This window comes from Achromobacter sp. Bel, assembly GCF_012928505.1.
In the GTDB taxonomy this organism is placed as follows: domain Bacteria; phylum Pseudomonadota; class Gammaproteobacteria; order Burkholderiales; family Burkholderiaceae_B; genus Achromobacter.
Genome location: NZ_JABBJN010000008.1, coordinates 1 through 57,367, shown reverse-complemented (window position 1 = coordinate 57,367; position 57,367 = coordinate 1). Strand labels below are relative to the sequence as shown.

Annotated in this window: 46 protein-coding genes, 1 tRNA gene and 3 pseudogenes (1 of these 50 cut by a window edge); 31 read left to right on the top strand and 19 right to left on the bottom strand. The window is 61.9% G+C overall.

The window, feature by feature from the left end; genetic code table 11:
• The 8 genes from hflC to HG262_RS07470 all read left to right on the top strand — a co-directional run.
• Positions 1-271 carry the final stretch of a protease modulator HflC gene (gene hflC, locus HG262_RS07505; RefSeq protein ID WP_169270421.1) on the top strand. The gene continues 632 nt to the left of window position 1, outside the view, so the window shows 271 of its 903 coding nt (coding positions 633-903); the start codon falls outside the window, past its left edge; its stop codon occupies positions 269-271.
• Between the two features lie 265 nt (positions 272-536).
• Positions 537-1,694 carry an ATP phosphoribosyltransferase regulatory subunit gene (locus HG262_RS07500; RefSeq protein ID WP_169270420.1) on the top strand — a complete coding sequence of 386 codons (1,158 nt, stop codon included), beginning with the start codon at positions 537-539 and terminating at the stop codon, positions 1,692-1,694.
• Positions 1,695-1,770: 76 nt separating this feature from the next.
• Entirely contained in the window at positions 1,771-3,066 is a 1,296-nt protein-coding gene (locus tag HG262_RS07495; protein ID WP_006223984.1) for an adenylosuccinate synthase, read from the top strand.
• Between the two features lie 83 nt (positions 3,067-3,149).
• Positions 3,150-3,692 carry a phosphoribosyltransferase family protein gene (locus HG262_RS07490; RefSeq protein WP_006223983.1) on the top strand — a complete coding sequence of 181 codons (543 nt, stop codon included), beginning with the start codon at positions 3,150-3,152 and terminating at the stop codon, positions 3,690-3,692.
• A 420-nt stretch (positions 3,693-4,112) separates the two neighbouring features.
• On the top strand, positions 4,113-4,325 hold the full coding sequence (gene rpsU / locus HG262_RS07485; RefSeq protein ID WP_006218592.1) for a 30S ribosomal protein S21: 213 nt from the start codon (positions 4,113-4,115) through the stop codon (positions 4,323-4,325).
• A gap of 19 nt (positions 4,326-4,344) precedes the next feature.
• Positions 4,345-6,402 carry a DNA primase gene (gene dnaG / locus HG262_RS07480; protein WP_169270419.1) on the top strand — a complete coding sequence of 686 codons (2,058 nt, stop codon included), beginning with the start codon at positions 4,345-4,347 and terminating at the stop codon, positions 6,400-6,402.
• Positions 6,403-7,284: 882 nt separating this feature from the next.
• Complete coding sequence (rpoD, locus tag HG262_RS07475; protein ID WP_169270418.1) at positions 7,285-9,552, top strand: RNA polymerase sigma factor RpoD; 2,268 nt, start codon at positions 7,285-7,287, stop codon at positions 9,550-9,552.
• A gap of 9 nt (positions 9,553-9,561) precedes the next feature.
• A tRNA-Ile gene (locus tag HG262_RS07470) sits at positions 9,562-9,640 on the top strand.
• Between the two features lie 150 nt (positions 9,641-9,790).
• On the opposite strand, the gene HG262_RS07465 is transcribed toward HG262_RS07470, so the two are convergent.
• The gene (locus tag HG262_RS07465) at positions 9,791-10,618 is read right to left on the bottom strand and encodes a pectin acetylesterase-family hydrolase (RefSeq protein ID WP_169270417.1); all 828 of its coding nucleotides are present in this window, start codon (positions 10,616-10,618) and stop codon (positions 9,791-9,793) included.
• A 666-nt stretch (positions 10,619-11,284) separates the two neighbouring features.
• Between HG262_RS07465 and HG262_RS07460 the strand changes: the two are divergent.
• Together HG262_RS07460 and istB are read left to right on the top strand one after the other, a co-directional pair.
• A pseudogene (locus HG262_RS07460) lies at positions 11,285-11,494 on the top strand (IS21 family transposase); the annotation flags it as partial.
• A gap of 16 nt (positions 11,495-11,510) precedes the next feature.
• Positions 11,511-12,269, top strand: a pseudogene (gene istB, locus HG262_RS07455) (IS21-like element helper ATPase IstB).
• 184 nt (positions 12,270-12,453) lie between these two features.
• On the opposite strand, the gene HG262_RS07450 reads toward istB, so the two are convergent.
• From HG262_RS07450 to HG262_RS07435, 4 genes are all read right to left on the bottom strand, one after another.
• Positions 12,454-12,621, bottom strand: a complete 168-nt coding sequence (locus HG262_RS07450; protein WP_169270416.1) for a hypothetical protein — start codon at positions 12,619-12,621, stop codon at positions 12,454-12,456.
• Between the two features lie 483 nt (positions 12,622-13,104).
• Entirely contained in the window at positions 13,105-13,734 is a 630-nt protein-coding gene (locus HG262_RS07445; protein ID WP_169270415.1) for an IS110 family transposase, read from the bottom strand.
• A 374-nt stretch (positions 13,735-14,108) separates the two neighbouring features.
• Positions 14,109-15,107 (bottom strand): lysophospholipid acyltransferase family protein, encoded by a 999-nt coding sequence (locus HG262_RS07440; protein WP_169270414.1) that lies wholly within the window; start codon positions 15,105-15,107, stop codon positions 14,109-14,111.
• Positions 15,108-15,687: 580 nt separating this feature from the next.
• A complete protein-coding gene (locus HG262_RS07435; protein ID WP_169270413.1) occupies positions 15,688-17,313 on the bottom strand; it encodes a Hint domain-containing protein in 1,626 nt (541 codons plus the stop codon).
• Positions 17,314-19,049: 1,736 nt separating this feature from the next.
• On the opposite strand from HG262_RS07435, the gene HG262_RS07430 reads away from it, so the two are divergent.
• Positions 19,050-20,191 (top strand): IS3 family transposase gene (locus HG262_RS07430; RefSeq protein WP_348984370.1). Its coding sequence is split into 2 segments (ribosomal slippage): positions 19,050-19,302 and positions 19,302-20,191, totalling 1,143 coding nucleotides; the frame shifts between segments, so codons are not numbered across the junction.
• A gap of 45 nt (positions 20,192-20,236) precedes the next feature.
• Here the strand turns inward: HG262_RS07430 and HG262_RS07425 are convergent.
• A complete protein-coding gene (locus HG262_RS07425) occupies positions 20,237-20,416 on the bottom strand; it encodes a hypothetical protein (protein ID WP_169270412.1) in 180 nt (59 codons plus the stop codon).
• Between the two features lie 410 nt (positions 20,417-20,826).
• Between HG262_RS07425 and HG262_RS07420 the strand changes: the two genes are divergently transcribed.
• Both HG262_RS07420 and HG262_RS07415 read left to right on the top strand, forming a co-directional pair.
• Positions 20,827-21,009: a hypothetical protein gene (locus HG262_RS07420; protein WP_169270411.1), complete on the top strand. Its 183-nt coding sequence runs from the start codon at positions 20,827-20,829 to the stop codon at positions 21,007-21,009.
• Positions 21,010-21,228: 219 nt separating this feature from the next.
• Entirely contained in the window at positions 21,229-21,651 is a 423-nt protein-coding gene (locus tag HG262_RS07415; RefSeq protein ID WP_169270410.1) for a DUF3995 domain-containing protein, read from the top strand.
• A gap of 116 nt (positions 21,652-21,767) precedes the next feature.
• On the opposite strand, the gene HG262_RS07410 is transcribed toward HG262_RS07415, so the two are convergent.
• Entirely contained in the window at positions 21,768-22,235 is a 468-nt protein-coding gene (locus tag HG262_RS07410; RefSeq protein WP_169270409.1) for an acetyltransferase, read from the bottom strand.
• Between the two features lie 181 nt (positions 22,236-22,416).
• Here HG262_RS07410 and HG262_RS07405 point away from each other — a divergent pair, with 181 nt between their 5' ends.
• Positions 22,417-22,659 carry a hypothetical protein gene (locus tag HG262_RS07405; protein ID WP_169270408.1) on the top strand — a complete coding sequence of 81 codons (243 nt, stop codon included), beginning with the start codon at positions 22,417-22,419 and terminating at the stop codon, positions 22,657-22,659.
• A 275-nt stretch (positions 22,660-22,934) separates the two neighbouring features.
• Here HG262_RS07405 and HG262_RS07400 read toward each other — a convergent pair whose 3' ends face one another.
• Both HG262_RS07400 and HG262_RS07395 read right to left on the bottom strand, forming a co-directional pair.
• Positions 22,935-23,537 (bottom strand): type VI secretion system-associated protein TagO, encoded by a 603-nt coding sequence (locus HG262_RS07400; RefSeq protein WP_169270407.1) that lies wholly within the window; start codon positions 23,535-23,537, stop codon positions 22,935-22,937.
• Positions 23,538-24,384: 847 nt separating this feature from the next.
• The gene (locus tag HG262_RS07395) at positions 24,385-24,678 is read right to left on the bottom strand and encodes a hypothetical protein (RefSeq protein WP_169270406.1); all 294 of its coding nucleotides are present in this window, start codon (positions 24,676-24,678) and stop codon (positions 24,385-24,387) included.
• A 70-nt stretch (positions 24,679-24,748) separates the two neighbouring features.
• On the opposite strand from HG262_RS07395, the pseudogene HG262_RS30975 reads away from it, so the two are divergent.
• Both HG262_RS30975 and HG262_RS07385 read left to right on the top strand, forming a co-directional pair.
• Positions 24,749-24,994 (top strand): annotated as a pseudogene (locus tag HG262_RS30975) (hypothetical protein); the annotation flags it as partial.
• 322 nt (positions 24,995-25,316) lie between these two features.
• Complete coding sequence (locus tag HG262_RS07385; RefSeq protein ID WP_105559780.1) at positions 25,317-25,583, top strand: hypothetical protein; 267 nt, start codon at positions 25,317-25,319, stop codon at positions 25,581-25,583.
• Between the two features lie 44 nt (positions 25,584-25,627).
• On the opposite strand, the gene HG262_RS30970 is transcribed toward HG262_RS07385, so the two are convergent.
• A complete protein-coding gene (locus HG262_RS30970; RefSeq protein WP_248293275.1) occupies positions 25,628-25,816 on the bottom strand; it encodes a hypothetical protein in 189 nt (62 codons plus the stop codon).
• A gap of 9 nt (positions 25,817-25,825) precedes the next feature.
• Between HG262_RS30970 and HG262_RS07380 the strand changes: the two genes are divergently transcribed.
• From HG262_RS07380 to HG262_RS07345, 8 genes are read left to right on the top strand one after another with little or no spacing between them, the layout of a single operon-like run.
• Positions 25,826-26,989: a hypothetical protein gene (locus HG262_RS07380; RefSeq protein WP_248293274.1), complete on the top strand. Its 1,164-nt coding sequence runs from the start codon at positions 25,826-25,828 to the stop codon at positions 26,987-26,989.
• Positions 26,986-27,621 carry a pilus assembly protein gene (locus HG262_RS07375; protein WP_169270404.1) on the top strand — a complete coding sequence of 212 codons (636 nt, stop codon included), beginning with the start codon at positions 26,986-26,988 and terminating at the stop codon, positions 27,619-27,621. The genes HG262_RS07380 and HG262_RS07375 overlap by 4 nt, the downstream gene beginning before the upstream one ends.
• Positions 27,618-28,364, top strand: a complete 747-nt coding sequence (locus tag HG262_RS07370; protein ID WP_169270403.1) for a hypothetical protein — start codon at positions 27,618-27,620, stop codon at positions 28,362-28,364. Before HG262_RS07375 ends, HG262_RS07370 begins: the two co-directional genes overlap by 4 nt.
• Positions 28,361-29,212 carry a Flp pilus assembly protein CpaB gene (cpaB, locus tag HG262_RS07365; protein WP_169270402.1) on the top strand — a complete coding sequence of 284 codons (852 nt, stop codon included), beginning with the start codon at positions 28,361-28,363 and terminating at the stop codon, positions 29,210-29,212. Before HG262_RS07370 ends, cpaB begins: the two co-directional genes overlap by 4 nt.
• Positions 29,213-29,238: 26 nt before the next feature.
• On the top strand, positions 29,239-30,573 hold the full coding sequence (locus tag HG262_RS07360) for a pilus assembly protein N-terminal domain-containing protein (RefSeq protein ID WP_248293282.1): 1,335 nt from the start codon (positions 29,239-29,241) through the stop codon (positions 30,571-30,573).
• Positions 30,574-30,577: 4 nt separating this feature from the next.
• Complete coding sequence (locus HG262_RS07355; protein ID WP_169270400.1) at positions 30,578-32,275, top strand: ATPase, T2SS/T4P/T4SS family; 1,698 nt, start codon at positions 30,578-30,580, stop codon at positions 32,273-32,275.
• The gene (locus HG262_RS07350) at positions 32,272-33,117 is read left to right on the top strand and encodes a type II secretion system F family protein (RefSeq protein WP_169270399.1); all 846 of its coding nucleotides are present in this window, start codon (positions 32,272-32,274) and stop codon (positions 33,115-33,117) included. The genes HG262_RS07355 and HG262_RS07350 overlap by 4 nt, the downstream gene beginning before the upstream one ends.
• Positions 33,118-33,163: 46 nt before the next feature.
• On the top strand, positions 33,164-34,033 hold the full coding sequence (locus HG262_RS07345; protein WP_169270398.1) for a type II secretion system F family protein: 870 nt from the start codon (positions 33,164-33,166) through the stop codon (positions 34,031-34,033).
• Between the two features lie 236 nt (positions 34,034-34,269).
• Here the strand turns inward: HG262_RS07345 and HG262_RS30965 are convergent, their stop codons facing one another.
• The gene (locus HG262_RS30965; protein ID WP_248293273.1) at positions 34,270-35,073 is read right to left on the bottom strand and encodes a BPSS1780 family membrane protein; all 804 of its coding nucleotides are present in this window, start codon (positions 35,071-35,073) and stop codon (positions 34,270-34,272) included.
• A gap of 63 nt (positions 35,074-35,136) precedes the next feature.
• Positions 35,137-36,105 (bottom strand): homoserine kinase, encoded by a 969-nt coding sequence (locus tag HG262_RS07335; protein WP_169270396.1) that lies wholly within the window; start codon positions 36,103-36,105, stop codon positions 35,137-35,139.
• A 185-nt stretch (positions 36,106-36,290) separates the two neighbouring features.
• Here HG262_RS07335 and dusA point away from each other — a divergent pair, with 185 nt between their 5' ends.
• Entirely contained in the window at positions 36,291-37,307 is a 1,017-nt protein-coding gene (dusA, locus tag HG262_RS07330) for a tRNA dihydrouridine(20/20a) synthase DusA (RefSeq protein WP_169270395.1), read from the top strand.
• Positions 37,308-37,366: 59 nt separating this feature from the next.
• Here the strand turns inward: dusA and HG262_RS07325 are convergent, their stop codons facing one another.
• Both HG262_RS07325 and HG262_RS07320 read right to left on the bottom strand, forming a co-directional pair.
• Complete coding sequence (locus tag HG262_RS07325) at positions 37,367-37,825, bottom strand: CBS domain-containing protein (protein ID WP_169270394.1); 459 nt, start codon at positions 37,823-37,825, stop codon at positions 37,367-37,369.
• 37 nt (positions 37,826-37,862) lie between these two features.
• Positions 37,863-39,176, bottom strand: a complete 1,314-nt coding sequence (locus HG262_RS07320; RefSeq protein ID WP_169270393.1) for a YihY family inner membrane protein — start codon at positions 39,174-39,176, stop codon at positions 37,863-37,865.
• Positions 39,177-39,193: 17 nt separating this feature from the next.
• Here HG262_RS07320 and HG262_RS07315 point away from each other — a divergent pair, with 17 nt between their 5' ends.
• From HG262_RS07315 to HG262_RS07305, 3 genes are all read left to right on the top strand, one after another.
• The gene (locus HG262_RS07315) at positions 39,194-39,565 is read left to right on the top strand and encodes a DUF2069 domain-containing protein (protein WP_169270392.1); all 372 of its coding nucleotides are present in this window, start codon (positions 39,194-39,196) and stop codon (positions 39,563-39,565) included.
• Complete coding sequence (locus tag HG262_RS07310) at positions 39,562-41,049, top strand: protein adenylyltransferase SelO (RefSeq protein WP_169270391.1); 1,488 nt, start codon at positions 39,562-39,564, stop codon at positions 41,047-41,049. The genes HG262_RS07315 and HG262_RS07310 overlap by 4 nt, the downstream gene beginning before the upstream one ends.
• Positions 41,050-41,263: 214 nt before the next feature.
• The gene (locus HG262_RS07305; protein WP_169270390.1) at positions 41,264-41,983 is read left to right on the top strand and encodes a response regulator transcription factor; all 720 of its coding nucleotides are present in this window, start codon (positions 41,264-41,266) and stop codon (positions 41,981-41,983) included.
• A gap of 27 nt (positions 41,984-42,010) precedes the next feature.
• Here the strand turns inward: HG262_RS07305 and HG262_RS07300 are convergent, their stop codons facing one another.
• Together HG262_RS07300 and HG262_RS07295 are read right to left on the bottom strand one after the other, a co-directional pair.
• Complete coding sequence (locus tag HG262_RS07300) at positions 42,011-43,414, bottom strand: HAMP domain-containing sensor histidine kinase (protein WP_248293272.1); 1,404 nt, start codon at positions 43,412-43,414, stop codon at positions 42,011-42,013.
• Between the two features lie 155 nt (positions 43,415-43,569).
• Positions 43,570-45,462: an EAL domain-containing protein gene (locus tag HG262_RS07295; protein ID WP_169270388.1), complete on the bottom strand. Its 1,893-nt coding sequence runs from the start codon at positions 45,460-45,462 to the stop codon at positions 43,570-43,572.
• Between the two features lie 609 nt (positions 45,463-46,071).
• On the opposite strand from HG262_RS07295, the gene HG262_RS07290 reads away from it, so the two are divergent.
• Genes HG262_RS07290 through HG262_RS07280 form a run of 3 tightly spaced genes read left to right on the top strand, consistent with a single transcriptional unit; the run spans position 46,072 to position 49,430 of the window.
• Positions 46,072-47,454, top strand: coding sequence for a GGDEF domain-containing phosphodiesterase (locus HG262_RS07290; RefSeq protein WP_169270387.1), 1,383 nt, complete (start codon positions 46,072-46,074; stop codon positions 47,452-47,454).
• A gap of 36 nt (positions 47,455-47,490) precedes the next feature.
• A complete protein-coding gene (gene aroC, locus HG262_RS07285; RefSeq protein ID WP_169270386.1) occupies positions 47,491-48,558 on the top strand; it encodes a chorismate synthase in 1,068 nt (355 codons plus the stop codon).
• Positions 48,559-48,602: 44 nt separating this feature from the next.
• The gene (locus HG262_RS07280; protein ID WP_169270385.1) at positions 48,603-49,430 is read left to right on the top strand and encodes a M48 family metallopeptidase; all 828 of its coding nucleotides are present in this window, start codon (positions 48,603-48,605) and stop codon (positions 49,428-49,430) included.
• Positions 49,431-49,442: 12 nt separating this feature from the next.
• On the opposite strand, the gene HG262_RS07275 is transcribed toward HG262_RS07280, so the two are convergent.
• The 3 genes from HG262_RS07275 to HG262_RS30835 all read right to left on the bottom strand — a co-directional run.
• Positions 49,443-51,419, bottom strand: coding sequence for a LapD/MoxY N-terminal periplasmic domain-containing protein (locus tag HG262_RS07275; protein ID WP_169270384.1), 1,977 nt, complete (start codon positions 51,417-51,419; stop codon positions 49,443-49,445).
• Between the two features lie 17 nt (positions 51,420-51,436).
• Positions 51,437-52,120 carry a transglutaminase-like cysteine peptidase gene (locus tag HG262_RS07270; RefSeq protein WP_211186998.1) on the bottom strand — a complete coding sequence of 228 codons (684 nt, stop codon included), beginning with the start codon at positions 52,118-52,120 and terminating at the stop codon, positions 51,437-51,439.
• 105 nt (positions 52,121-52,225) lie between these two features.
• On the bottom strand, positions 52,226-57,367 hold a 5,142-nt coding region (locus HG262_RS30835), incomplete at its 5' end, for a VCBS domain-containing protein (RefSeq protein ID WP_211186997.1).

Below are 57,367 nucleotides of genomic sequence, written 5' to 3'. Positions count from 1 at the left end.
TGACCGCCAACGCGAAGTGATCGTGGCCCAGGCGTATGCCAAGGCCCAAGGCATCATGGGTGAAGGCGATGCCGCCGCGGCGTCGATCTACGCGCAGGCCTACGGCAAGAACCCGCAGTTCTACACGTACTACAAGAGCCTGGAAGCCTACCGTGCTTCGTTCTCGAAGCCGGGCGATGTGCTGGTGGTCGACCCCAGTTCCAGTTTCTTCCAGTTCATGAAGGATCCGGCCGGCGCAGCCTTGGCGCCGGTCACCGTGCCGGCCAAGTAAGGCGGCGCACGTAGCGAAACGGAAAGCCCCTTGGAAATCCAAGGGGCTTTTTACTGGTGCGGCGGCTGGGCAAACGGAGCGTGACGGCAATAGGGGGACAGCTTCGCCTGCCGGTAATCCCGGCTGGCGCTGCCCGCTGACTCATGTACAATACCGCGTAAGCTAGAAAACATTCCGCAGCGGCTGAGCGGGCTTACGCCCCCTCAGCCGCTTTTTCGTTTGGGCGACGCCCATGCATCACTTGGCGTTCTTCAGGTAAACATTCATGGGTAACTGGTTGCTGCCCGAGAGCCTTGCCGACGTACTTCCGGCAGAGGCCCGGCGCATCGAGGAACTGCGCCGCGAACTTCTCGATCTGTACCGTACTTACGGCTTCGAGCTGGTCGCGCCGCCCCTGGTCGAATACATCGATTCATTGCTGTCCGGCACCGGTAGCGATCTGGATCTGCGCACTTGCAAGCTGGTCGACCAGTTGACCGGACGCACGCTGGGCGTGCGGGCGGACATGACTCCTCAGGTCACGCGCATTGATGCGCACTTGTTGAACCGCGCCGGCGTGACCCGCCTGTGCTATTGCGGCAACGTGTTGCACGCCCGTCCGGCGGACTTGTTGTCCAGCCGCGAGCTGTTGCAGATTGGCGCCGAGATCTACGGTCATGCCGGCTTTGAAGCCGATCTGGAAATCATCCAGCTCGTGCTGGAAACGGTGGCGATCGCCGGGGTGCGCAACCCCCGTCTGGACTTGTGCCATTCGGGTGTGGTTCGAGCCATCCTTGAGTCGGACCCGGCTGCTGTAGCGGTATCGCAGGAAATCATCCGCTTGCTGCGCGAGAAAGACGTGCCGGGCCTGGGTGAACTGGCCCAGCGCGCGCCGGGCATGCGGAGTGAAACGCTGAAGGCGTTGCAACTGCTGCCGACCCTGTATGGCGGTGCGGAAGTGCTGAAGGCGGCGCGTCGCGATCTGCCCCTGTTGCCGGGTGTCGCGGTGGCGTTGGACGCCTTGCAGGTGGTGGTGGATGCGATGCCGAATGTGGCATTCAGCGTTGATCTGGCCGATGTGGGGGGCTATGGCTACCACTCCGGCGTGAAGTTCGCGCTGTATGCGGAAGGCTGGCACGACGCATTGGTCAGCGGTGGCCGCTATGACGACGTCAGCCGGGCCTTTGGCCGGGCGCGTCCGGCTACTGGCTTCAGTCTGGATTTACGCAAACTGGCGGCAGGTTTGCCGCCAGCGGAACGGGCGCGTGCGGTTCGCGCGCCTTGGGGGCAGGCCCCCGCTCTGACCGAGGCGGTTCGCCGCCTGCGCCGGTCAGGGGAGATTGTCGTTCAGGTATTGCCCGGTCACGAGCAGGATCAGGACGAATTCGTTTGCGATCGCGAGCTGGCGCTTCAAGATGGCGCCTGGACGGTCAGAACGCTGTGACTAACTCCCTCTTGGAAACAAGAGGGCCGCGGGGAGATTTCCGGATTTCCCGAGAAACTCGATATTGATTCGTAACATGAGCAAGAACGTAGTCGTAATCGGCACCCAATGGGGTGACGAGGGCAAAGGCAAGATCGTCGATTGGCTGGCGGAATCCGTCCAAGGCGTGGTCCGCTTCCAGGGCGGTCACAATGCCGGCCATACGCTGTGGATCAATGGCAAGAAGACGATTCTTCGCCTGATCCCGTCCGGCATCATGCATCCCGGCGTCACCTGCTTCATCGGCAATGGCGTTGTGCTGTCCCCGGAAGCCCTGCTCAAGGAAATCGAAGAGCTGGAGGCTGCTGGCCTGGATGTGCGCTCGCGCCTGCAGATTTCCGAAATCTGCCCGCTGATCCTGCCGTACCACGTGGCCATCGACAAGGCGCGCGAAGCGCGCAAGGGCGAAGGCAAGATCGGCACGACCGGTCGTGGCATCGGTCCGGCCTACGAGGACAAGGTTGCCCGCCGCGCACTGCGCGTGCAGGACTTGTTCAATCCTTCGCTGTTCGACGAGAAGCTCGCCGAAGTGCTGGATTACCACAACTTCGTGCTGACCAAGTACCTGGGCGCCGAAGCGGTTTCGGCCGACGAAGTGCGCGATCAGGCCATGGCGCTGGCTCCCGCCATCGCACCGATGGTCAAGGACGTGTCCAGCAATCTGTACGCCATGCAGCAGGAAGGCAAGCGCATTCTGTTCGAAGGCGCGCAGGGCGCTTTGCTGGATGTCGACCACGGCACGTACCCGTTCGTCACCAGCAGCAATTGCGTGGCTGGCGCCGCGTCGGCGGGTGCTGGCGTGGGTCCGCAGCAGTTGGACTACGTCCTGGGCATCACCAAGGCCTACACGACCCGCGTCGGTTCCGGTCCGTTCCCGACCGAACTGGTCGACGAGATCGGTACGCGCCTGGCCACGATCGGCAAGGAATTCGGTTCGGTTACCGGCCGTCCGCGTCGTTGCGGCTGGTTCGATGGCGCCGCGCTGAAGCGCTCGGTTCGCCTGAACGGCATTTCCGGCCTTTGCATCACCAAGCTGGACGTGCTGGACGGCCTGGAAACCATCCAACTGGGCGTGGGTTACCGCGTTAACGGCGAGTTCCGTGACGTGCTGCCGTATGGCGCCCACGCCGTGGCCCAGGCGCAGCCGGTGCTGGAAGAGCTGCCGGGCTGGTCGGAATCGACCGTCGGCATCACCGAGTACGACAAGCTGCCCGAGGCGGCCCGTCGCTACCTGGAGCGCGTTGCCGAAGTCTGCGGCGTGCCGATCGACCTGGTGTCGACCGGTCCTGACCGCAATGAAACCATTGTCCTGCGTCATCCCCTGAAGGGCTGACATCGGGTTAATATTCCAAAGGCCGCCGCCGGTCTCATACCGGCGGCGGCCTTTTCGTATCTTTAAGCAGGAGATGCTTGCCTATGAGCACGCCGACCAATGATGACAGCCATCTGTGGGTGACGTGGGACGATTACAACCGTTTGATCGAGCGCCTTACCTTGCAGGTGCATCAATCGGGATGGAAGTTCGACAAGATTCTTTGTCTGGCGCGCGGCGGTATGCGCGTCGGTGACGTAATGTCCCGCATTTTCGATGTGCCGCTGGGTATCCTGGCGACGAGCAGCTACCGCGAGGCGGCTGGCACGAAGCAAGGCGACATGGATATCGCCCAGTTCATCACCATTACGCGCGGCACATTGTCCGGGCGGGTGTTGCTGGTGGACGACATGGTCGATACCGGCAAGACCTTCAGCAAGGTCTATGACCACCTGAAGAGCCAGTTCGCCGACATCACCGAATTGCGCAGCGCCGTCCTGTGGTGGAAGGGGCATTCCCAGGCAACGCCCGACTATTATGTCGAGAAGCTGCCAACGAACCCCTGGATCCACCAGCCGTTCGAAGATTACGACAGCCTGCGTCCACATCAGCTCGAAGCCTGGATCCGTAAGGGTTCCAAGAGCTGACCCCGGAATGGGTCAGGGGAGGGGCTGGCGGCCTCTGGGTGCCAAGTGTCCCTCCTAGTAGTCAAAATGGTCATGACCATGCTAGAATCGCTGGTTATCGCTAAACCGAACTTGGCTTGTTACTCTTTGGGTAGTCTTTGGGTAACGGAAACAGCCAGCGGAAATCCGGGAAATGGAAGGCAAGGCCGCATGCAGCATATGCAGCGCGCAGCGCATGTGTCCTAGTCCCGGGTTGCGCTCCAAGGTTCCTCGTTTCCGCGGTACTTTCCTTTGTGTTGTGGTTGCGTGCCTGGAGTGCCAGTGCATGTCTATATAGCGCGAGGGGATGTTTTCGCGGACCTGGATCCTAGGCAGCGTTGCTGGTAAGCAAGCCAGGTTTGTCATCAACTTTTGTTACCCTACAAGCAGGCCAATCACTTTATGCCTATCGTTCGACTGAAGGAAAACGAACCGTTTGAAGCCGCTCTGCGCCGCTTCAAGCGCACCATCGAAAAGACCGGTTTGCTCACCGAGCTGCGTTCGCGCGAGTTCTATGAGAAGCCCACGGCTGAGCGCAAGCGCAAGCATGCCGCCGCTGTGAAGCGCCACTACAAGCGCATCCGTAGCCAACAACTGCCCCCGCGCCTGTATTGATTTTTGATTCCCGAATCTATTGATTCCAGAATCATTCATCCAGGATCTACTCGCCCGAGTCGACGTTGTCGACGTAGTCGGGCGATATGTGCAGTTGCGAAAGGGTGGGGCCAACCTGCTTGGCCTGTGCCCCTTTCATAACGAAAAAAGTCCGTCATTCACTGTCAGCCCCACCAAGCAGTTCTACCACTGCTTCGGTTGTGGAGCGCACGGCAGTGCCATCACTTTCCTGATGGAACATACGGGCACCAGTTTCCCCGAAGCCGTGCGTACGCTCGCGGCTTCGGCGGGAATGACGGTCCCCGAAGAAAATCGCAGTCCACGCCAGCAGCAGGAATCCGTGCGCCGCAAGGCCGAGGAATCCCGTCATACGCAGGTGCTGGATGCCGCTCAGGCACATTATCTGAAGCAGTTGCGCGCGTCGCCGGCGGCGATCCGCTATCTGAAGCAGCGCGGCCTGACCGGTGAAATCGCGGCGCATTTCGGCTTGGGCTGGTCGGGCACCGACCGCCATGGCCTGTCGCAGGTTTTCCCCAATTACGACGACCCCACGCTGGTGGAGTCGGGGCTGGTCATTGAGTCCGAAGACGGCCGTCGCTACGACCGGTTCCGCGAACGCGTCATGTTTCCCATCCGCAATGTGCGGGGCAGCCTGATCGGATTCGGCGGACGCATCATTGGCAAAGGCGAGCCCAAATACCTGAATTCCCCCGAAACGCCCCTGTTCTCGAAGGGCCATGAGCTCTACGGCTTGTGGGAGGCGCGCCAGTCCATCCGCCAGGAAGGGCAGGTGATCGTGGTCGAAGGTTATATGGACGTGGTCGGCCTGGCGCAGCAGGGTATCGCCAATGCGGTGGCTACGCTAGGTACGGCCACCACGCCCGATCACGTGAAGAAACTGCTTCGCGCCAGCGACAAGGTGATTTTCAGTTTTGACGGGGATGGAGCGGGCCGGCGTGCCGCCTGGCGTGCGTTGCAGGCTTGCCTGCCCGTGCTGCGGGACGACATCGCGATCCGTTTCCTGTTCCTGCCGTCCGAGCACGACCCGGATTCCTATGTGCGCGAATTGGGCGCTGAAGCCTTCCGCGCCTGTCTGGCCGATGCGGTGGCGCTATCGCGTTTTCTGCTGGACGAGCTGGCGTCGCGGCACAACATGAACGAGGCCGAAGGGCGCGCCAGTTGCTTGCATGAAGCCAAACCGTTGTTGGCGGCGATTCCCGAATGTGCGCTGCGCGTGCAGATCGAGCGGGAAATGGCCAAGCTGGTGCAGTTGACTCCTGAAGAAATGGCCCAGATCCTGGCCCAACAGCCCGCCAAGCCGTTTGCGCCCGCAGCGACGCCCAAGCCGGCGGCGGGCGATTCGACGGGGGGCGCAGGCCCGGATCATGAGGGCGGTCACCCGGATATGGGCTATGACTTCGCCGGGCATGATTTCCATGATATTCCTGCCGACGAGCCGGATTTCGCCGACTACGGCCAATTCCCGTCGCAAGGCGGCGGTGAATTTGCGGGCGGCGGCGGTCAGCGCGCTGGCGGCAAGCAGGAATGGAAGGGCAAGAGCGATTGGAAAAGCAAGGGCGACTGGAAGCCGGGCAAAGGCAACTGGAAAGGGCGTCGCGATAACGACGTTGGGGGCTTCGAAGGCCGCCGCACCATGCCTTCGTTGGCCAAGCGCTTGCTTGGGTTGTTGCTGGCGCATCCCGAGTTAGTGGACTCCATGGGAGACCAGCAACTTGAAGTCATCGACCATGGCCCCCATCTAGGATTGGTAAGGGACTTGATCATGCTGGCGCAATCCAGTGGTGCGCGCCATGTGGGCGCCTTGCTGGAAGCGGCTGAGCCCGATTCGGACCTGGCTACGGTATTGAAGGGTTTGCGAGCGGATATCCTGTCTCAAGAAGACCTTCCAGATCCCCAGACCGAGTGGGATGATGCGTTGCGGCGCATCGAATTCGACTCGGCCAAGCTTGAAATGGCCAAGTTGGCGGCGGCGGGGTTGTCGACGGATGAAGCGCGCAAGCGCTATCTGGAGCTATCCAGCCGTATGGCAACGCTGAAAGGTGCCGGGATACGCTAAATGCGCTAAAATCAAAGGTTGTCCGCTGGCCGAAGACGCCGGCGGGTAGTTGGAAATGATAGTAGCTGCGAATAGAAGAAATGGTAGGGCTAGGGAGGTAGGGCTAGGGAATCAGGGAGATAGCTGGGTTGGAAGTAGAAACCAGTAGAAACCGCCGTTTCCGAGCCGGGAAGGTCCTATGCAAGTAGGAAACTGGCAAACGAATAGGAAACTAGCAAACCCTGGAAACTGCCAAACCCTGGGTAAATTGGCTCCATTGGTGCGTTTTCAGTTGATTTCAGCTTAATTCTTCCTGAATTTGCTGGTAGTCCTGGCGCGAATGTGGGGTAGCGTAGCCGGCCATGGAATCTATTGCGGCGGACCGAATCTAACTCGGTAGTGATGTGAGAGCGCTTCGTGCATGAAGGCACGTTGCGTTCGAAGATTTTGAAGATGTGTTGTGCCATTTGACCCGCAGAAATTATCAGGTCCGCGCGTCAAAATTGTTACATAGTTAATTAATATAGCTGATAGCTGAGCGGTGAATCAGGCAGTTCAACGGCGTGTCGTTTCGCGTAGCGTTAGTGGTCTGGGTGCTGTGTCTACATAAGCTGCTAGGGGCAAGCCCCCATAAGCAAGCAAAGCCTATTTATAGGCAGGCAGCCCCCCCAACGCCCGAAATCCGTCGAGGAATGAGGCCATGCACGTCAAGCGCCCCAACGGTACTGCACCGCAACGGCGTCAAGCGGGCTCGCAAGAGCTGGTGCTGCGAACAACGCAGCCGCATGGACTCTGCCGATTCACCAGTTTTACCCGTATTTTGCGCCGCGCTGGTCCACCGTCCAGGGCGGCTTTATGCGGTGCAACATGCCCAAACGGGTTGCGACGACCACGGAAGCGACTATGACCAAATCCACCGGCAAATCCTCCTCTGCAATTGATGCGGCTGAACTCAAGGCCCCTGCGGCCAAGCGCGCCGTAAGCATGGCGGCGGAAAAAGCGCCCGCCAAAACGGCGGTGAAGGTCGCCAAGCCCGCTGCCAAGACGGCTGCCAAGAAGGCAACCAAGACGGCTGCGGCTGATAAGCCCGAAAAAGTGACGAAGGCTCGCGCCAAGAAGGCTGAAGACAAGCTCGCCGACTTGGTGGGCACCGCGCGTCCGGCAGTCCCCAGCGGTCGCCGTCCGGGCCGCCCCGCGAAGAATGCGAACAACGATTCCGACGGTTTCGACGACACGATGGACGGCGAAGGCGAAGTCCTGCCCGATCTGAAGCCGCCCAAGCGCGGCGGCAAGCGCGGCAAGGCGGATCCCAAGGATCTGATCGCCCGTGGTCCCGTGACACCGGAAGAGTACGAAGCACGCCGCAACCGCCTGAAGCAGCTGATCAAGCTGGGCAAGGACCGCGGCTACCTGACCTACGGCGAAATCAACGACCATTTGCCTGACGACTTGGTCGACGCCGAAGCGATCGACGGCATCATCAGCACCTTTAGCGATATGGGCATCGCGGTTTACGACCAGGCCCCCGACGCCGAAACGCTGCTGATGAGCGAAAATGCGCCGGTCGCGTCCAACGACGACGACGTCGAAGATGAAGCCGAAGCCGCGCTGACCACCGTCGACTCCGATTTCGGCCGCACCACCGATCCCGTGCGCATGTACATGCGCGAAATGGGTTCGGTCGAGCTGCTGACTCGCGAAGGCGAAATCGAAATCGCCAAACGCATCGAAGACGGCCTGAAGCACATGGTCATGGCCATTTCGGCCTGCCCGACCACGATCAACGAAATCCTGGCCCATATCCTGCGCGTGCGGGAAGGCCAGGCGCAGATCGACGAAGTCGTCGATGGCCTGGTTGATCCGGAAGACGGTGAAGAATACGCCGGCGCCGGCGTTACCGCCGACGAAGACGAAAGCGATGACGGCCCCGCGGGCGGTATGTCCAGCAAGCAGCTGGAAGACTTGCGCGTGAAGGCGTTGGCCAAGTTTGACGAGGTCAGCAAGCAGTTCGACAAGATGCGCCTGTCGTACGAGAAGGACGGCTACAAGTCGGACATCTACGTGCGTGCCCAGGAGTCCATCCAGAACGAACTGATGGGCATCCGCTTCACGGCCAAGATGGTCGAAAAGCTGGCCGACACGCTGCGCAACCAGGTTGAAGAAGTGCGCCAGCTTGAGCGCGCTGTCCTGCATACGTGTGTGGACCGTGCCGGCATGCCGCGCACGCACTTCATCAAGGTCTTCCCGGGCAACGAAACCAACCTGCAGTGGGTGGTGGAAGAAGTCGCTGCCGGCCATCCGTACGCCGAGACGCTGGAGCGTCAGATTCCGGCCGTCCAGGAATTGCAGCAAAAGCTGATCGACCTGCAAACGCGCGTCGTGCTGCCGCTGAAGGACCTGAAAGACGTCAACAAGCGCATGGCCACCGGCGAAGCCAAGGCTCGCAAGGCCAAGCGCGAAATGACCGAGGCCAACCTGCGCCTGGTGATCTCGATCGCCAAGAAGTACACGAACCGCGGCCTGCAGTTCCTGGATCTGATCCAGGAAGGCAACATCGGCTTGATGAAGGCCGTGGACAAGTTCGAATACCGTCGCGGCTACAAGTTTTCGACGTACGCCACGTGGTGGATCCGTCAGGCCATCACGCGTTCGATCGCCGACCAGGCGCGTACCATCCGTATCCCGGTTCACATGATCGAAACGATCAACAAGATGAACCGGATCAGCCGTCAGATCCTGCAGGAAACCGGCGCCGAGCCGGATCCTGCGACCCTGGCGCAGAAGATGGACATGCCGGAAGACAAGATCCGCAAGATCCTGAAGATCGCGAAGGAACCGATCTCCATGGAAACGCCGATCGGTGACGACGACGACTCGCACCTGGGCGATTTCATCGAAGACACGTCCACCCTGGCGCCTTCGGATGCGGCGCTGCACGGCTCCATGCGTGATGTGGTCAAGGAAGTGCTAGACTCTCTCACCCCGCGTGAAGCCAAGGTTCTGCGTATGCGTTTCGGCATCGAAATGAGCACCGATCAGACCCTGGAAGAAGTGGGCAAGCAATTCGACGTCACGCGTGAGCGCATTCGCCAAATAGAGGCTAAAGCGCTGCGCAAGCTGCGTCACCCCAGCCGGGCCGATAAGCTGAAGAGCTTCCTGGAAGGGCAGTAATCGTTTCCTGGGCCTCTAGCTCATGCCTGGTTAGAGCAGCGGACTCATAATCCGTTGGTGCCGAGTTCGACTCTCGGGGGGCCTACCAAAGAAATCAAGGGGTTACGTCACGTTGACGTAACCCCTTGGTCTTTTTGAGGCGTACAAGCGGCGCACTGTGGCGCTGAATCCGCGGTCGTACATTCTGGTTCCGTCCAGTATCAGCGGGTTAAAGAATGTTGATCTGCGCGAAAGAATGTTATTCCGGTTCCTTCTCGCAGGACTCCGGTTCGTCGCAAGTGACGCTTTGGACCTTGCGGCCTTCCTCCACGTCGCGGAACCAGTCCAATACGCGGACGCCTTCCTCTTCATTGGTATAGAAGCGGTCGAAAAGGAGCTGCGTGTGCTCCTTGCCCCGGCTCGTAAAGCCCGCGAAGCCGGAGAGCCCTTTGGCCTGTTCCGCACGGTTCTGCAGCAGCAGCGGGTAGAGCCTGGAGGGAGTACCGAAGGCCTTCAGGAACCTTTCCTGCGCCGCGTCATAGGCGGTGTCGAGTTCAACGACACGCAGATGCGGCGCGCGTCTCACCGCCGCGCGTCCGAGGTCTTCGAACGTCGCGCTCTCGCGATCGATGCCGGCCGCCCATTCGGGCGCGTCATCCCAGAAGCCCCAGTTCCGGATCGCATCCACGATCTTCGGGGACCGATAGCCGCCCGCGCCGTCCGCGACGGCGGTAATCTCAACGTCCGGATAATGATCCGAGACTTCCGCCGCATAGATCGGCGTGCCAATGGCGCCCGCGCTCGACCCGGCGACGACGATGCGCTCGGGCTTCTTCACGTTCTCATAGATCCAATTGAGCACCGATTCCACATTTGCACGGCCTCGGTGGCGCACCGCCACCTCCCGGCCGTCTGCGGTCTTGTAGGTCACGTCGCGATTGCCGAGGTATGCGTCGCCCGTGCAATAGGCGGCATAGACCTGCGTCCATTTGGCAACCGGATTTTCCGGGTTGCCGCGGTCGAGGATGCCCCGCCAGTCGCGCGGGTCGCTTGGATCAACCCGTTCAGAGAGTCCGAGGCGACCCATGTATTCGCTCCGCCAGCGCGGTTCGTTTGGCTGAGGACGCGCGAATGGAATGTAAACCAGCCGAGCTGGGATCGCATTGCTCGCCCGTCCAGCAGGTGCCGCCGTCACTGAGAAAGATCAGAAGCTTTGCGGCGTCCGCACCTTCGCCCGGCCTCACATGGAAGGCATAAGGCGTTCCCGTCGCGCAGGAGGTTTCGCCACCCGGCTCAATGGTCTTCCAGGAGGTCATCGCTACCTGGCCTTGTTCTTGCGGCATGGCGCCGAGCGGAGCGAGCAAGAGGGCGAGGGCGACGGCGTGGCGGATCCGCATAGGGGTCCTTCCTCCGGGATTAGTTCTTTGACTGGCGACGGGTTTGTCCCGCTCCGACGACGAATCCGCCTGAGCCATATCAGTCTGCACGAGCTAGCCTCCCAAATTTTGATATGAGAAATCTAAACGCCCATCGGCCACCTGTCTTGCCATCTTGTGCCATTCTGGCGCTGTCTAACTAGGCGCGAAGCTTCTGCGAACGATATTGAAGCCATCATCATCAAGTCGTCCAGTTACCGCGACGGGGACAAACCGGGACCAACGAATTTGCGCAAGTCGTTGCATTACCTGTGCCACTCGCAGCCTGGAAGTGGCGTATCGACTTCGATGGCAAGGCTCTCGCGCGTGTAAACACCTGCCTGGACGTGCTGCGCATGGCCAAGGACTACGGGTGTAACCGACTGGAAGCGGCCTGCTGCCGCGCCATCGATCTGAAAGCGCCGAACTACCGGTAAATCGCCTCGACGCTCAAGAAGAACGGCCTGGAGACCGTCGAAGTAGCGGTCGCACAGGCTGAACTGCCGCTCATGCACGCCAACGTGCGCGGACCTTCCTACTATCACTGACAGTGAGATCGTCATCATGCTGCATCAGCCGACCGTCGAGAAGCTTTCACGCGTTGCGGCTGTTTGGTATGGCCATGGCACTGGCCGACCAGCAGTTGCAGTCCAGCATTGACCAGCTTGGCTTCGAGGAGCGGCTGGGGCTGCTTGTCGAACGCGAGGCCAGTGAACGAGAGGCGCGTCTGCTCTCGGCGCGGCTGCGCCGTGCCAAGCTGCGCTTCCCCTATGCTGTGCCAGAGGACATTGACTACCGCAGCGCGCGCGGGCTGGACCGGATTCTGCTCGCACGCCTGCTGACCGGGGAATGGATTCGCGGGCACCAGAACATCATCCTGACTGGTTAGACAGGCCTGGGCAAAAGCTGGCTAGGGTGTGCGCTGGCCAACCAAGCTCGCCGGCAAGGCTATACCGTCTGCTATTTGCGCAGGCCCAAGTTCAGCGAAGAGATGGCCGTCGCGCACGGTGCCGGTCGCTACACCAAACTGCTTGCACAGTGGGCCAGGACCGACGTCCTGGTGCTGGATGACCTCGCGATGGCGCCAATGTCTGATCAGGCTCGCCGTGACCTGCTTGAAATCCCCGACGACCGGCACGGCTCGCGCTCGACCATCGTCAGCAGCCAGATCCCGGTCGACAACTGGCATGAGGCGCTCGGTGACCCGACGCTTGCTGACGCCATCTTGACCGGCTCGTCCACAATGTCCACCGCCTGGCCCTCGATGGTGAATCCATGCGTAAGTGCCGAAATGGTTTGACCGACAAACAGCTGTCGGAGTAGAAGAACTCAGCCCGCATCTCTGCTCGCCCAAGGTGGACGGATTCCGAGGAATCGGTGGGCGCCTTCGCGTGGAACGAATGGTCAGCTTCCGTGGAATACGCAATTTGACCAAGCCAGGCCAAACCCGATGCATCCGTTTGCGGCGTCTGCAATGAGGCTGGACGTGGCATCCCCGAAGCTTGTATTAGTGTTTTGCCGGAAAGTCGCTGGGCCAGCGCATGGCTTCGGGCGCTTTCGATGCGCTTGGGTCTGTTGGTTCGGCGTGCGGGCTGTCGGGTCTTTCCAACACGCGTTTTTCCGTTGTACCAAACAAGCTTGTGACCAGAGTCTTGAGTAAATCGCTGTCTTGCATTGTCATCCCCTTCACCGGAGAATTTCCTTCATCTCATCCTGCGGGCTCAAAGCCTTGCCGCGTATCCGGTGTACGTTATTCCCAAATGCGGGGCTCTGCCATCGGTAGGAAGTCGTATCCCTACAACCTAGTCATCCTGCTTGGGTATGGGCGAACTATCCCGGGTGGCTTCCTGTCCGGCCTGTCCCGGAAATGTGTGAGGATTGCGCATTTGGGAGGCTCCGAAAAAATCTATGATCAGCCCGATTTTTGCAAGCAAGTTCGTGTTGGCGTAAATTGGGCTTTGCTCAAATCTATTTCGGAGTCGGTTGGGGGCAGGTCCCCGTTCCATGATGAGAGTCGCGCCCGGCAAACCTCAAGGAGGCCTCAGCATCCAGGTGCTGAATTTTTTGCCAGGTTTCTTGCCAGGCCGTTGAGTCGTTTATGTCTTCACGTACTCGCGTCGCAAAACCAGAAAGTGACTGCGTAAAACGGTGATGAAGGTCAGATTGCGCTAACAGCCTGCTTACTTCGGTAGTTCGTTCCGTTGGCGAGGATGGCGCAGGCTATCCTCGCCAATTTATTGGCCAGCGCGCAGGCCACCACGTTCGAGTGGCGCCGTGCCAGCTCATGCTCGGCCAGCACTGCCGGCATGCGCCGGATGATTGCCTGGCCGCGCGGCAGGCTGATGCCGAATTCCAATAAAAATGCGTGAACCTGGTTGATCACACCGGTGCGCTCGCGTGTCAGCGACTCTCGTATGCGGTGCAGCGCTGAGACGGTCTGTTGAATCTCATTGCGCGCGCTCACGAACCGCATGCTCGGGCGCGAAGCGGCTTCGCAGATTGCCTGCGCATCGGCGAAGTCGTTCTTGTTGCCTTGCACGAAGAGGCGCACCAACTGGGGCGAGATCAGCTTGGCTTGTTGGCCCAGCGCCTGGATGCGACGCGCCATCCAATGAACTCCTGCGCAGGCCTCCATCACTACCGTGCTGCTCGGGGTGGTGCCCAGCAATGTGAATAGCTGCGGGCGAGAGCACTTCTTGCGAAACACCATCCTGCCGGTCGCGTCCTGCCCGTGTAGATGGAAGCTATGCTTACCAAGATCAATGCCAATCAGGGTGACGGTGCTCATGAGAGATCTGCCAGAAAGAACAATCCCCACTCAGCGTACCGCTTGGTGGGGATCGGGCTGACCATCTTATTAAGGCTCGCCGTAGCGGGCCCTCAGTTCAGTGTTTTGGCGAAAAATCGCTAGGCCACCGTAGAAACTTGTCGATTGGGTTTTGAGAGTCCATAGTGGCCTCCTATCGCAGGGTTTACTTGCCAGTTGGACCGTGCCATGTAGCACCGGTTCAACAATTATCGAACGGCGAGCGGCTGCGAAACCGTGGAAAACGACCAGCTTAAGCCCTTACTTCGCGTGCGCAAACATGGGCTGTTTTGATAGGCAATTGATATATAAGAAATATATATCTGGATTGATGTGTTTCGTCCTAATAGGGGATCTTAGGTGCGCAAGTAATAGAGCTGCAGCCAGTCGGATAAATATGTCTGGATGACTGTGCTGAAATGCGCATCCAATTGTTGGGCTACGGCGTCCATGTCTTCAGGGGTGGCCGTTGGTGGCACAACCACTGGATTGCTCATATGGAGCGTATAGCGCACGCCAGGAAGACGCTCGAGGTGCACGGGAACCAGTCGTGCGCCGCTGGTCGCCGCGAGGCGTATTGCTACGGAGAGGTTTCCGCCATGGGGTAGCGGCCGGCCAAACGTCGGAAAATGGATTTGCTTGCCGCGCGCTTCGTCCAAATGGAGGAGCACGAAAGTGTCGGGCCGTTGCAACTGGCGTAGCAACTGCCGAGTGGTGCCGATCCCGGGTGGCAATATTGCGGCATTGCTGCGCGGGCGTAGCTTGACGCTCAAGCGCTGGCGGAACCGGTTCAAGAAAGGTCGCGTGACTGTAGTGCCATGCCGTCCCGTCAATGCCAGCAATGCGCCGCCCATGGTGTCGCCCAGATTGGCCGTATGCACTGTGACGAAGATCACCGGTCGGCGGTCTCGCAGAATTTCGGCCAATGCGGAAGGGTCCGCCGCCTGCACCCGCGTGCTGTTGCTGATGCGGTCGCTAACCAGCGTTTCCAGGAAGGTGCGGCCGGCGTTCTGTCGCAGTTGCGCGATCAGATCGTTGATTTGCTTGCCGTCGCGCAGGTCCGGCCGCAACACGGCTAACGCGGCGCGTGCCCGTTGTTCCATCTCTTTATGCTCAGCCCGGCCGTAACGTCCACGCCAAGCCCCTATCGCCGAACAACGCTCGACAGAGATAAGGCGGAGCAGGTAATACAGGCCGAATTCCAAGGCTCCGCTTGCCGTATCTTGCAGCCAATAGCGAACCCAAAGACGAAGTGACTCCGGTTCCCACAACGCGGATAGCAGCCTGGGTGGCACCGCGTTCAGGCCTTTAGGGGGGCGGACGAGCGGGACGGTGCGTTTATGCAATACCAGCATGGGTCAGCCTGTAATGGAAAGAGCTACGTGCACTTAGAAACCTAGCTGCGTGATGGAGCGGCGGCGTCCCGAACCTGATGATCGAGGGGAGCGTGGGCTGTCCACGACTCACGCCGGAAAAGTCCGGTAATCCATACCGCTGGCGCTATCCGGGGGCTAGCCGGAAACCGCGGCCCACATCGTGTCGATCGATTCTGTGATGCCACTTGGCTCCGCAGGTCTTGCAGCAATATTGGTCAACACGGCCCCCGGTTTCTCTCGCCAAAATGGGGTTCAAGTGTGCGGCCATAGACCCCAGGAACCGTAGCGCGGGGTGGGGGTCCGACCTAGGGCGGCATACCGCTAAGGCATGGCAGGGGTCGCACAGCCCAACCTCCATGTGAGCGTCTTTGGTGTCGCTATAGGCGCTTATGTGACGATATGGCTCAAGTTGCTGCATGCAGATCATCTCCAAACCGGAGCTTTGGTGTTTAAGGGAGCGCGCCTGGCCTCTGAATTGGCTGCGCACTCGAACGTGCGTATGCCTGAGGGGCGCTCAATGCGTGCCGCTTTTGTGGCAACGCATTGAGCGCATTGGTACTTAGGCTGCCTTCTTCCAGTAGGTGTAGGTCCGCAGGATGTGCAGTTCGATCGCCGTGGCGCCTTCAAGCAGGGCTGCCGGGATCCGTGCAGCCCCCCCCGTCCAGCGCATACTCATTCCATGGATATCCTGCTGTTCGTGCAGGCCTTCCAGGCGGGGATCTTGCAAATCAATGGCGTGACGGCCTGAAGGCGTTTCCACCACGATTTGCGACAAACCGACGCCGACCTTGCGAAGGTCGCGGCGGGCATGCGCGGTGGTGTCACGAACCACGGCCGAGTGCGACGCAATGATCACGTCGTCGTCCACAGGGGCCGAAAGTTCGAAACGTACCGAGCCTTCGTTGGAACCGTTGACCGACTCGATGGTGCGGTCGCCGATCTGAAGGTGTAGACCTGTTTCGGTGATGCGGCGGATGCCCGTAAGTTGTTCCGCACGCTTGAGAATCGATTTGCGCAGCGCCTCGATGACCGGACCGGCACGCACGACTTCGATACCTTCGATCTGCGGGCGTCCCTCGGTGACGCCGAAATCGGGTTTCATGGCAACGCTTGCGGCGTTTTCGAACATGTCGCGGTTGCCCGTGTCGACATACGATTCCGCAGCAGCCCCTTCAGCGATGAGAATGTCGAATTGGTCGAGCTCGACGTGAAAGTACTCGAACGACGTGCGATTGAATTCCTGGGTAATCGTCTGGCCGTTGACCAGCAGCATGGCCGGTACCAGCTTGCCGTCAAAGTACATGTGATGGCCCGGCGAAACGTAGAGATCGCGATTGGGTACATTCGGAGCCAAAGAACCTGCGGTAAAGCGCACGGGATATGCGCGAATCGCGTCCGAGGCCTTGATGCGGCTGCTGTGCAGTTTCCGATGGCCGACCCACTTCACCGTCGCGATTCCGCCACGGGCTGTAAGGAGGCGATCGCCGGCCTGAATCTCTTCCACCAGCTTCTCGCCGTCCACTGTTGCAATCCGGGTGCCGCGGAGATAGCAAGCGAAAACTACATTTCCGGAACCGTCGATGCTGAAGGTGGCGCCGGCAGGGTAGTCGGTGATTTGAAAGGATGCCAGATTGGTAGTGATGGGAATCGGGCCGCTGGACACGAATTGCACTTGCAGTACGCCAGTAGCTTCATCGAAGGAAACCTGGTTGCCGACAGTATTAGGGCCGATGAGGTTATCTTTTTCGACGATCAGTTGGTCGCCGTTGGAGAGCCCCGAAATCGTCGGAAAGGTGGAAAGATTCAGATCGATCGTCGGCATGATCACTTTCAGCGTGCCGGTGCCGTTAGCGTCGAAATTGATCTTGGTGTTTTCCAGCAAAGAGACGTCAAGTAGTTCGCCTCCGTATTGCAGGGAGGAGTCTGCTCCGATGTTGTAGGTGATGGCATTTGCGGCGGTTACGCCGGCGACGCCAGAAACCACGACATTCGCTCCGTTGATCGCACTGACGGTGTTGGTTTGCAGTACACCCGCGCCCACCGTCGGATTCAAGGTTATATCGACGCCGTCGACGATAAGGTTACTGTTGCCCAGCAGTTCGGCATTAACAATGTCGTCTGCAGGGGCGTTCGTGGAGTTAATGATCTCGGTGGTATTCGATCCAACGGAAATATTTAGTGCCATGGTGTCCCTCGGGATTTTTGCGTAAAGGTGTCCCTGCCGGGTGCATAAATACACTCGGACATATTCTTGGGGCGGAAATGAACGCTACCTAAGTCGTAGCTAGTGAGGTGGCGCTAACGGAAAATGGGCGACATTGACTTTCTCCCATATGGAAAGTTGTGCGAGTGGAACGCGCCTAGAAACGTCGTTAGTAATCGAGGAGTTCGAGTTACTCGAAGCAATTATTAATGAAGCTGAGTTACCCATTTATAGGGATAACCCTATATTGAAAAAAAACGCAAATGTTTTGCAATCGAATTAAATTGTCGTTACATAATCGGCGAGAAAGGCGAATTTGTGGCTAGCTTTATGAATAAAAAATACGAAATTTTTCAGAAACAGCGAAATTTCACCTAAAAAAGGCAAAAATCGGCGGAGAGTATCAAATTATTGCGAGTATGTTTTATATCGAAATATAACGAGCATCGTTTTTTTTAAGCACGCATTCAGAATTCCGGTCAAAGTTACAAAATATTCTTCTGAATCATATTTGACGGCTTGTATTTATTTTTAATCTCTATTTTTTTATAAGCCGAGGTTTTCGAGTATCTGGACATGGTGCTATGCAACGTATCCGGATATGCGAATCAGACCGCCTGAAGAGCCCAATGGCCCTCTCGAGGAAGTGCAGAGGGCGTGATAAATGTGCGACAAATACGGGCACCCGCGTGAAAGGACGGCGAGCAGTGGCTTCCGCCGCAACGGAAAGGAAGGCGTGTGCGTCTTATGTGGTATTTCGTCGGGACTGCGGTCGCGGGCCAGGAGAGGGCCTGCGTATCGCCGGGAGCGATACAGGGCGAGCGTCCTCGTGCGTGAGGAGATGCTCTGTACGTTGAATCAGACCGCCAGACGGAATCCGTCCTCGACGCCCCATTTACCGATTTTGTGCAGCCACCGTGTGTCGCACTGTATGCATCGATAGTGATTGATGCGTTCGACGGCACCCTGATCGCCAGGACGGGAGTCACCTTGCGGAGTAAAGCCTTGATATCTGAGGTTGTCGTGGGGGGGAATCCCTGCCATACCGGATGCCAAGCTATAGCAGGCGTCGCACAACACGATTGTCACGGGAGCCTCTATTCGTGCTGAGTATTGCAAAGATAGGCTGACTGGGCCGGGTTCAGTCCGCGGGCCGCCAGGCAGAGCCTACGACAAAGGCGTGTTCGAGGTGGCCGAGTCATGGTCGGGACGAAGAACGAGTACCGAAAGAACACTGTGTGAGGTGACATTTTGTGGTCCCGTCAGTTACAGCCGTTAAAAAGGGGACGGACTTTATGTTAAGAGTTCTTTCCATGATATTCAAGCGAGCGCATAGCTTGCATCCTCCTCCAGGGAAGTTGATGCGTCCACTTGTTGGTAATTTGAAAGCTAATAATTCAAAAATAAACTCTATATATCTAAATGGGCGTTAAATGTATATATTTGATACCGGAGCGCCGCGATCACGCGCGGCACCTGACCGCGGGGTTAACAAGCCGTTGCGGGCGGCTTCAATTCCAACCGATTGCGGGGTAAGGGAAAGGACTGTCACCGAGCTGTCGATTTCAATTCGTTTGGAGTGCTCCATTTGGACGCATGTAAAGCATGCACCCATTCATACTGGGGCTGCTTGGATGCTGACCCTAACCCAGTTTTTAGTACCGATCTAAATTAGAGAAATCCGGCATGATTTCACCATATGGAATAGGAGCCATGCCGTGAAGAGATCGAAATACACCGAAGAGCAAATCGCCTTTGCGCTGAAGCAGGCCGAACTGGGAACGGCCGTACCCGAGGTCTGCCGCAAGATGGGCGTGAGCGAAGCGACCTTCTACAACTGGAAGAAGAAATTCGGCGGGCTTGGTCCCTCGGAGTTGCGACGGCTGCGCCAGCTTGAAGAGGAGTGCAATCGCCTTAAGCGCCTGGTCGCGGACCTGTCGCTGGACAAGGCAATGTTGCAGGACGTGCTGGCAAAAAAGCTCTGAAGCCTTCGCGGCGCCGCGTACTCGTGGATGATCTGATGAAGCGCTACGGCGTCGGCGTGACCAAGGCATGCGCCGCAGTCATGATTTCCCGGTCGTTGTATCGCTACGAATCGTGCCGACGCGACAGTGGCGCGCTGGTCATGCGAATCCACGAGATAGCGCATACGCGCGTTCACTACGGATACCGGCGTGTACACGTGATGCTGCGCCGCGAAGGCTATCGCGATAATCACAAACGGGTCTACCGTTTGTATCGAGAACAAGGCTTGTCGTTGCGACACAAGCGCCCCAAGCGCAATAAGTCGGCGCAACGTCGCCAACCCAAAGCGGTCGCGCAAGCCATCAATGACATCTGGAGCACGGACTTCGTCATGGACCAATTGTTCGATGGTCGCCGCCTGCGTGCGTTGACTCTGGTCGACAATTACACCAGAGAGTGTCTGGCCATCGACATTGGGCAAAACCTGTGGGGTGACGATGTGGTGGCGACGCTCGGTCGCGTATGCGCACTGCGCGGCTTGCCGCGCGTCATCAAAACCGATAACGGCAGCGAGTTCATCTCCAAAGCCATGGACAAATGGGCATACGAAAATGGGGTGGAAATCGACTTCAGTCGGCCCGGCAAGCCGACGGACAATGCGCAGTGCGAATCCTTCAATGGCCGCTTCCGTCAGGAATGCCTGAACAGCCACTGGTTCTTGTCATTTGCCGACGCCAAGGAGAAAATCGACGCTTGGCGGACGTACTATAACGAGGTTCGTCCCCACTCCGCGCTGAAGTGGCAGGCGCCTGCTGAATACGCGCGCCAGCACTTGGCCAGCGGCCAAAGTACTAACCTCAATGAGCCGGAGATCTCTACTTCTGATCCGGACTAATTCGGGGTTAGGGTCAACCTGCATGGCGCTGTGACATGCCGCGCATCACCGTATTAACCATTTTTGAATATTGCCTGCCGACGCCTGTGGAAGAATCCGTTGCGGGAACCAATCATTAAACACGTTCCATTTGTTGCGCGGTGCCACCTTGTCCGAGGCGCGGACCTTCGGGGGCATCGGTACGTGCCGAGGTTCGCCGTTCTTGGTGTCTTCCAACAGGAACATCCCATCTCTGCGTACCGCCTCCAGAATTTCGCTTAGACGCATCCCGCTGTAGAAGGCGATTCGGATATCGATGGACTGGCGCAGGGCGTCCAGTTGCTTACGGCGGTCCTTTGTTCATGGGGGGTATTCCTACGGGATGGGCTTCGGTAAGCGCTGACCCGCAGCGCTGGCCGAAACCCGCTTTTCAGCGGAATTGGATTTCATACCGAGGGTATCGGTTAGCTGTTATCTCGACTAAGACTAAAGACTGATGTGTCGGTGCCGCGCCACTGTTAAGGTTCGCTCCGAGCCCGGTTTCGCTTGAGTATCCGGTTGTTCGCCCGTCTTGAACGCCGGTAGCGCCGCACCCCCGCTGAGGCTCAGCCGATGCTGGCGCGGCTTCTTTCGCCCGCGATTTGCAGGAGATCTACATGGAAAAGATGGAACTGACTACTCAACAGGACGACACCGAGCATCAGATCCAGCCGTTGGAAACCGGCGAAATCAGTACGGTTAGCGGCGGTGCTAGTTCGAAAAAGCCGACGATCGCTATGTTGCAGCCGCGGAGTGGAAACTCCGCCACCGCCGCCAAGTCGAGTTTCTACCAGCGCTGAATCAGGTGTAGGCGGCATGGATTTCGGTCGCGACAAAGCTTGTGGCGCTTGGGTGCTCCGGGCGAAACCGAAACTGCCGTCCCATCTAAGCCGCGGCGCATTCGCCGCGGTTTTTTTTCCACATGCACGGCGCGCGCCGCTTCGATTCGTCGAGCGCACCACGTTGAGCGCGTGTTTTTTGGTTCACAATTCCGCCTATCCCCATCGTTCGGAGAACCCATGCAAGTCGCTGTCGCCGCAATCACCTGCGCCGTGTTCGCCATCCTGTCCCTGTGGCATGTTTATTGGGCCCTCGGAGGCCGTCTGGCGCATGAGGCCGCCTTGCCCTTCAAGGATGGAGAACCCCTGTTCCGGCCTTCGGCGGTGGGCACGTTCATGGTGGGAGTGATCCTGATGGCGTTCGCCGGACTCGCGGCGGCCAATGGAGGATTGCTGAGCTTGGACGCTTCGCCGGCCTGGTTGCGCTGGGCGGGTGGCGCGGTGGCGCTGGCCTTGGTGGGACGCGCCATCGGCGACTTTCGTTATGTGGGGTTCTTCAAGCGTCTGGGCGAAGACCCGTTCGCGCGGCTGGATACGCGGGTGTACTCGCCCCTGTGCATGCTGCTGGCCGCAGGCATGATAGCCACTATTTGGCGTGGCTGAGCCGATCCCGACCGCCAGCGATCCTGCGGCCAGCGTCAGGGCGTGAAGTAAAAGCCGGCGTCGTGGTCCAACCGTATTTCGCCTTAACCTCTTTGCACAGCCTCAGAGCGCACAAGCTAGCCCCGAGGTGGCTTGGGCTGTGCGAACCAGTTCTGATATTCGAGATGGATCAGAGGATAAGGTCTGCCCTGCTCGTCGAGTGGCGACCGGCCCGTGCGCTTGAAGCCCATCTTTTCATAGAAGCCGACTGCTTGGGCGTTCTGTTCGTTGACGTCGGTCGTCATGTTGGGATAGAGCGCAAGGCCGTGGCGCACCAGCGCTGCGCCGATGCCCGTGCCGCGACCAGCGGGATCAACGAACAGCGCCTGCATGTGACCGTTGTCAATGAGCATGAAAGCCAAGGGATAGCCGCTGTCATCCACGGCAAGCCAGAGCGGAACCTGAGGGAGAAAGCTGCACACCATCTCGTCGATGGCTTGGCGGTCTTGTGGCGACAGGAAATCGTGGGTGGCGTCAACGGCGGCCCGCCAGATTTCAACTGCGCGTTCGCCTTCGCCGGGTCGGGAAGTTCGAATTGTAATCATCGGCGCATTATATATACGTGGAATATAAGGAGGCAGATTGCAATTTCAAGGCGAAATTCTCATCGGAAATTCCATTTTTCGTTAGCCAGGACGACGCGCGCACCAACACGGCATGCTCCCTTGGAGTTGCCGTGGAGACTGAAGGGCTGCGGTACGATGGGAAAAAACCAAGGGGCATGACATGAAAGAGATCTCCGTTGTTCGCTCGTTTCATGGTTGGACATACGTCATTGGCGTCTCGAAGTCGCTTGATGGTGCGGGCTGGGGTGTTTTCATCAATGAGATTTCCGGGCCTGAGGGGCAGCGCATGGCCGACATTGACGACACCGACAGTTCCTACGAAAGCCCCAACGAGGCCATCGCTTGCGCGAATTCGCTAATGAGGGACGAGATCCAGAGGGCGGCTTCGCCGAACGACGATTAGCACGACTTCCCCTTTCTTGGTGGCCCTTCTGGGCGATGATGATCGTGGCTTCGGGTGTCCGGGGACTTGGGTTGGCTCAGTCTGATACCTTCATCCTGAGGATAGCGTTGATCTGTCAATGTTGAATGAAAAAAAGCCACCCAGGGAGGTGGCTCGCATCTTTTCGCTATATGGAGATTGTTTCCCTACGGCAGTCTTGGTAGGAGAGACAATCCCAGTTCAAAGGTGGCGGGGTTCTACCGCCTCGGACTCATCGCAGTGGGCTAGGCACTTTCCTACCACTTGCACGATGCCCGAATGTCGCGAAACGCCGAATCTGCTCCGCGGGTGTCGAAGGTCGCAGTAACGGGGTTTTCATTGTATGGCGTTATGTTAGCCACAAAGGTCTGGCTATCAGCCATTTGCTTCAGTAACGCTATCGGTGAGCCTGGAAAGAATGCGGCTTTCTTGTCGGTGGACAGGCTCCAGCTGGAAGACTGGGCGGGATTTTTATCGATACGGTATGTGGTTCTCGTCGTGCTAGACCCAAGGTAACTGTTCCAGTTGATGTACATCTCGGTCTTGTTGTCATTGCACCGAACCATCATGGAAACACGACCACCGTACTTCCCTCTGCCAGAATCGGCGTCAAGCATCGCGAAGTGAATCTCCTTGTCGTTAAGGGGATCCACATCTTTTGATGTTTCCCATTTCCCCGGGCCGGAACCCGTGGTTCTTTCTGTAGAGGGTGCGAGTTTGTTTTTTTCGGCCATCAGGTCGTAGCACGCCAGTCTTGAGACGGTATTCGACATGGCGGCGCATGCTGCGATGTCCTTGTCCTCTACGGCGTAGGCCAGGAATGGCATACATAGCGAAGCAAGAAGAACTGATTTCCTCATTTAGGTACCCTAATTTAAAGAGCCATTCAAGAGCGGCTTGTGCTTTATCGGCCAGTAATGCGCCAAACAAACAGACTTAGTCCGTTTTGGCTCTGAATCATAACGCGGCCGCTGACTCGCGGAACGGGTCGAAAATGAATTTTCAGGAATCCGTTAGTATCGGCGCGACATGGAATAGAAAGGGGCGGGCAGGCTTAAAAAGGGGGGGGGGGCGGCTATTGCGGCAGTAGTGGTCTTTTCAGTTGGCCATACGGCGCTGCTATCAGCAAAGGATCTGGAGGAGTGCAAGGGTCTTGCGAGAATTGCCCGATCCATGATGAACCTAAGACAAGAGGGGGCGCCTATGTCGGATCTGATGGAGCTTGCCATGGCCGAAAAGGACCCTTAAGGTATTTTTCAGATTTTTGTGGAACTCGTGTTTGAGTATCCGCTATATACAACGCCGGAGGCCAAGTCACGAGCGGTTTCGAAGGTCGACGCCTTCGCCTACAAGGGGTGTTTAAAGAACCTCAAGGAGAGTGCAGCGGCGTCAAAGTAACGTTGCCCGCTAAGGAAATCCGCGAATTCAGGTTTCTGCAGCCGCTCGCAATGACGGCTGTTTCGTTTTCTGACGCTCGTTGTACACGGAGGTCCCCTACGGAAGAGCATCATTGCGAACCCTTACATTGCTGTTACAACTAAGCAGCTAGGATTCCGATATTCAAAAATTGGAGGCCGATCATGAGTAGCGAAAAACCGTCTCCCGAGCCGAACAAGCGGCGCTGGCCCTTTGGGTATGGGGAAGAGCGGTAAAGCACGCAGCCGCCGAGCGTTTGAATCAGGGAATGCCAAAGCCGGTTGGCGGCGACTAGCGTGGTGCCATTCCCTTTCTTAGCCTGTCGGGCGCTTCCATCAGTGATGTCGCCATCCCGTCCCGTTCCTGGACACAGGGTTCATCCCGCAAGCCTTTCATGAAATCGTCGTACAGCTCGCCTGTCACGCCGCCTGGCCGCTTCAGGTCGGCGGACAACTGGTAGGCGCGCAGCAGCACGGACCGCAGCCGTTTTACCTCCCATAGGAGTGAGATGACGTCGGCGTTCCAGGGCTGGCGCTCGCGGATGTTGCGCAGGTCGGCGTGGGTAAGGGGAGCTTTGAACGGCATAATGGAAAATACTGTTTGTATATCCAGTATATTCCACAAAAAACGGGGTCATTCCATTGCCATGCCGATTTCCATGCAGTTTCCAGCCATGAATAGCGTGACCCGGAAAGGCTGGAGCAAGCGGGATGCGGCCAGCGGCAACAGCTTGTTCTCGATGATCCAGATGTTGGCCATCGGACTGGGCGTGACGATAGGTGGGGGACTGGTCGGCATGTTCTCGGGCGAGGCCAACGCCACCTTGGGCTCGCGCATTCTAGCGCGTGCGAAACCTGTGTGCCGAAACCCGCGCAGAAACGGAAGAGCGCCCCAGCTCTAGATGAGTCTGAGGCGCTCCTGCCCGGCTTCGCACGCGATGGGTGTCAGACAGCCCGGCAACTCCAATCTACTGCCGGGGTAGGGCCTCGGCAATAGGGAAAACCCTGGAAAATTAGTGGGTTACAAGATTTTCCGCCTCGGAGTTCGTCCCGCGTTCCTCCTGGCGCGGGGCGTGCGGGCGGGCCTTCCTGGGCCCATCGGAAGCGGTATTCCGGCGAGTCAATGCACCCGTGCCCATTTTGCCCGCCTCGGCATCCGCGAATAGTCGCCCCTGCCTGCCACGCCGACACTGAGACCCACATTCATTGCATCGGAGAGCAGACATGTGGGGCATTCGTAAGCGTCAGTTGGGCCAGGGCATGACCGAATACATCGTGGTCGTCGCGCTGGTGGCGGTGGCGGCAATCGCCGTCTACCAATATTTCGGGCAAGTCGTGCGTTCGCAAACCGCCGCCATGGCCCGCGAACTTGCGGGCGAGGATGGCAGCACGCAAAGCCGCGCGGCGCAGCAGGCGGCGCAGAAGGCCGCGGCCCAGACCAAGGCGCGTTCGCTCAAGTCCTTTACCGGCAATGCGGCGGATGCGAAGTGACACGGCGTGGGCGTACGCAATGTGCCCGTCAGCATGGCCAAGCTTTAGTCTTGGGCATGCTGATCGCGGCGGTCGCCGTGGCGTCCCTGGTTGTGCTCTACAACCTGGGCCAGACGGTCGAAGGCAGGGTCCGGCTGACGCACGCTGCGGATGCGGCTGCCTATAGCGGCGCGCTTGAGCAGGCGCGCGCGCTGAATGCCATCGCCTATGTCAACCGGACCCAGATCGCCCATCAAGTCGCCATGGCGCATCTGGTCACGCTGGCGGCGTCCGCGCAGTATGGTCGCACGTTGCAGTCGCAGCGCAACCGTGGCAATCCTCCCGTCAGCTTGATCGCGATGCTGTTCGGCCCCGACATGGGGTTGGCCTATCGGGCGGGTCAGGCGCTGCCGGACGCCGAGGCACGATTGGCGGGCGCTTTTGCGCAACATGATCGTGTCGTGTATCAGGTTCTTGAAACGGCTGCGGCGTCCGCCATGACGGAACTGCCGGCATCCCGCGACCGTGTCATGCGCAAGGTGCTTGCCGCCAATTTCTCGGAAGACGGCTCGGAAGGTGACGCCGGCGCGCAAGGGTTGAGGTTGCAGATGCTGTCGGATACCTGGCCCGGGTTCATCGAACGCAGCGCCGCCACGCGCAAATCGGGCCTGCGGCCCGCGGTTGAGCAGGCGGTGGAGCGTTATGGGTTTCTGAAGAAAAGGAACTACACGCGGCGCAATCCATGGCCGGTCAGCACGCGTTGCCCGTTCTTTCGGCATGAGCTGCGTCGTCGCGGATCGACGTGGCTCGGGCCGGATGGCCGTTGGGGGGCCTTGGACACGCAGTCGTTTCATGCGCTGCGCTCCAATCGCTGGATCGGTTGCTACTACCGGGAATACGCCATGGGCTGGGGCACCACGCAAGGCCAGAAGAGCAAGGCGCCTGAAGGCATGGAATACGTCGAAGCGCCTCCCGTTGATTTTTCGCAGGAAGATTTCTGGCGGTGGGTGGAGCAATCGACGTCGTGGGACATTTTTAGCGGCATTACGAATCCCATGGCGAATTCCTACGCGATGGCATCCGCGCAGCGATGGCCAGGCGGTGGGTTGCCCGCTTTTCGCGAGGTTGCCGCATCGCGCGTGAAAGATCCTCTGCGTTTTGCTGTCGGGGTGAGTCTTGGGGGCGCGCATCTGAAAACCACGGACGGGGACAGTGCGCTGGCGTCGCCGACCGGCCGATTCCGCTATGCCGGTGTGGGGCGGGCGGACGCTATCACGGTAACCAGCGCCGCAGAGACCTATTTCCTGCGGCCCGAACAACGCGCCGACGGGCGCGGCGAATTGGCCACGTTGTTTCGGCCTTATTGGCAAGCGCGTTTGTCCGCTGTCAATTCCCAGGAAGCTCTGCTTGCCAGGAGGTCGCCATGACGAGGATGCGGGCTAGGAAACGGCACATCGTTCGCCAGCAAGGCCAGGCCATGGTGGAAGCATTGTTGCTGTTGCCGCTGATGGCGGTAACGATCTGGGCGGTCGCCGGCATCGGCAGTCTGCAATTCTTGGCGCAGCAGATGTCCCAGGCCAGCCGCAAGGCGGTGATGTCGGGCGCGTTGGGGCAGCCGCTGGCGCCTTCGTGGGCTCGCGCGTCCACGGTACTGACGACGCAGGGCAAGACGTTGCAGGGCATCGCGCCGCTTCGGCTGAGCGCCTTGCAGGACGAATGGTTTGGTGCGGAATTGCAGTTGTTGTCGGTGCAGGCACAGGCTGCGCCGCTACGCGTCGATGCCGTGTTGGCCCCGTCGATTGCCCGCCAGACCCGGGTGGTGATTGGCGCCGGGCATGCCTATGGGGATGCCGACGCGCGTCGCCGGATCGCCAATGCGCCCACGGCTTGGCGGCAGGTGGAACGTGGCTCGTTGACGCAGGCGCGTCGGGTGGGGGCACTTGTGCAACGCATGGATGGTGCTTGGGGCAGGCCCTCGGTGTCGACGGACTGGTTGTCGGCATGGGAGGACGTGGTGCCTTCGGACCGGTTGGGCAGACGTGGAGGAAAGATCCGATGAACGCATGCAAGCTTGCCTGCTTCCGGTGGACAGGGCGCGCCTTTGGCGGTTCGTGCCGGTTGATGTTGGCTGGCGGTTTGATGGTGGGCGCCACGGCGCTGACAGCCGCCCCGGCATCGGATGATCGAGCGGGGGCGAAACCCGGTTCGTCGTTACTAAGCCGGCTGCGGTTTCCTGATGGCGCGCGCCATGTGCGACTGGCTGATCGCTTGTCGCTATATGGGCAACCGGCCGAGGTGTTTGTATTTGACGTGCCGATGAAAGTGCCGGACTTGATTCGTCACCTGTCTGGGCAGCAGCCCGGGTTGGTTGATTTGAATGTGCTGCCCGGCCAACTGATCCTTTCCGGCACGATCGGTGATGAGCAATGGGTGGCACAGATGGAGGATGCCGGTGCCGGACGCACGGTCGGCAGTATTTCGTCGCTGCGCATCCCGGCCGCGTCTCACGCATCGCGTGGGGCATTTTCCGCACCTGCTTGGTTGCCGGAAGGCTCACGGTTGCGGTTGGATTTCACCGTGATGGACGAGGGCGTCAGGGTGACTGAGCGCATCTGGCAGCATGCGTTCACGCCGGCGCGGATGGCATCCGTGGTGGACGCACGCCTATTGCGGGATGGATGGCGGCGTCAGGCCGGTGAAGGCATGGCGCAGTCTTGGGCACGGGGTACCCACCATCTGCGGATTTCAGTGATGCCCCTGGATGCCGGCAGCGGCTTGCGGGTCAGGGGTTGGGCGTCATGAGGGCGCTGATTATCCATGGCGTGCAGCGATTGCGCCGCGCGGGCGTCTATGGGCTGGCGTTGACCGCGGGCCTGGTGTCGGCGTGGGCCGTGCGCGAGCACGTGCAGCAACGCGTACAGGCGCTGGAGGCGCAAGCCCGCACGCCGGTCGTCGAACGCCTGGTCGCGGCCTATGACTTGCCTGCGGGAACCCGGTTGGAAGAGATGCATCTGGCCGTGCGTGAGATCCCCGTGCAGTGGGCGTCCAGCGCCAGTCTGGATCCCTTGGATCTGGGCAGCCTGCTCGGCGCGACCCTGGAGGCGGAAGTGGCGTACGGGGAGCCTTTGTTGAAGACGCACCTTACCTTCATCGCCCCGACGCCTGCGCTGGCGTCAAGGCTCCAGTCCGGCCAACGGGCGCTTACCGTTGCCGCGGGTGATCTCGGAGGCTTGGCCGAGATGCTGCGTGCTGGCGATCTGATCGATATCTATGTGAGTTTTTCACATCGCCAGCGCGAGCTCACCGTTCCGTTGCTGCAGGGAATGCGGGTGCTGACCGTGGGGACAGAGGCCGACTCAGACGGCGCAGGCGTGGGCAACATCACGTTGGCTGCCGATCCGGAGGAAGCGGTACGCTTTATCGCGGCCAGGCAGGCGGGCTCGCTGACCGCCATGCTGCGTCACCGCGACGATGCGGCGGCGGTGAAGGCGTCGGCCCAGACGGATCTGGCGTCGCTTGTCGGGCTGGATCCCGAGCCTGAGCCGATTCCTGGCGTGACCATCCTGTACGGGGACCGGGTGGACGCGCAAGCCCTTGTCGTGCCCGCCGGTCATACCGCGATGACCGGCTTCGAAGCGGGGCGGCCATGAGACGTATCGTATTGATCCTCGGCGCGATGGGCCTGTGCCTGTGGGCGCCCGTGGCGTGGGCCGAAATGGACGTGCTGGAGCTTCAAGTGGGCGAGACACGCGTACTGCCGCATCCCGGCGTGAAAAGAGTGGCTATCGGCAACGGGCAAGTGCTGAGCGCCGTGGCGGCGGAGGGGCGTGATGTCGTGATCTTCGCCCGCGCGGAAGGCGTGTCTTCGGTGCACGTCTGGACCGCGAAGGGGAGGACGACCGCCTATGAAATGCGAGTCGTCGCCGCAGGCGCGCCGCGTTTACGCGCGGAGGTCGAGGCCTTGCTTGCCCGCATCCCGGGCGCGCGCAGTACAAGCGTGGGCGAACGCATTCTGATCGAAGGCGATGATTTGTCCGACGACGACCGCTCCCGTATCGCCGCCTTGGCTGAACGGTACCCCGCAGTGCTGGACTTCACCGGACAGGTGGGCTGGGACCGCATGGTGTTGCTGGACGTGCAGGTGGTCGAGATCCCCACCTCCAGGCTGCGCGAATTCGGCGTGCGCTGGGATGGCATGACGCAAGGGGGAATGAACGCGGGCCTGGCCTGGGACGCCGGGGCGCTGGGCCGGATGACCCGGCCGGGCGAGTCGGTGATCGAGACCGCAGGGCCGGTATCGTCGGCTGCGGGCTATTTCGGCGTGAATGCGCTCTTGTCCGCCCGAATCGCCGCGCTGGCGCAAACCGGCGAAGCCGTGATGTTGGCCCAACCGCAACTGCTGGCGCGCAGCGGCTCCAGCGCGACCTTCCTGGCAGGCGGGGAAGTGCCATATGTGTCGACAGATTCGCGCGGCAATCCCACGACCTTGTTCAAACCGTATGGCGTATCGCTCAACATTACACCGCGCATCGACCGCAACGGAGTCATCCGCTCGTTGATCGAGGTGGAGGCCAGTTCGGTGGATGCCTCGCTTAGCGTGGCGGGGGGGCCCGCGTTGCGCACGCGGCGCGCGTCCACCGAATTCAACGTGCGGTCGGGCAACACGCTCGTCATCGGCGGTTTTCTGTCGCGAGAGCAAGGGCAGGAGGTCAACGGGCTGCCGTGGCTGCAGAACATTCCCATTCTGGGCGCCTTGTTTGCATCGCGCCGCTATCAGCAGCGCGAAACCGAATTGGCGATTTTCGTTACCCCCAAGATCGTGTCGCAAAGCGAACCCGCGATGGCGGACCGGATTCGGCGGGGGCGGGAGGTGCTGGATTCGACGTTTCCGGAGCCGCCTCGTTTGGGCACCGCGGTGCCGTCGGCGGCAGGCGGTTGGGATCCTTATTCGGGCGCCGGTTCCCAATGGGCTGCCCGCGACGACGTGGCTCGAACCCTTCTTCGGGAGTAAGGCGATGCTTGAGATTGAGATGACTTTCGAGGATGCGGGCGTTCGCCGCCTGGCGGCCGCGGCGCCGGTATTGATCGGGCGGAGCGCACAGTGCGGTCTGCGCATCGCGAACTGGCGGGTCGGCAGACAGCACGCCCGCCTATTGCGCGAGGATGCCGATATTGTCCTGGAGGACCTGGGCACGTTGGGCGGCACGATGGTGAACGGTGCCCGGGTGGTGCGTCATGCGCCCGTACTGCCGGATGACGACATCCTGATCGGCCCTTGCCGCTTGAGGGTGCAATGGGCATCGCCGGCATCGCCGGCATCGGCGCCGATGGCCGATGCTCAGGCTCATGCGGCCCTTCTGCCTGTCGCGGCCAAGCATTCGTCCGCCGCGGTCTCTTCGCGCGAGGCAAGGGTGGCGCAGCCGGTGGCGCCCCAACGGCTTCAAGAACGGCGGCGATTGCACGCGGCGCTGCTGGACGGTTTGGACCTGCGCCGACGTGATGTGGCGGGCATGAGCGATGGCTCGTTGCGTGCGGAAGCGGAACGCCTGCTGACCCAGATCGTCGCCACGGATCCCGATTTGTCGTCCGATGTGGACAGGGCGGCCTTATGCCGCGAGGTGCTGGATGAGGCCGTCGGCCTGGGCCCGCTGGAACCCTTGCTGGCGGCGTCGGACATTACCGAAATCATGGTGAACCGCTACGACGAGATCTACGTCGAACGCGCCGGGCGGTTATGGCGGCATCCCGCAGCGTTCACTAGCGAGCAATCCGTGCGTTGGGTGATCGAACGCATCGTGACACCGCTGGGCAGGCGCATCGACGAGAGCTCGCCCATGGTCGATGCCCGGTTGCCGGACGGATCGCGCGTACACGCCATCATCCCGCCTGTCGCCATGAAAGGGGCAAGCCTGACTATCCGCAAGTTTCCGCAGCGCCGGCCCAAGATGGCCGACCTGATCTCGGCGTCTTCGCTAAGCGACGGCATGGCGCAGTTCCTTGCGGTATGTGTCCGGATGCGCAAGAGCCTGGTGGTGTCCGGTGGAACCGGATCCGGCAAGACGACGCTGTTGAACATCCTTTCAAACGAGATTCCGGACGGTGAGCGCGTCGTCACTATCGAAGACGCGGCGGAGTTGCGGCTGAACCATGATCATCTGGTGGCACTGGAGGCGCGGCCCGCCAACCAGGAGGGCAGAGGACATATCGATATTCGCGAATTGGTGCGCAATGCGCTGCGTATGCGGCCCGACCGCATTGTCGTCGGTGAGTGCCGGGGGGCCGAAGCTTTTGACATGTTGACGGCCATGAACACCGGGCATGAAGGCTCGTTGACGACGCTGCATGCGAATTCTCCCCGGGATGCCCTTGGCCGGCTGGAGTCCATGATCCTGATGGCAGGCCTGGATCTGCCCTTGTCGGCTGTGCGCGAGCATATTGCCGCCAGCGTGGATCTGGTGGTGCAACAAGCCCGGCTGGCGGACGGGCGGCGTGTGGTGATGTCGATCGTCGAAGTCGCGGGCATGGAAAGCGGGCGCATCCAGCTGCTGGAATTGTTCCGGTACGACCGCGCGGCAGGATTTCTGGGGTGCGGCGCCTTGCCCGGTTTCGCGCGGGAATGGAGCGATGAAGGCGTGCCGCTGGACCCCGCCTGGTTTGCGGAGAGCGGCGGCGCCCGTCCAGGCCCGGCGAACGTTGCACAGGGCTTGCCATGATCTGGTTGGCGGGGGCGGGCGCGATGTGTTGCGTGGCGATTCTTGCCTGGCATGCCCAGGGCTGGTTCGCGCCCGCATTGCGCCGGTATCGGGAGTTCTATACCCAGGATGCGGGCGTTCGCCTGAGCGAGGTGTTCCTGTTCATCGATCCGGCGCAGCTCTGGGCCACCGCCGTCGCGTGCGCCGTGCTTGCGGCGGGACTGGCGCTGTCCGTGACGGGAAGCGTCGTCGTCGCCGCCCTGTCTGCAGGGCTGGCGTCGCGCGTGCCGCGCTGGACGGTCGACCGGTTGCGACGCAGGCGGGCGGACCGCTTCGAACAGCAACTGCCGATGGCATTGTTGATGCTGGCTTCGGCGTTGCGTGCTGGCGTAGCGCTGGCGACCGGTTTGCGGCACATCGTGGAGCAGAGCGGCGCACCGTTGGCGCAAGAGTTCGGCCTGATGCTGCGCGAGCAGCGCATGGGCGTGCCGTGGGATGCCGCGCTAGAGAACCTGCACGCCCGGATGCCGGCGGATTCCACATCGCTGGTGGTCGCCGCCATGCGGATTGCCGCGCAGACGGGCGGCAATCTGGCCGAGGCGCTGGAGAGCATTGCACAGACCTTGCGGGCGCAATTGCAGTTGCAGGCGAAGCTGCGGGCGCTGACGTCCCAGGGGCGCCTGCAAGCCTGGATCGTCGGCGCGCTGCCCTTGCTGCTGCTGGCCGTGCTGGACCGGCTGGAGCCGGAGATCATGGGGCTGTTGTGGCATACCCCGATGGGGTGGGGCGTGCTGGCCATTATCGCGGTGCTGGAAACGGCGGGAGTGGTGCTGATCCGGCGCATCATCCGGATCGACCTTTGATTCGGTGGCGATGGAGCCCAGGGGTGGATAGGAGAGGGAGGCCGCGATGTGGTTGCAATTGAGCATGTTGACGACGGCATTGGGCGCCGGCGGACTGGCGTGGTTTGCGCTGCGCCCGTTGTTGCGGAACAAGCAGGATGCTGACGCCTCGTTGCCGTGGTGGTGGCGAGCCGCCTGGCCCTGGGTGTCGGTGGTCGCCCCGTGGGTGGGGCCGCTGTGTTCCTGGCGCTTGCGCATCCGGCTGACGCGGGCGATCGAGCAAGCCGCGTTGCCGGCCGGCGTGGGCTACGCCCACATGGCGGCGTTGTGCGCAAGCGCCGCCGTTGGGGCAGGGAGCCTTGCCGCGGCCGTTCTGGCGGTTGCCGATCCTGCGCCGTCCGCCTGGGCACCTTGGATGGTCGCGGCGTCCGTGGCGGCCGGCGTGGCTCCCGCGCTGTGGTTGCGCGGCCTGGGCGACAAGCGCCGTCGCAGCATCGAAAGGGATTTGCCCTTTGTATTCGACATGATGACGCTGTGCGTGGAGGCGGGGTTGAGCGTGCAGGGCGCCCTGCAACTGGCGGCGCAAAGCGGGCCGCGCGGTGCGTTGCGAGACGGCTTGGCGGACGCGTTGGCGGAGATGCGGGCAGGAGTCTCAAGAACCGCGGCGATCAAGGCATTGGCCGACCGCTGCAACAGCCCGTTAGCGCGGAATTGGGCCGCGGCCTTGGCGCAGGCGGAATCGCTGGGCATCAGCCTGGGGCCGGTGCTGCGCGCCCAGGCCGCGCAATGCCGCAGCGACCGCCATGTCCGGGCGGAGCAATTGGCCATGCAGGCGCCGGTGAAGATGCTGCTGCCGCTGATCGGGTGCATATTTCCCTGCACATTCATCGTGCTGGCGTTCCCGATCGCCATCCAACTGCTCCAAAGCGTGCAATGAACCGCCGCCCGTCGTTGCCGGTAGACCGTTTGAGGCTTGTGCGAGTGTCGACCTGGTGCGGTCGGATGCGTGGCTTGCTTGGGCGCCGGCCGCCCGGGTGGCGGTCCGGCATGCTGCTGATGCCCTGCGCCAGCGTGCATACCTTCGGTATGCGCTACGCCATCGATGTGGCGTTCGTGTCGCGGGAAATGCGGGTGATCGGGGTGCGCAGGGCGTTGGCGCCCTGCCGCATTGCCTTATGCTTCGGCGCTGTGGCCGTTGTCGAGATGCGAGCTGGCGCGATCGATGCCGAACACGGAGGTATAGGCAGGATAGAAGCTGCAATACAGAACGCCGCCCGCCGCGATGTTGAACGGGATCTGCAACGTGCCGGCGAACTGGGGCGACAGGCCCATCGTGACCAGCAGGCCCGCGCACAGGTCGATGAACAGAAACACCAGGGCCCAGGTGGCGCCATACACCAGGAAGGGCCATTTGTTGCGCCAGCAGGCAATGCCCGAGAAGAACAGGGCTTGGATCAGGCGCAGACCGTGCCAGGCCACCAGCACCGGTGCATGCCAGAACAAGGCTGCGATCACGACATAGATGATCGCGAAAATGGTCAGCGGCACGCGCATGGCCATCAGGATGGGGTCCAGCGAGCGCTCGACGGAAGCGATCCGGTAGGCTTCCGCCATCGAATCCATGAACGGCAGGAAGGTCAGCAGGCCGGCCACCATGCTCAGGCCCGCATACAGCAGGCCCATCAGGAACAGCTTCCTGAACACCCCGGGCTGCTTGAGGGGTTTGCCCCACATGGACGGCAGCATGACGCGGTCGGCATCCACGTGCTTGCACGCCGAAAGCGTCATGAGGGTGATGATGGGCATGAGCGCCACGACCAGAATCGGTCCGACGGGAGGCGTCGCGCTGGCGAAGACGACCAAAAGGCTGATGAACATGGCCCAGGTGAACATGGCCAGAGGTTGCTTGCGGAACAGACGGAAGCCGTCTCGAACCCAATGCCAGCCGGATGTCGCGGGTAGGAATGCTGCTTGCATGGCTCTCTAAAGGGGTGATCTCTCAAAAGGGACGCGCTAACCCCATTATGGGGGGCATAACGGTTACGGCAATATTGGCAAGCCCGGGCGGTGGCGTGCTTGCAACACTCTTTCGAAGTGCCGCGGGTCGTGGGGCTTGAGTGTCTGGGCCGGCCGGGGCAGGAAGTAGTCGTACAGGCGGGATATCCAGAAGCGCAGCGCGGCGCCGCGCAGCATCACTGGCCAGACCTCGCGTTCGGCGTCCGTGAACGGGCGTACGCGGGCGTAGGCGGCCAGCCAGGATTGCACCAGTTCGGGGACGAATTCGCCGGTGTCGCGGTCGATGCACCAGTCGTTGACGCTGACCGCCACGTCGAACAGCCACGTGTCGCAGCCGGCGAAATAGAAGTCGATGATGCCGCCCATGAGTGGGTCTTCGAATGTACCGGCGAACAGCACATTGTCCCGGAAGAGGTCGCAATGGGCCGGGCCGGTCTGCAATGCCTGCCAGGCGGGCGTGGCTGCCGCGGCTTGCTGGGCGGCCAGTTCGGACTGGAGCAATCCGGCTTGGCCGGCATCCAGGAAAGGCATGACCTTGGGCGATGTTTCCAGCCACCAGGACAGGCCGCGCAGATTGGGCTGGTGGATCGGGAAGTCCTGGGCGGCCAGGTGGGCGCGCGCCAGGGTGGCGCCGGCCAGGGCGCAATGGGCGGCGCCCGGAGCGGGTTCGTAGCCGCCCGGCAGGCGCGAAACGATGGCGCAGGGCTTGTCGTGCAGCGTCGTCAGGCGGGTGCCGTCCCGCAGGTTCTGGGGCTGCGGCACCGGGATGCCGCGTTGGGCCAGGTGGTACATCAGTTCGATGTAGAACGGCAGTTGGGCGTGCGTCAGGACTTCGAACAGGGTCAGGACGTATTCGCCGCGCGTCGTGTACAGGAAGTAGTTGGTGTTCTCGATACCGGCCGTAATCCCTCGAAGCGAGACCAGCTCGCCCAGGTCGAATTGCGCCAGGAGGGCGCGCGCGTCGTCGTCGGATACGGGAGTGAATACGGCCATTGATATAGAGGGGGCAAGGGGGTTAACGGACGCTCGACCATGCCGGTACGGCGGCGGCGGCGCAATTTTAGACCACATAGCGGGCGGGGTTACGATGATTGGCTACCGGCGGGCGCACGCCTCTGCCGGACATAATGCCGGTAAGCTCGTAAAATACCGCATCCCCTTGTTTTGTAGAGTGATTCTTGGACTCCCCCGACTGGCGGCTGTGCGTCGCCCCGATGATTGACGTGACCGATCGCCATTGCCGCTATTTCCATCGGCTGCTGGCGCCTCGCGCACGCTTGTATACGGAAATGATCACCACGGGCGCGCTGCTGCACGGCAGCGTATCGCGTCATCTGGATTTCGACGAAGCCGAGCATCCGGTGGCCCTGCAACTGGGCGGCAGCGAACCGGACGCGCTGGCGCAGGCCGCTAAGCTTGGTCGCCAGTGGGGCTACGACGAGATCAACCTGAACTGCGGCTGCCCGTCAGAGCGCGTGCAGAAGGGCGCGTTCGGCGCCTGTCTGATGGCGGAACCGGCACTGGTGGCGGACTGCATGAAAGCCATGCAGGATGCCGTGGACATGCCCGTCACCGTCAAGCACCGCCTGGGTCTGGACTACGAGGAATCCTACGCGTTCGTCCGGGATTTCGTTGGCAAGATCTACGACACGGGATGCCGGGTTTTCATCGCCCATGCCCGCAACGCGGTGCTCAAGGGCTTGACGCCCAAGGACAATCGCGAAATCCCGCCGTTGCGCTATGACGTGGTCAAGCAGTTGAAGCTGGACTTCCCGGATTGCACGTTCGTGCTGAACGGCGGTCTTGCCGATGCCGATCAATCTGTCCGCGCCGCGGACGAGTTCGATGGCGTGATGCTGGGCCGTGCGGCCTGGCATACGCCGCGCGTGCTGTCAGAGGTGTCGTTGCAGCTGTGGCCGTCCGTGCGGCTGCCCAGTGACGCGCAAGTGGTGGACGCCATGACCGAATACGCGGCGCGCCAAGTCGCCAAGGGCGTACCGTTGCGCGTGATGACGCGGCCGCTACTGGGCCTGGTGAACGGGCAATCGGGCGCGCGCCGCTGGCGCCGCATGCTGTCGGATCCGGCGCTGCTTGCCGCGAATAACCCCGAATTGATCTACGACGCCTGGCGCAGCCAACGGCAGGCGCCGGAAATGCGTGGCGCCGCGTTTGAAGCGGCGCCGGCAGGGGTATAAGGGCCAGAAGGGGATAAGCTCCGCCGCGGCGGGTGCCGCGCAGGCTGGCCAGGGAAGGATCAGGACTTGGCCGGTTCGGCGCTTTCCGTGGGCCAATCGCGGATGTAGGCCTTCAGCATGTTGTTTTCGAACTGCTGGGCGGCCACGATGGCCTGGGCCATGTCGTAGAACGAAATCACGCCCATGAGCGTCGGACCGTCCATGACCGGGATGTAGCGCGCGTGTTTTTCCAGCATCAGGCGCTGTACTTCGTCGGCGCTGGTGTTGGGCGACACGCTGACCGGCGCGTCATCCATGATGGAACGGATGGTGGTTTCTCCGGCGCCGCCATGGGCGTGCATGTGCCGGATGATCTCGCGGAACGTGAGCATGCCGGTCAGGGTGCCGAACTCCATGATCACGAGCGATCCTATGTCCTGCTCACTCATGGTTTGCACGGCCTGGGACACAGGCATGTCCGGCGACGCCGTATAGAGCGTATGGCCCTTGACGCGCAAAATTTCGCTGACCTTCAACATCGGTTCCTCCTGGGCGGACTACGCCCGAATGCATTTGCTAATTCTTGTTCGCTTCCAATTGCAATATTGGAGCGACGCTATTTTCGGTATTCTGCGCTTCTCCGCACAGTTCTTCCAGCGTAGGCGTATTTTGCTGGGAAATCACGGCTGAAGCGACTCGCAATATCTCGGGGTCGCGGCGGACGCGAGGCTGATTGCGGTCCAGCAGGAAATGGTCCACGACGGGCGCCATTGACGTGTCGCGCGCGTCGCAGGTCAATACCCAGTTGTCTTCGGGGGTGCGGGTCGCCAGGCCCATCGTGTTCAGGGTTTCCAGCACCTCGTTCAATTCGTCCTGATGCAGGCGCAGTTGCGAGGCCAGCTCGTTCGCGGGCAGGCCGGGAGGTTTGGCGGATTGCACGCGGCGCAGGGCGCGCAACGCGTCCAGGGCGTCGACGAACTGTGCGCCGGGGTAGCGGTTGATTTCCCAGCGGCCCAGCCGGATCAGCGGGGCGCTTGAGGCCAGCGTGGCGCCCAGCAACACCGCCAGCCAGGACAGGTAGATCCACAGCAGGAAGATCGGCAGGGTGGCAAACGCCCCGTAGATGATGGTGTAGGTGGGGAACCGGGTCAGGTAGTACGCAAATCCCGATTTCATGATTTCCAGGACGATGGCCGTCACGCAGCCGCCCACCAGCGCGTCGCGCCACAGCACTTCGCGGTTGGGCACCACGACGAACAGGGCGGCAAAGCCCAACGCGGTCAGGAGCAGGGGGATGAAGGAAATCGCGACACTGACGATTTCGGGCACGTCCGCCACTAGTCCCAGCGATTCGCGCGCCACGAAAGAGGTGGCCCACAGGCTGGCGCCGGCCAGGACCGGCCCCAGCGTGATGATGGCCCAGTACACCAGCGCCCGTTGCGGCAAGGGGCGCTGCCGCGAGACGTGCCAGATGTCGTTGAACGCCTGGTCGATCGTCATGATCAGCAGCAGCGACGTCACCAGCAGGAATGCGCCGCCGATCGCGGTCAGGCGCGATGCCTGGCGCGCGAACTGGTTCAGGTATTCCATGATGTTGTCCGAGACGGACGGCGGCATCAGACTGTTGGTCAGGAAGTCTTCCAGGGCGACCCGGAACTCCTGGAACACCGGAAACGCGGTGAACAACGACAGCACCACGGCCAGCATGGGCACGATGGCCAGCACCGTGGTGAAAGTGAGGCTGGAGGCGACCTGCAGCAGCTTTTCTTCGTTGGCGCGCTGTGCGGTGAACCGGAAGACGCGTCCGGCCCGCGCGGCCCATGAAGAGCGCGAGGTCGAGGGCTCGGTGGCCGCCGGCGTAGCGGCGGCAGGCTCGGCGGGGCGATTCATCAGGCGATAATAGCAGCATGAACCCTGAACTCAACCCCCGTTTGCGCCTGCTGGCCTCGGTTTCACTGTTCGCCCTGATCGTCCTGTGCGTCACCTGGGAAACCGTGGTGGCGCCTGTGCGGCCGGGCGGTTCCTGGTTGCTGTTGAAAGCGTTGCCGCTGGCGTTTCCGCTGCGTGGCATCCTGCGTGGAAACCTCTATACGTATCAGTGGGCGTCGATGCTGTCGCTGCTGTATCTGATGGAGGGCGCAGTGCGCGCCATGTCCGATCCCGCCCCGCTCTCGGTGATGATGGCCTGGGGCGAGATCGTCCTGTCGGCTACCTTCTTCCTTAGCGCCATTTTCTATGTGCGCCCCGCCAAGCGGGCCGCCAGGAGCCAACGCGCATGACCGCCCATTCCTTGTCCGAACTGCATGCCGTCAACACGTTCGCGGCATTGCCCGCGGCGTTCTATACGCGGTTGACCCCGCAGGGCCTGAACCATCCGCGCCTGCTTCACGCCAATGCCGACGCCGCTGGGTTGATCGGACTGGACCCCTCTGTGCTGTCCACGCCGGCGTTCCTGGCCGTGTTCTCGGGCTCGCAGCCCTTGCCCGGCGGGGACACGCTGGCGGCCGTCTACAGCGGGCACCAGTTCGGCGTATGGGCCGGCCAATTGGGAGATGGGCGCGCCCATTTGCTGGGCGAAGTGGAAGGGCCTGACGGCGGATGGGAGCTGCAGTTGAAGGGCGCAGGCATGACCCCGTACTCCCGCATGGGCGACGGCCGGGCCGTGCTGCGGTCCTCGGTGCGGGAATACCTGGCCAGCGAAGCCATGCATGGGCTGGGCATCCCCACCACGCGGGCGCTGGCGCTGGTGGTGTCGGACGATCCGGTCATGCGGGAAACAGTGGAAACCGCCGCTATCGTGACGCGGATGTCGCCTAGCTTCGTGCGGTTCGGTTCGTTCGAGCATTGGTCGTCGCGCCGCCAGCCGGAATTGCTGAAGACGCTGGCGGACTACGTCATCGATCGCTTCTATCCGGAATGTCGCGAATCGCCCGCCGGCGAACCATTGACCGAGACCGCGCCCTATATCAATCTGCTGCGCGCGGTCACGCGGCGCACCGCGCTGCTGATGGCCGACTGGCAGGCCGTAGGTTTTTGCCACGGCGTGATGAATACGGACAACATGTCCATATTGGGCCTGACGCTGGATTACGGTCCGTATGGGTTCATGGACGGCTTCCGCTTGGGGCACGTCTGCAATCATTCGGATTCGGAAGGACGCTATTCCTGGAACCGGCAACCGTCGGTGGCGCTATGGAACCTGTACCGGCTGGGCGGCAGCCTGCATGCGCTGGTGCAGGATGTAGAAGGCCTGCGCGCCGTGCTGGACGAATTCGAGGCGGTTTTCACCCGGGCCTTCCACGATCGGATGGGCGCCAAGCTGGGACTGGCCGCCTGGCGTCCGGCCGATGAGGCGCTGCTGGACGATCTGCTAAAGCTGATGGACGCCAATCAGGCCGATTTCACCTTGTCGTGGCGACGCCTGGCGGATGCCGTGCTAGGGCAGCGCAGCGCGTTCGAGGACCTGTTTATCGACCGTCCGGCTGCCGCCGCCTGGCTGGACCGCCTGCTGGCGCGCCATGCAGAAGACGGCCGGCCTGCCGAGGAGACGGCGCAGGCCATGAACCGCGTCAATCCGCTATATGTCTTGCGCAACCATCTGGCCGAAGAGGCGATCCGGGCGGCGAAAGCCGGCGATGCCAGCGAAATCGATACGCTGATGAAGCTGCTGCGCGCGCCCTTTACGGCGCAGCCAGGGTATGAACGCTATGCGGGACTGCCTCCGGATTGGGCGGGCAGCCTTGAAGTCAGTTGCTCTTCTTAATGGCGTTGGACGCCAATCGCAAGAAAACGCATACCAAAATCTTGTGATTTACGTGAAAAAGCGCTGAAAGAGAGTGAAATATCGCAGTTTTTTTCACTGCAATCATTCGTTTCCATTGTAAATCTCGTAAGATTGTCGCCTGCGGGACACTCAGGATGGAATGCCGCATCCTTGGGGCATTTGTCGACAATTTTCAATATAAAGCACTCTGAATATGCCTGGCGCAGATGGTTTGCTATGTATCGGTCTGCTCGAGGATGATGCCGACTTCCGGGAGGAGTTGGCATTAGGCTTGGGCGGCTATGGTTTTCGGGTGGCATTTGCTTGTGATAATGCTGCGGCGTTCTATCGCCGCCTGCAGGAGCAGCCGTGCGACATCGTCATCCTGGATGCGCACCTACCCGGCGAAGACGGTTTTTCCGTGGCGACCCGGCTGCGGGCATTGAGTCCGGTGGGCATCGTCATGCTGACCGGGCGCAGCGCTCTCGAAGACCGCGTGCGCGGCCTGGAAGGCGGCGCGGACGTCTATATGACCAAACCTGTAGATTTGCTGGAACTTAGTTCCGTCATTCGCAGCCTGGCCCGCCGCATGCGTCTGGCCAAGGCGCCCCGTCCGGTGGACGCGGAAACGCGCGCGTCGGCGGACAGCACGTGGTCGTTGCAGGACGGTGGTTGGATATTGGTGGCGCCTGACGGCGCGTCGTTGCACCTGAGCGCCCAGGAACGGACCTTTTTGATGGCCTTGATGGATGCGGCGGGCAGCGCGGTCAGCCGCCAAGTGCTGGCCGAACTTTTCTTGCCGGATAGCCCGGGCGGTTTTGAACTGCGCCGCATCGATGTGCTGGTGAGCCGCCTGCGCGCCAAAGCGCAAAGCGCTGGCCTGAAGCTGCCGGTGCTGTCGGTGCGCGGCCAAGGCTACGTCTTCGCCGCCTGATCCGATCTGCGGCTTGCGCGTGCCGCGCTAGCCTGCCGCGGTTTGGGCTCCCGGAGCCCGGGCCGGCAGAGTGATGATGAAACGCGTGCCGACCCCGACCTTGCTTTGCATCTTCAGCGAACCGCCCTGGTTCTGGCAGATGCGGCGCGCCAGATATAACCCGATGCCCATGCCCTGGGTCTCGCGATGCGCCGAACGACGGAAATGGGGTTCGAAGATCCGGGCCTGTTCCTCTTCCCCGATGCCCGGCCCGCGGTCAATGACGGCAAGCCAGACCATCGGGATGCCGTCGGAACAGGTCTGGCCCGTTTCGATCTTGACGGGTTCATTGGCCGGCGAATACTTGATGGCGTTGTGAATCAGATTGCGCACGACCACACTGGTCAGTGGCCGATCGCAATACACGGGCAGGGCGCCGTCCGCCTGAATCATCAGCGCATGCGCGGTATCCGGCTGCATTGCCGTCACGACATCGCGCGCCAATTCGGCCAGGTCGGTCTGCTCACCGCGCGGGGTCCAGGCCTGTTCGCCCAGGCGATCCTGATTCAGCAACTGATCCATCAGTTCAGTCATCCGGCCAACCGAACGGTGTATCCGGCCCAGCCGGTTGTCCACGGCCTCGCCGCTGTCGGACAGGATCATGTCCAGCGATTGGGCCGCCGCGCTGATGGTGGCCAGCGGCGCGCGCAATTCATGGGAGATCAGCGCGTTCATCTGGCGCTGCGTGTCCAGCGCGCCAGCCAGTTCGGCCAGCCGCAACTCGCCTTGAGCCAGATGTTCGATATCGGCCGGGTCATGTCCGGGGCGGCTGGCGAGGGTTTGCGGGCGGGCTTGGCGGGTAAGCGCAACGCCGAACAGGGTCCCCGCGACCAGCAGCAGGCGGGCCAGTTCGATCGGCGTGCCGGTGGTATCAGCGCCGTTGGCTTGCCAGGCATCGTGCGCCAGCATCCAGGTCGACGACGCATAAGCGCCGGCCAACGCCAGAGACAGCCCGCGGCCAGCCTTCCGTACCACGGCGCGCGCGGCGAACCAGAGGACGAGTGGCACGCTCAGCACGGCGCAGAGTCCGGCGATCGCGGCGGGAATCGAGCCGTTTTCGGTTTCGTAAACGAAGATCAGCGCCAGCGCCGCAATGGCTACCAAGGCGACGCTCAGGCCGCGGCAAACGGCCGCCAGCTTCGATGCGTATGGAAAGTCCGACAACAACGGCGCGGTCAAGGCCAGTAAGGCCGCGAAAGACCCTGCCTGCAGCGCGCCAGGCGGCAGTATCGCCGGCAACGACCGGAACAGGCCCTCGATCAACATGAAGGCGACGCCGGCTCCATAGAGGGATGCTCGGGTGGCGCCCCACGCGACGGCGCATGCCAGTCCGCCTGCGATGGCGACACCGGCTGTCAGCCCAAGCTGGATGTCGTCGGGGGAGACGTTCAAGCCCAACGCCAGGGCGGCGCCCGGCCAAAGGACCGCGCACGACAAGGCGCATAGCAGCGCGCCTGACCGCGATAACGCCGTTCGAGCGCCGGCATTGGCGCGTCGCGCACGGAGATGGCGAAAACGCCAGCGGGTGCGAAGAAACAATCCTTCCGTCAACTAGGAACCCATTGGTGATCCGGCGCGAGGTCGCGCGTATGCGAGAAGTTTACGACAGCCCCGCGTATCGCGCGGACGCCCAGGCTTTCCAGAATGGCCTGAGTGGCCAAGTCGGGCACGTCGTCGGCATAGACGGCCATGTCCAGCGTCGTGGCGGTGGCCACGACGGTGGCGGCCAGATGCTGGCTGCCGGGGCTGTGCAACAGGCCGGTAATGAAACTACCGCATAGCTTCAGGTACGACACCGGATATTCATGCAGGCGTTCCATCGCGCCGAACTGCTGCGACAGCCGGGATATGCCCATCCGGGCACCGGCGGCGGTGACGATCTGGCACAGTTGGCGCAAGTCGCCGCCTTGTTCGACCAGGCCAGCGGCATCGACTTCGACGGTCAGGCGCAGGGTCAACGCCGGGCGGTCGGCAAGCATCCTGTCCAGTCTGGACAGGAAGGACGTTTGCGCCAGCGAGGCCAGCGATACGGGCACGGTCAGGGCGCCGGAATGGGTGAACAGCCAGTCCAGGCCCAGGCGGATGGCCTGGATATCGCATTCGGCGGACAGGCCCAGCCGGACCGCCGGCGGCATGAAGATGGAAGCAGGCACCGGATCTGCGCCCGACGTGTCGTGCAGGGTCAGGCTGGCCTCGTGGTGCAGCAAAGCGCCGGATACGGCATGCAGCGGCTGGATGGACAGCGAGAAACGATGCTGCTCCAGGGCCGTCGCCAGGGCGTCGTGCCAACTGTATTCGCCGATACGCGTGCTGTCGGCGGCCTGGCTGGCCGGCGTGATCTGGTCGTCGTCCGCGCTTTCGGCGCACATCAAGGCGTGGTCCAGCCGGGCCAGCGTATCGCTCATGATGTCGCCAGGGGCGAAAGCGGTCATAGCCAGGGCCCAGCGGCACCAGCCATACTTGTCCATCGGCACGCGCAGCGAACGCAGTTCGCGGCGCACCCGCTCGGCCAGCAGGCTGGCTTGCGGGGCCGACGTGCGGGGCATCAACAGCGCGAAGTCCGACCCGCTGATGCGCGCGATCTGCGCCGACGGCCCGCCGAACTCCTCGATCAGCTTGCGCAAACGGTCGGACGACGACCGCAGCCACTGGTCGGTGAAGGCGCGCGACAAATGCCGGTTGATCTCGGCCAGGTCGCGCTGGCGGAACATCAGGATGTGGCCGCCGGCATCCGGCGTCTTATCCGTCAAGGCTAACCGGAACTGATCGACGAAGTATTTGCGGTTGGGCAGGCGGGTAACGGTGTCCCGGTAGATTTCACTTTGCAGGGATTCGATCTTCGCGTTCTGCTCTTCGACCGTGGCGGCTACCCGGCGCTGCGCGTCCACCAGGGCCTGGTCCACGCCGGCCAATTCGCACGATCCGGTCAGCGCGGTATGGTTGCCCGGGTCCAGGGCCCGCACACGCTCGCAGATGTCGCGCGACGTCCGGACTTCGATCCAGCGCACCAGGTTCAACGCGAACAGCGCCCAGAAGACACCCGCCACCAGCACCAGCCCCAGGATGCGCACGCCGCCTTGCCACAGCGTGTCGCGCGCCAGCCGGGTGTCCGCCTGTACCGTGACGGTGCCCCGGACGTTGCCGTCGGATGAGGCGAAGGGCCGCGACACGGCGGGCGCCTGCACGTTCAACCAGGCGTCGCGCCAGTCGCCGTCCCGTCCCGGGCCGTTCTGGCCCTTATGGTGCTCGGCGGCAACGGTTCCCCCGTCATCGGTGACGCGGACGAGCGCATACAGCCCTTGTTTGAACAGCTCGTGCGCCAGGGCCGACCGCTCGGCCGCGCTGGACGAGGCGTGGGACAGGGCCCAGGCCAGGGCGCTTGCGCCGCCTTCGCTCTGCTGCGTAAGTTGCGCATTCAGATAGCGATGAGCGGCAAGCATCCCCAGCGCTTGGGCGCCGAGCAGGATGAAGCCGATCAGAAGGGCTGTGCAAAAAAGTAACCGGCGGAATGTCGACATGTGTTTGGGGTTCCCTTTTTGGACGGCATGCCTGCTCGCGGGGAGGGTTGCCGGGCGGCCGATGAAAGGGGACATCGGGCAGCGAACGTGCCCGACGGGAAAAAACCTGGATAAGAAACGTGACACACGTTACTAATACCTTAGTGACGCCGCTTACACTGTAATTCGGCATGTCACGGAACGTACAGAATATTACGAAATTCGCTACGGCATCCGACGACCTGTGCAATTATTTCGATCGTGATATCCGTCTTCGTTGAGAACTATTGAGACAGGGCGTATTAATTTTTGGGCTTTGGCTGTCGTAGTAAGGGTAGGGCATGGATCTATGGACCGGCCAGCGAACGCTATCCAGGGACCGATATGATCATCCACGAGCAAGCAGAGAGCCTTAGGATTTCAAGGAAAAGGGGCGCGTTGCCTCTGAAGTGTGGCGTTTTTTTGCGAAAATAATGCATAATTTAAAAAATGTTACAGCCCTTGGGTTCTTTCCTGGACCGCAACGCCAGGGGTTTCTAGATAGGGGGCTCCGTGCGTGAGAGTTACCTGCTCGCACTGTGCCTGACGCTCGCAGGTGCACTTGCGGCGATAAGCGTGTTTTTTGTCCGCCGGGAGCGTGCATTGCGTCAACGGCTGACGCGCGACGAATTGACCGGCGTCCTTAGCCAGCAGGAGCTGCAGCGGCGCGCGCGTGCCTGGCTGGCCCAGACGGCAGGGCCCGCTCGCCGCGGCGCCTTTTTCCTGGTCAGTTTCGAGCAGTACGCGGAAATCAGCGCCATGCTGCGCGCGGGTGAAGACCAGTCGCTGCTGGTGCAGGTGGCTAACCGTCTTGGCCTGATCACCCGCACGCTGGGTGGCATGGTGGCACGCACCGGGATCGACAGCTTTACGGTTTGTGTCCCTGAAGTGGACGAAGTGGGCGCAGCTCAGGTGTCTGCGAAGCTTCTTGGTGACTTGAGCGCCCCGTATGAATTGGGGGGGCGTCCCCTGATTGCCGTTTTCCGGGTCGGGGCGGCGTTGTATCCCGACCACGGCCGCACTGTGGAAGAAATGCAACGCTGCGTGCAGGTGGCGATGGTTCCGTTGAAAGAACGTGGCGGGCCGGGATGGAATCTGTTCGATTTCCGGTTGCTGGCACGGCACCGCGACCAGCAAGGCCTGGAAAACGACCTGCGCCTGGCGCTGACAACGCCCGCCATGGAGCAGTTCGAACTGTTCTACCAGCCTGTTTGCGACAGCGGGACCGGCGTGGTGCAGGGCTGCGAGGCCTTGTTGCGCTGGCATCACCCCATATTGGGCAGCGTTTCGCCTGCAGTCACCATCGAATTGGCTGAACGCAGCGGGCTGATCGTCCCCCTGGGCGCCTGGATCTTGGAACGTGCCTGCTCGCAGGCCGCGCTATGGCCCCCTGCCTGGCGAGTCCACGTAAACCTGTCGGTCAAACAGATGAACGAAGACGGGCTGGTGCAACTGGTGTCCGACGTGCTGGCGGCCACCCGGCTGTCACCGAACAAGCTGGTGCTTGAGATCACGGAATCGATCTTCATCCTGCACTACGAGCGGCACGTCAAGATCCTGAACACACTGCGCGCCAAGGGCATCGGCGTGGCGCTGGACGATTTCGGTTGTGGGTATTCCAGCCTGAATCACCTGCGCCATCTGCCCATCGACTGGGTAAAGATCGACCGCAGTTTCATTTCGGCGCTGGAGTCCGACGCCGGCAGCCGCGAGGTCGTATCTGCGCTGTTCGGGCTGTGCCAGGCCATGCGCCTGCCGGTGGTCGCCGAGGGCGTCGAAACCGAAGGTCAGCGCGAAATCCTCAAGTCCCTGGGTTGCCGGGAGATGCAGGGCTTCTTGCTGGGACGCCCAGCGCCGGCCTCGGAAATCCAGGCTTTGGCTTCGGCGGTGTCATAATCGGGGTTGCTTGCAAATCCGACCTGTTGACTTCCTATGCCCGGCAATACCCTAGGTACCCTATTTACCGTCACGAACTTCGGCGAATCCCACGGGCCGGCCATCGGTTGCGTTGTGGATGGCTGTCCCCCGGGGCTGCCCCTGGACGCCTCTGATATCCAGCTTGAACTGGACCGCCGCCGTCCCGGCACGTCGCGCCACGTCACGCAGCGCCAGGAAGCCGACCAGGTGGAAATCTTGTCCGGCGTCTACGAGGGGGTCACCACGGGCACGCCAATCGGCCTGTTGATCCGCAATACCGACGCGCGCAGCAAAGACTATTCGAATATTGCCGACACGTTCCGGCCGGGCCATGCCGACTACGCCTACTGGCGCAAGTTCGGCGTGCGCGATCCGCGTGGGGGCGGCCGCTCGTCCGCGCGCTTGACCGCGCCCACGGTGGCCGCGGGCGCCATCGCCAAGAAGTGGCTGGCCGAGCAGTACGGCGTGAAAGTGCGTGGCTACATGAGCCAGCTTGGCCCGGTCGCGATTCCCTTCGTGTCTTGGGACGACGTGCCCAACAATCCGTTCTACGCGCCCAATGCAGACGTCGTCCCGGAACTGGAGGCCTACATGGACCAGTTGCGCCGGGATGGCGATTCGGTCGGCGCCCGGATCGAAGTCGTGGCGGAAAATCTGCCTGCCGGCTGGGGCGAACCCATCTATGACCGCCTGGACGCCGACATCGCGCACGTGATGATGGGCCTGAACGCCGTCAAGGGCGTATCCATCGGCGCGGGTTTCGACTGCATCGCGCAGCGCGGTTCCGAGCACGGCGACGAGATCACGCCCGACGGTTTCCTGACCAATCATGCCGGCGGCGTGCTGGGCGGCATTTCCACGGGCCAGCCGATCACCGTGTCGCTGGCCATCAAGCCCACGTCCAGCATCCGCGTCGAGCGCCGTTCGGTCAATCGCGCGAATGAACCCGTCATGGTGCAGACGCTGGGCCGCCATGACCCCTGCGTGGGCATCCGCGCGACGCCCATCGCCGAAGCCATGCTCGCCCTGGTGTTGATCGACCACGCGCTGCGCCACCGTGGACAGTGCGGCGATCCGCTCTGACTCGCGGGCGTTCCCGTTCCTGCCATCGTCTGCTGGAGACCGACATGAACCGTAAACGTCATCTATTGCGCGGCACGGCCGTGACGCTTCTGCTGGCAGCCCTGGTCGGCTGCACCGGCATGAACACCACGCAGTCCGGGGCTATCGGCGTCAACCGCACCCAGTACATGTCCAGCCTTGTGCCGTCGCAGGCGCTGGAGCAAGAGGCAAGCCAGCAGTACACGGACATCCTCAAACAGGCTCAAGCCAAGGGGGTGCTGGACCGCGATGCGCAGCAGCTGTCTCGGGTGCGGGCGATCTCTCAGCGGCTGATCGCGCAGGCAGGGATATTCCGGCCCGACGCGTCAGGCTGGAAGTGGGAAGTGCACGTGTTGTCCAGCGACGAGATCAACGCGTGGTGCATGCCCGGCGGCAAGATCGCCGTCTACACCGGCCTGATTTCCAAGATCAAGCCGACCGACGACGAGTTGGCCGCCGTGCTGGGCCACGAGATCGCCCATGCGCTGCGCGAGCACGCGCGCGAGCGTGTTTCGCAGCAGATGGCCACCAACCTGGGCCTGCAGGTGCTGTCCATCGCGACAGGTTCCAACGCCGCATCCGATCTGGGCGGGCAACTCACGAGCGTGATGTTCACGCTGCCCAATAGCCGCACGCACGAGACCGAAGCGGACCGCATGGGCGTGGAACTGGCGGCGCGGGCGGGCTACGACCCGCGTGCCGCGGTGACGTTGTGGCAGAAGATGGGGGCGGCCGACAGCGGCAACGCGCCGCCGGAAATCCTGTCTACGCACCCCTCGGCCGAATCGCGCATCAGCGACCTGCAGGCTGCGGCACAGCAGGTGTTGCCGCTGTATCAGCAAGCCAGGAAATAACGCGGCCCGGCGTCACGTTGCGTTGGCCGCCGGCTTTACGCCCGGCCCGCGCATGATGCTGATGCCCAGGTCGGACAGGATGTGCCGCGTTTCGGCATCGGGCACGTCTTCGGCATAGACCGCGATATTCAGGGCGCGTGCGGTTTCCAGCACTGAAGCCGTCAACTGCTGGCTGCCCGGGCTTTGCGACATGCCTCCCACGAACCCGCCTCCCAGCTTCACATACGACAAGGGCAGGGTGTGCAGTTGCGCCACGGCGCCGAATTGCTGCGCCAGGCGGCGCACGCCGATATGCGCGCCGAATTCCGACGCCACGCGCGCCAGCGTGGCGATCTGCTCGTGGCATTCCACCAGACCGTGGGCGTCGATTTCCAGAAACAGGCGCGAGGCCAGCCCACGGTGTTCCGTCAGCAACAGCGCCAGCTGGCGGAAGAACTTCTGGCCCCGCAACGAGGGCAGGGCGACCCGGATGGCCAGTTGGCCCTCGTGGGCCACCAGCCATTCCAGCCCCAGGCGCACGGACTCCAGGTCGCATTCGGCCACCAGGTCCAGCCGCACGGCGGGCGGAATGAACAGGGTGGCGGGAATGGCTGCCTGATCGGCCGCAGTACGCAGCATCAGCATGGCTTCCGTGCGGACCTTGCGGCCGTCGGCGGCCAGCAGCGGTTCGGTCGCCAGTTCGAATTGGTTCTTCTCCAGCGCAGTCAGGATGGCGTCCTTCCAGGCGCGTTCGCCCGATTCCGACGGCGACTGCATGTCGGTCGCGCCCGCGATCACGACCTGATCGTTGTTGGCGCTTTCCGCCCGCATCAGCCCGAAGTCCAGGCGCGCCAGCACCGGGCCGGCCTGATTGCCCGAACCGTAATCGGTCATGGCCTGGGCCCAGCGGCACAGATGGCCTTCTCCGACCGGGATGCGCGACGCATGCAGGTCTGCCCGCAATTGTTCAGCGACCATCATCGCCTGCGGGGCCGCGCAGCCGGGCAGCAACAGCGCAAAATCGGAACCGTTCAGGCGGGCCAGGAGCGGCGTGGCGACATTCAAGCGCTTGAGCGTGCCTTGAATGCGCTGGCACGCGGTGCGCAGCCATTGGTCGATGAATTCGCGGGGCATATGGCGGTTCAGGTCCGCCAGATCCCGCTGACGGAAAACCAGCACATGGCCGCCAGCGATGGAACGCGATGCCGGCTGGCCGGTGGCGGCCGTCGGCGCTTCCAGCGCGCGCCGGAATTCATTGACGAAGTACTTGCGGTTCGGCAGGCCGGTGACCGGATCCTGGTTCAGCTCCAGCTCCAGCGATTCGATCTTGGCGTTCTGCTCTTCGACGCTGGCATACACGCGTTCGCGGGTCTGGTTCAACGCCTGCACGACGCCGGACAGTTCGGGCACGCGGGCCTCCACTTGTTCGGGCGGGGTGTCCTGGCCGATGCTGCGCACATGGTCGCTGATCTCGCGCAGCAGGCGGTTCTTGATCCAGCCCACCAGTACAAACGCAAACACCGCCCACAAGACGCCTGCGCCCACAACCAGCGCGATCATCTTCAGGCTGCTGCGCCACAGGGCTTCCCACGCATAGGCGTCGTTAGCGATCAGGGTGACTTCGCCGATCTGGCGCCAGCCGTCGCTGACGGCATGGCTGGCGGGTTGCGTGTCCAGCGGCGCCAGCTTCTGGAACCAGTTGGGAACCGACTTGGGCGTGGCATCCGACTTGCGCTCGATCAGCACCTTGCCGTCAGGATCGGCCAGGCGCACCAGCGAGAAATGGCCGCCGTCGTACAGCGCCGACACCAGCAATTCCTGAAGGACGGGGTCATTGTTGGCGGGCTGCGATAAGGACAGCGCCAACGACACGGCGGCATCGGTGCTCTGCACCTGCAACTGGCCCGACAGGTATTCGCGCGCCGAGTTGACGCTAAGCGCCAAGGTGCCCAGCAGAATCACGCCGATCGCAAGGGTAACGCTGAGCAGTAGCTGTCGAAGTATGGACATAGTCTTATTTCCGGCCGTCAGGGGCGTATGCCTTCCCGTTCCATGCGTTGAAGTAGATCACGCCAGCGGCTGAGTCGGTCAACCGGCGCGGCGGGCTTGCCGTCAACGTAGACGCCGTCGGCGTTGAAGCTGAAGACCGGCGTCAGGTCACGACGCTGCGTCGCCGGCAGAATGGTGGAGATCAGGCTGTCCAGCACCAGCGGGACGGCATTCGGGGTTTCGTAGTAGCCCAGCACCATGTGGGCGACCTGGCTGCTGCTGGCTGGGCCGCCAATGCGTGCGCGGACGTAGATGAAACGCAGCTTGTTCGCGGGGACGCCCATCGACAGCAAAGTGAAGTACTTGCCGATCACGTAGTCTTCGCAGTCGCCGGCGCCTTTGCCCAACGATTCCAGCGGGGTGGCCCAGTAGTCCGCCTGCCCCCAGATGGTCGTGTCTTCGCCCGAGAGCAGCGCACGGTTCCAGAAATCGTTCGCAAGCGTCAGCTTGTCCCGTTCCAGGGACGGCGGCGGGTTGCGCAGAAGCTGCAACCAGCTTCCCACCGATTTCGCGCCTTTTGCCCCATAACGGCTGGCCGCCAGGCTTTGCAGCCGATCGGTGCTGACTTCCAGGGCGAAACTGCCGCCCCAGACGCAAGCCAGGCATAGCAACACCAGTCGGCACAGGGTTAGCGTGCCGCGGAAACGGTGAGTCGAGGACATGAAACGGATTTTCACATTTTTCCGACTCTCGCAGACATGCCTGCTTAAAAAAATGCCTGCGGCCAGGGGCGGGCCGTTGCCGGTCCGCCCCTGGGGCACTAAGGGTTAGCTGTGGTCGACGTTCAACTTCCCCTTCTGCAGCAGGTCGTTGATGATGGCCTGGTTGTTCATCTGGCCATTGTTCGTCAGGTCCACGTTCTCCAGCACGATCTTCTGGTCGGCGCCTTGGGCAATCTGGCCCTTGGTGTTGATGTCGATGACCGTGTTGTTGCCTTCCTTGTGGATGTTCAGGTACTGCGTCAGCGTGCCGTCCTTCTCGCCAATCAGCAGATCCTTCAGGTCCAGGACATCGCCGCCGTTGGCGATGGTGGCGTTGGAGAAGTCCTTGATCGTATCGACCGCCGGTGTGCCGACCGAGCCCTGGTCGTTCAATTCCCACTTGAACGTGTCGCTGCCGGCGCCACCGATCAACGTGTCGTCGCCCTTGCCGCCGATCAGCGTGTCGTTGCCCGAACCGCCGTCCAGCGTGTCGTTGCCGGCGCCACCGCTCAGGGTGTCGTTACCGGCACCGCCGTACAGCACGTCGTTGCCGTCATCGCCGTACAGGGTGTCGTTGCCGCCCTGGCCGTAGATGATGTCGTCGCCCGTGCCGCCATGGACGGTGTCGTTGCCGCCGCGCGGATCGTCCGGCAGGTTGAACTGCGCGTGGTTGGCCTTCAGGTAGTCGTAGATCTCATTGCTGGTCGCGGCATGGCCGTTCTGATAGGCCAGGAAGTCCTGCAGCGCTTTCAGGCCTTGGCCATCATGCGAACCGGCGGCGACATTGCCCCAGGTGAGGTGATCGGTATTGATCGTGTCACCGAAGATGATGTCGTTGCCGGCGCCGCCGTTGATGACGTCGTTGCCCACCACCGCCGGGTCGTTGGTGATGTTGCCGCCTTGGAGCGCCGTCGTCAGGTCTTCGGGCTTGAGCACGATATCCACCTGGCCGCCGGGCGCCGATACCACGTTGGAGGACGTCCAGCTCGTTTGCACGATGTTGTCGATCTGGACCGTGGCGCTCTGCGAGTTGTTGGTCGTGTCGTCCAGGTCATAGACAAGGCGATACGAGCCTGAAGGCATCACCGCCGACGACACGGACGTCTTCCCGGACAGGGCGGCTGTGGTGCTGCCGCTGTCCATATTGACCCACTTGCTGCCGTCCCAACGCTGCAGCGTCCAAGTGAACTTGTCGCCCGTCGCGTAGTTGCTGGTGGTGACGTCAAAGGTCACCTTGCCATACGCGCTGATCGTGAACGTCGGGCTGGTCGCGGTGGTGTGCGTGCCGCCCGTGGTGTCGACGATCTGCAGTGCGCTGTTGGTACGCGAAACCGAGCTGCCGCTGCCCGTGCCGGTGGTGGTCCAGTTGGACATGTTGTTCCAGTTCGTGCTCGACGTAGAGCCCGAATTGAAATTGGCAAGCGTCGTGTCCGAACCGCTGCCGACCGGCGCGTAGGCCGTGCCGCCGCCGCCCGTGTTGTCGAACACGCGCAGGATGTCGGCGTTCACGCCCGGGCCGATGCCGATAGCATTGACCTGGCTGATGTTGGCCAGCGGGTTGTAGCCGGACAGCGACTCGCTGATGGTCGTCGCGTCCGTGGAGTTGCCGGTGCCGCCCACAACGGTTTGGCCCAACCAGTTGGTCGTCTGGTAGTAGGTGGGATCGCCGTCGGTCAGGAAGAACGTCTTGTTCTCGTAGCCGTTGGCGGCGGTATTGCCGCTGTTGCTTTGCTGGTTGAACCAGTTCACCGCGGTATTGAAGGCGGCTTCGTAGTTCGTGCCGCCAGTGGCGGTCAGCGCGTCGATGGCAGCAAGCAGCGAGGGCAGGGTGGCCTTCGAGAAATTGTTGATGCTGATGTTCTCGCCGCTGCTCGTCGCGAACCCGATCAGCGTGACGTTGATCTTGCCGTCATGGTTGGACAACTGGTTGGCCAGCACCGCCAGGGCATCCTTCACCAGCTTCATGCGCGACTGGTTGTAGGAAACTCCGGTGGTTCCGTCCAGGCCGTAGGCCATACTGCCCGAGGTATCCACCACCAGGGCGATGTTGTAGCTCTTGCCCGGCTCCACGGTCGTGACCGTGCCGCCCTTGTCGCCCAGGATAACGTCGTCGCCTGAGCCGCCGCTCAGCGGAGGATTGGTGCCCGTGCCGCTGCCGGTATTTTCGCCGGTCACCATATTGTCCGTGTTCAGCACGAAGTTGTAGGTGCCCGACGTGTTCTGGCCGCCGTGGTCCGTGCCGCCGGTGTCGCGCACCTGGAACCCGATCGAGGTATCCAGGCCATTGGCCGACGGCGTGAACACCAGCTTGCCAGCAGCGATGTCCGCCGCCGAGACCGCGGTGTTCACCGTCACGGGGTTGCCGTTGAGCGTCAGCGTGCCGTCCGTCGGCAGGCGCGAGATGATCACGCTTTGCAGCGCGTCGCCCTCTGCGCCATCATTGAAGCCGAACTCGGCAACCGTGAAGACGTGGCTGGCGCCGATTTCCACATTCGCGGAATTGTCGGCCGCAACCGGCGCGTCGTTCGTGCCCACGATCGAGACCGTGATCGGCTGGATCGTCGTGCCGTCGCCCGCCACCACATTGAACGACTCGGAGAGCAGGGCGCCCGCGGGCAGGTTCTGCACCACCGCCAGGCTATTGTTCAGCGTGTACGTCCAATTGCCGTTGGCGTCGATCGAGAACGTGCCGTACTTGCCGACCACATTGGTCTGCGCGGCGACGCCGCTCTGGCCCACGTCTGCGTCCGTCACCGTCAGTTTGCCGGTCGAGGTCAGCGTAAAGTCTTCGGTCACGGTGCCCGTCGTCTGGCCAGTGATCACCGGCGCATCATTGGTGCCGGTGATCGTGACCGTGACGGGCAGGGTCGCCTTGCCGCCGTGGCCGTCGTCAACGGTCACGTTGATGGTGTCGGTGACCTGCTGGCCTTCCTTCAGGCCCTGGACATTGGCTGCATTGTTGTTCAGCGTGTACGTCCACTTGCCTGAAGAATCTACCGTGAAGGTGCCGTACGTGCCCGCGCCGTTATTGCTGACAGACCAGGTGTGCGTGTCATTGGTGTCGATGTCGGTCTTGGTCAGTTGGCCATTGGCGGTCTGCGTGCCATCTTCCTTCACGGCGCCGGCGGTGTTGCCGGCAATCGTCGGATTGTCGTTCGTGCCGGTGACGGTCACGGTGATGACCTGGGTGGCCTTGCCGCCATGGCCGTCATCGACGGTCACAGTGATCGTGTCGGTCACCTTCTGGCCGTCGGCCAGCGCCTGAACCTTGGCGTTGGCGTTGTCCAACGTGTAGGTCCACTTGCCCGTGGTGTCCACCACGAACGAGCCGTAGGTGCCCTTGCCGGCATTGTTGAGCGTCCACGTGTGGGTGTCGGTCGTGTCGACGTCGGTCTTGGTCAACTGGCCGCTGACAATCTGCGTGCCGTCTTCCGTCACGCCGCCGGAGATGACGCCGCCGATGGTCGGGACGTCATTGGTGCCGGTGACGGTGATCGTGATGACCTGCTGGGCCGTGCCGCCCTGGCCGTCATTGACGTTCACGGTGATGGTGTCGGTGACCTGCTGGCCGTCAGCCAGGGCTTGCACCTTGGTGTTGCCATTGTCCAGCGTGTAGGTCCACTTGCCCGTGTTGTCGACCACCAGCGTGCCGTACGTGCCCTTGCCGTTGTTGTTGACCGACCAGGTGTGGACGTCGTTGGTGTCTACGTCGGACTTGGTGAGCTGCCCCGCGACGATTTGCGTGCCGTCTTCCTTGACCGCGCCGGTGATGACGCCGCCGATGGTGGGGTTGTCATTAGTGCCGGTGACGGTCACCGTAATCTGTTGCGTGGCCTTGCCGCCTTGGCCGTCATCGACGGTCACGGTGATGGTGTCGGTCACTTTCTGGCCGGCGGCCAGGGCCTGGACGTTGGCGCGGGAGTTATCCAGCGAGTAGGTCCACTTGCCGGTGTTGTCCACCGTGAACGTGCCGTACGTGCCGTTTCCGGCATCGCTGACGGTCCACGTGTGGGTATCGTTCGTATCGACGTCGGTTTTGGACAGCTGCCCCGAAACCGTATTCAGCGCAGCGTCTTCCGTCACGGCGCCGACCGCGGTGCCGCTGATCGTCGGGGCGTCGTTGGTGCCCGTCACGGTAACCGTGATGGTCTGCGTCGCCTTGCCGCCATGGCCATCGTCGACCGTCACCGTGATGGTGTCGTTGACCTGTTGGCCCTTGGCCAACGCTTGCACGTTGGGGCTGGCGTTGTCCAGGTTGTACGTCCACTTGCCGGTCGCGTCGACGGTGAAGGATCCATACGTCCCCTTGCCGGCATTGTTGACGGACCAGCTATGCGTATCGTTGACGTCGACGTCGTTGGCCTTGAGCTGGCCCGCGACCGTCGTGGCGACGTCCTCGGTGACCGCACCGATGGTCGTACCCGAAATCACCGGAAGGTCATTGGTGCCTTCGATGGTGATCGTCACTTTGCCGGTGGTGCCGTCGGCCGTCTTGACGGTGAAGATTTCGGTCAAACTTTCGCCGACACCCAAAGCCTGCACACGCGTATCGCTGTTGCTGAGGTCGTACTTCCAGTTGCCGTTGGCATCGATCGAGAACTTGCCGTACTGGCCCGCCGTGTTGGTCTGCGTTTGGAAGACCGCCTGACCAGCGTCGGGATCGATCACGTCGAGCTTGCCGCCCGTCGTCAGGGTAGCGTCTTCCTTGACCGTGCCCGCATCGCTGCCCGGGGTAGCCGGGTTGATGACGGCGCCGTCGTCGGTACCGTTGATGGTGACCGTGACGTCCTTCGACACGACGCCGCCGTTGCCGTCATCGACGGTCACGGTGAACGTTTCGGTGATGGACTGGCCGGTCTTGAGCGCCTGGACGTCCTTGTTGGCATTGTCCAGGTTGTAGGTCCAGTTGCCGGTCGAGTCGACCGAGAACGAACCGTACGTGCCCTTGCCGCCGTTGTTGACGGTCCAGGCGTGCGTGTCGGTCGTATCGACGTCGGCGACGTCCAGCTTGCCGGTGGCAACCAGGGTGCCGTCTTCGGCAACAGCGCCATCGGCCTTGCCGGTCAGGACCGGGATGTCGTTGGTACCCACGATGGTCACGACCACTTGACCCGTGCTGCCATCAGCCGTCGTAACGGTGAAGGTCTCGGTCAGCGTCTTGCCAGCGCCCAGGCCTTGAACGGCCGGGTCGTTGTTGGTCAGGTTATG

Excerpts from the sequence above, each read along its gene's own strand:
- HG262_RS07320 (WP_169270393.1), bottom strand. The coding sequence starts at position 39,176 with ATGAATCGCCCCGCCGAGCCTGCCGCCGCTACGCCGGCGGCCACCGAG.
- HG262_RS07325 (WP_169270394.1), bottom strand. The coding sequence starts at position 37,825 with ATGTTGAAGGTCAGCGAAATTTTGCGCGTCAAGGGCCATACGCTCTAT.
- HG262_RS07345 (WP_169270398.1), top strand. The coding sequence starts at position 33,164 with ATGTGGTTGCAATTGAGCATGTTGACGACGGCATTGGGCGCCGGCGGA.
- HG262_RS07450 (WP_169270416.1), bottom strand. The coding sequence starts at position 12,621 with ATGCAAGACAGCGATTTACTCAAGACTCTGGTCACAAGCTTGTTTGGT.
- HG262_RS07465 (WP_169270417.1), bottom strand. The coding sequence starts at position 10,618 with ATGGGTCGCCTCGGACTCTCTGAACGGGTTGATCCAAGCGACCCGCGC.
- HG262_RS30965 (WP_248293273.1), bottom strand. The coding sequence starts at position 35,073 with ATGCAAGCAGCATTCCTACCCGCGACATCCGGCTGGCATTGGGTTCGA.
- HG262_RS07355 (WP_169270400.1), top strand. The coding sequence starts at position 30,578 with ATGCTTGAGATTGAGATGACTTTCGAGGATGCGGGCGTTCGCCGCCTG.
- HG262_RS07440 (WP_169270414.1), bottom strand. The coding sequence starts at position 15,107 with ATGCTGGTATTGCATAAACGCACCGTCCCGCTCGTCCGCCCCCCTAAA.
- HG262_RS07370 (WP_169270403.1), top strand. The coding sequence starts at position 27,618 with ATGAACGCATGCAAGCTTGCCTGCTTCCGGTGGACAGGGCGCGCCTTT.
- HG262_RS07310 (WP_169270391.1), top strand. The coding sequence starts at position 39,562 with ATGACCGCCCATTCCTTGTCCGAACTGCATGCCGTCAACACGTTCGCG.
- HG262_RS07405 (WP_169270408.1), top strand. The coding sequence starts at position 22,417 with ATGAAAGAGATCTCCGTTGTTCGCTCGTTTCATGGTTGGACATACGTC.
- rpoD (WP_169270418.1), top strand. The coding sequence starts at position 7,285 with ATGACCAAATCCACCGGCAAATCCTCCTCTGCAATTGATGCGGCTGAA.
- HG262_RS07335 (WP_169270396.1), bottom strand. The coding sequence starts at position 36,105 with ATGGCCGTATTCACTCCCGTATCCGACGACGACGCGCGCGCCCTCCTG.
- HG262_RS07280 (WP_169270385.1), top strand. The coding sequence starts at position 48,603 with ATGAACCGTAAACGTCATCTATTGCGCGGCACGGCCGTGACGCTTCTG.
- HG262_RS07305 (WP_169270390.1), top strand. The coding sequence starts at position 41,264 with ATGCCTGGCGCAGATGGTTTGCTATGTATCGGTCTGCTCGAGGATGAT.
- HG262_RS07415 (WP_169270410.1), top strand. The coding sequence starts at position 21,229 with ATGCAAGTCGCTGTCGCCGCAATCACCTGCGCCGTGTTCGCCATCCTG.
- HG262_RS07350 (WP_169270399.1), top strand. The coding sequence starts at position 32,272 with ATGATCTGGTTGGCGGGGGCGGGCGCGATGTGTTGCGTGGCGATTCTT.
- HG262_RS07410 (WP_169270409.1), bottom strand. The coding sequence starts at position 22,235 with ATGATTACAATTCGAACTTCCCGACCCGGCGAAGGCGAACGCGCAGTT.
- HG262_RS07435 (WP_169270413.1), bottom strand. The coding sequence starts at position 17,313 with ATGGCACTAAATATTTCCGTTGGATCGAATACCACCGAGATCATTAAC.
- HG262_RS07275 (WP_169270384.1), bottom strand. The coding sequence starts at position 51,419 with ATGTCCATACTTCGACAGCTACTGCTCAGCGTTACCCTTGCGATCGGC.
- aroC (WP_169270386.1), top strand. The coding sequence starts at position 47,491 with ATGCCCGGCAATACCCTAGGTACCCTATTTACCGTCACGAACTTCGGC.
- HG262_RS30970 (WP_248293275.1), bottom strand. The coding sequence starts at position 25,816 with ATGGGCGATCTGGGTCCGGTTGACATAGGCGATGGCATTCAGCGCGCG.
- cpaB (WP_169270402.1), top strand. The coding sequence starts at position 28,361 with ATGAGGGCGCTGATTATCCATGGCGTGCAGCGATTGCGCCGCGCGGGC.
- HG262_RS07495 (WP_006223984.1), top strand. The coding sequence starts at position 1,771 with ATGAGCAAGAACGTAGTCGTAATCGGCACCCAATGGGGTGACGAGGGC.
- HG262_RS07315 (WP_169270392.1), top strand. The coding sequence starts at position 39,194 with ATGAACCCTGAACTCAACCCCCGTTTGCGCCTGCTGGCCTCGGTTTCA.
- HG262_RS07490 (WP_006223983.1), top strand. The coding sequence starts at position 3,150 with ATGAGCACGCCGACCAATGATGACAGCCATCTGTGGGTGACGTGGGAC.
- HG262_RS07385 (WP_105559780.1), top strand. The coding sequence starts at position 25,317 with ATGTGGGGCATTCGTAAGCGTCAGTTGGGCCAGGGCATGACCGAATAC.
- HG262_RS07270 (WP_211186998.1), bottom strand. The coding sequence starts at position 52,120 with ATGTCCTCGACTCACCGTTTCCGCGGCACGCTAACCCTGTGCCGACTG.
- HG262_RS07445 (WP_169270415.1), bottom strand. The coding sequence starts at position 13,734 with ATGAGCACCGTCACCCTGATTGGCATTGATCTTGGTAAGCATAGCTTC.
- rpsU (WP_006218592.1), top strand. The coding sequence starts at position 4,113 with ATGCCTATCGTTCGACTGAAGGAAAACGAACCGTTTGAAGCCGCTCTG.
- HG262_RS07425 (WP_169270412.1), bottom strand. The coding sequence starts at position 20,416 with ATGTTCCTGTTGGAAGACACCAAGAACGGCGAACCTCGGCACGTACCG.
- HG262_RS07400 (WP_169270407.1), bottom strand. The coding sequence starts at position 23,537 with ATGAGGAAATCAGTTCTTCTTGCTTCGCTATGTATGCCATTCCTGGCC.
- HG262_RS07380 (WP_248293274.1), top strand. The coding sequence starts at position 25,826 with ATGGCGCATCTGGTCACGCTGGCGGCGTCCGCGCAGTATGGTCGCACG.
- HG262_RS07395 (WP_169270406.1), bottom strand. The coding sequence starts at position 24,678 with ATGCCGTTCAAAGCTCCCCTTACCCACGCCGACCTGCGCAACATCCGC.
- HG262_RS07360 (WP_248293282.1), top strand. The coding sequence starts at position 29,239 with ATGGGCCTGTGCCTGTGGGCGCCCGTGGCGTGGGCCGAAATGGACGTG.
- HG262_RS07375 (WP_169270404.1), top strand. The coding sequence starts at position 26,986 with ATGACGAGGATGCGGGCTAGGAAACGGCACATCGTTCGCCAGCAAGGC.
- HG262_RS07420 (WP_169270411.1), top strand. The coding sequence starts at position 20,827 with ATGGAAAAGATGGAACTGACTACTCAACAGGACGACACCGAGCATCAG.
- HG262_RS07295 (WP_169270388.1), bottom strand. The coding sequence starts at position 45,462 with ATGCTTGCCGCTCATCGCTATCTGAATGCGCAACTTACGCAGCAGAGC.
- HG262_RS07500 (WP_169270420.1), top strand. The coding sequence starts at position 537 with ATGGGTAACTGGTTGCTGCCCGAGAGCCTTGCCGACGTACTTCCGGCA.